45 protein-coding genes and 1 tRNA gene (1 of these 46 running past the window's edge) are annotated in these 57,671 nt (G+C 29.7%); 14 read left to right on the top strand and 32 right to left on the bottom strand.

The window, feature by feature from the left end:
* Positions 1 to 272, top strand: a 272-nt coding sequence (locus tag P695_RS05140) for a transposase (RefSeq protein ID WP_035026016.1), incomplete at its 5' end; no start/stop codon positions are given.
* A gap of 51 nt (positions 273 to 323) precedes the next feature.
* Positions 324 to 848, top strand: a complete 525-nt coding sequence (locus P695_RS0100010) for an ETX/MTX2 family pore-forming toxin (RefSeq protein ID WP_028126300.1) — start codon at positions 324 to 326, stop codon at positions 846 to 848.
* A gap of 95 nt (positions 849 to 943) precedes the next feature.
* Here the strand turns inward: P695_RS0100010 and P695_RS0100015 are convergent, their stop codons facing one another.
* On the bottom strand, positions 944 to 2,419 hold the full coding sequence (locus P695_RS0100015) for a sulfatase family protein (protein ID WP_028126301.1): 1,476 nt from the start codon (positions 2,417 to 2,419) through the stop codon (positions 944 to 946).
* 3 nt (positions 2,420 to 2,422) lie between these two features.
* Complete coding sequence (locus tag P695_RS0100020; RefSeq protein ID WP_035026017.1) at positions 2,423 to 5,038, bottom strand: glucose PTS transporter subunit IIA; 2,616 nt, start codon at positions 5,036 to 5,038, stop codon at positions 2,423 to 2,425.
* 262 nt (positions 5,039 to 5,300) lie between these two features.
* On the opposite strand from P695_RS0100020, the gene P695_RS0100025 reads away from it, so the two are divergent.
* Positions 5,301 to 6,110: a hypothetical protein gene (locus P695_RS0100025; RefSeq protein ID WP_028126303.1), complete on the top strand. Its 810-nt coding sequence runs from the start codon at positions 5,301 to 5,303 to the stop codon at positions 6,108 to 6,110.
* 501 nt (positions 6,111 to 6,611) lie between these two features.
* On the opposite strand, the gene P695_RS0100035 is transcribed toward P695_RS0100025, so the two are convergent.
* The 6 genes from P695_RS0100035 to P695_RS0100060 form a co-directional block, all read right to left on the bottom strand.
* On the bottom strand, positions 6,612 to 6,812 hold the full coding sequence (locus P695_RS0100035; protein ID WP_028126305.1) for a hypothetical protein: 201 nt from the start codon (positions 6,810 to 6,812) through the stop codon (positions 6,612 to 6,614).
* A 164-nt stretch (positions 6,813 to 6,976) separates the two neighbouring features.
* The gene (locus P695_RS0100040) at positions 6,977 to 9,721 is read right to left on the bottom strand and encodes a DUF262 domain-containing protein (RefSeq protein WP_028126306.1); all 2,745 of its coding nucleotides are present in this window, start codon (positions 9,719 to 9,721) and stop codon (positions 6,977 to 6,979) included.
* A 2-nt stretch (positions 9,722 to 9,723) separates the two neighbouring features.
* Entirely contained in the window at positions 9,724 to 11,028 is a 1,305-nt protein-coding gene (gene dcm, locus P695_RS0100045) for a DNA (cytosine-5-)-methyltransferase (RefSeq protein ID WP_028126307.1), read from the bottom strand.
* Between the two features lie 95 nt (positions 11,029 to 11,123).
* A complete protein-coding gene (locus P695_RS0100050) occupies positions 11,124 to 13,928 on the bottom strand; it encodes a DEAD/DEAH box helicase family protein (protein ID WP_028126308.1) in 2,805 nt (934 codons plus the stop codon).
* Positions 13,929 to 13,994: 66 nt separating this feature from the next.
* Complete coding sequence (gene mtnN, locus P695_RS0100055) at positions 13,995 to 14,663, bottom strand: 5'-methylthioadenosine/S-adenosylhomocysteine nucleosidase (protein WP_028126309.1); 669 nt, start codon at positions 14,661 to 14,663, stop codon at positions 13,995 to 13,997.
* Positions 14,663 to 15,775 carry a nicotinate-nucleotide adenylyltransferase gene (locus P695_RS0100060; protein ID WP_035026018.1) on the bottom strand — a complete coding sequence of 371 codons (1,113 nt, stop codon included), beginning with the start codon at positions 15,773 to 15,775 and terminating at the stop codon, positions 14,663 to 14,665. Before P695_RS0100060 ends, mtnN begins: the two co-directional genes overlap by 1 nt.
* 173 nt (positions 15,776 to 15,948) lie before the next feature.
* On the opposite strand from P695_RS0100060, the gene P695_RS0100065 reads away from it, so the two are divergent.
* Entirely contained in the window at positions 15,949 to 17,766 is a 1,818-nt protein-coding gene (locus tag P695_RS0100065; RefSeq protein ID WP_028126311.1) for an MAG1210 family protein, read from the top strand.
* Positions 17,767 to 17,802: 36 nt separating this feature from the next.
* Positions 17,803 to 18,483 (top strand): LemA family protein, encoded by a 681-nt coding sequence (locus tag P695_RS0100070; RefSeq protein ID WP_028126312.1) that lies wholly within the window; start codon positions 17,803 to 17,805, stop codon positions 18,481 to 18,483.
* 51 nt (positions 18,484 to 18,534) lie between these two features.
* Here the strand turns inward: P695_RS0100070 and P695_RS0100075 are convergent, their stop codons facing one another.
* The 5 genes from P695_RS0100075 to P695_RS05145 all read right to left on the bottom strand — a co-directional run bounded on the left by P695_RS0100075 (position 18,535) and on the right by P695_RS05145 (position 24,178).
* On the bottom strand, positions 18,535 to 19,125 hold the full coding sequence (locus tag P695_RS0100075) for a hypothetical protein (protein ID WP_028126313.1): 591 nt from the start codon (positions 19,123 to 19,125) through the stop codon (positions 18,535 to 18,537).
* Between the two features lie 29 nt (positions 19,126 to 19,154).
* A complete protein-coding gene (locus tag P695_RS0100080) occupies positions 19,155 to 19,673 on the bottom strand; it encodes an AtpZ/AtpI family protein (protein ID WP_028126314.1) in 519 nt (172 codons plus the stop codon).
* A 70-nt stretch (positions 19,674 to 19,743) separates the two neighbouring features.
* Positions 19,744 to 20,607, bottom strand: coding sequence for a formylglycine-generating enzyme family protein (locus P695_RS0100085; RefSeq protein WP_028126315.1), 864 nt, complete (start codon positions 20,605 to 20,607; stop codon positions 19,744 to 19,746).
* Complete coding sequence (locus tag P695_RS0100090; protein WP_028126316.1) at positions 20,594 to 22,084, bottom strand: sulfatase; 1,491 nt, start codon at positions 22,082 to 22,084, stop codon at positions 20,594 to 20,596. The genes P695_RS0100085 and P695_RS0100090 overlap by 14 nt, the downstream gene beginning before the upstream one ends.
* A gap of 399 nt (positions 22,085 to 22,483) precedes the next feature.
* Positions 22,484 to 24,178 (bottom strand): DEAD/DEAH box helicase, encoded by a 1,695-nt coding sequence (locus P695_RS05145; protein WP_051437246.1) that lies wholly within the window; start codon positions 24,176 to 24,178, stop codon positions 22,484 to 22,486.
* A 175-nt stretch (positions 24,179 to 24,353) separates the two neighbouring features.
* Here P695_RS05145 and P695_RS05150 point away from each other — a divergent pair, with 175 nt between their 5' ends.
* The 5 genes from P695_RS05150 to P695_RS0100125 all read left to right on the top strand — a co-directional run bounded on the left by P695_RS05150 (position 24,354) and on the right by P695_RS0100125 (position 31,941).
* Positions 24,354 to 25,388 (top strand): alpha/beta hydrolase, encoded by a 1,035-nt coding sequence (locus P695_RS05150; RefSeq protein ID WP_051437248.1) that lies wholly within the window; start codon positions 24,354 to 24,356, stop codon positions 25,386 to 25,388.
* Positions 25,389 to 25,503: 115 nt separating this feature from the next.
* On the top strand, positions 25,504 to 27,900 hold the full coding sequence (locus tag P695_RS0100110) for a hypothetical protein (protein ID WP_028126317.1): 2,397 nt from the start codon (positions 25,504 to 25,506) through the stop codon (positions 27,898 to 27,900).
* A 9-nt stretch (positions 27,901 to 27,909) separates the two neighbouring features.
* Positions 27,910 to 29,745, top strand: coding sequence for an ATP-binding cassette domain-containing protein (locus tag P695_RS0100115; RefSeq protein WP_028126318.1), 1,836 nt, complete (start codon positions 27,910 to 27,912; stop codon positions 29,743 to 29,745).
* The gene (locus P695_RS0100120; RefSeq protein WP_028126319.1) at positions 29,745 to 30,731 is read left to right on the top strand and encodes a carbohydrate ABC transporter permease; all 987 of its coding nucleotides are present in this window, start codon (positions 29,745 to 29,747) and stop codon (positions 30,729 to 30,731) included. The genes P695_RS0100115 and P695_RS0100120 overlap by 1 nt, the downstream gene beginning before the upstream one ends.
* A gap of 7 nt (positions 30,732 to 30,738) precedes the next feature.
* Complete coding sequence (locus tag P695_RS0100125) at positions 30,739 to 31,941, top strand: carbohydrate ABC transporter permease (RefSeq protein ID WP_028126320.1); 1,203 nt, start codon at positions 30,739 to 30,741, stop codon at positions 31,939 to 31,941.
* A 48-nt stretch (positions 31,942 to 31,989) separates the two neighbouring features.
* On the opposite strand, the gene P695_RS0100130 is transcribed toward P695_RS0100125, so the two are convergent.
* From P695_RS0100130 to rdgB, 3 genes are read right to left on the bottom strand one after another with little or no spacing between them, the layout of a single operon-like run.
* Entirely contained in the window at positions 31,990 to 32,865 is an 876-nt protein-coding gene (locus P695_RS0100130; protein WP_169728728.1) for an HAD-IIB family hydrolase, read from the bottom strand.
* Entirely contained in the window at positions 32,844 to 33,383 is a 540-nt protein-coding gene (locus tag P695_RS0100135; RefSeq protein WP_035026023.1) for a tRNA (cytidine(34)-2'-O)-methyltransferase, read from the bottom strand. Before P695_RS0100135 ends, P695_RS0100130 begins: the two co-directional genes overlap by 22 nt.
* On the bottom strand, positions 33,370 to 33,981 hold the full coding sequence (gene rdgB, locus P695_RS0100140) for an RdgB/HAM1 family non-canonical purine NTP pyrophosphatase (RefSeq protein WP_028126323.1): 612 nt from the start codon (positions 33,979 to 33,981) through the stop codon (positions 33,370 to 33,372). Before rdgB ends, P695_RS0100135 begins: the two co-directional genes overlap by 14 nt.
* 329 nt (positions 33,982 to 34,310) lie before the next feature.
* Between rdgB and P695_RS06250 the strand changes: the two genes are divergently transcribed.
* The 3 genes from P695_RS06250 (at position 34,311) to P695_RS0100155 (ending at position 37,969) form a co-directional block, all read left to right on the top strand.
* Positions 34,311 to 36,110, top strand: coding sequence for a BspA family leucine-rich repeat surface protein (locus tag P695_RS06250; RefSeq protein ID WP_051437249.1), 1,800 nt, complete (start codon positions 34,311 to 34,313; stop codon positions 36,108 to 36,110).
* A gap of 223 nt (positions 36,111 to 36,333) precedes the next feature.
* Positions 36,334 to 37,107, top strand: a complete 774-nt coding sequence (locus P695_RS0100150; protein WP_028126324.1) for a phosphotransferase — start codon at positions 36,334 to 36,336, stop codon at positions 37,105 to 37,107.
* 109 nt (positions 37,108 to 37,216) lie between these two features.
* Positions 37,217 to 37,969: a phosphotransferase gene (locus tag P695_RS0100155; protein WP_028126325.1), complete on the top strand. Its 753-nt coding sequence runs from the start codon at positions 37,217 to 37,219 to the stop codon at positions 37,967 to 37,969.
* A gap of 179 nt (positions 37,970 to 38,148) precedes the next feature.
* Here P695_RS0100155 and cdd read toward each other — a convergent pair whose 3' ends face one another.
* Positions 38,149 to 38,652: a cytidine deaminase gene (gene cdd / locus P695_RS0100160; protein ID WP_476756175.1), complete on the bottom strand. Its 504-nt coding sequence runs from the start codon at positions 38,650 to 38,652 to the stop codon at positions 38,149 to 38,151.
* Positions 38,653 to 38,678: 26 nt separating this feature from the next.
* On the opposite strand from cdd, the gene P695_RS0100170 reads away from it, so the two are divergent.
* On the top strand, positions 38,679 to 39,668 hold the full coding sequence (locus P695_RS0100170) for a Pr6Pr family membrane protein (protein ID WP_028126327.1): 990 nt from the start codon (positions 38,679 to 38,681) through the stop codon (positions 39,666 to 39,668).
* A gap of 37 nt (positions 39,669 to 39,705) precedes the next feature.
* Here the strand turns inward: P695_RS0100170 and P695_RS0100175 are convergent, their stop codons facing one another.
* The 15 genes from P695_RS0100175 to P695_RS0100245 all read right to left on the bottom strand — a co-directional run.
* A complete protein-coding gene (locus P695_RS0100175) occupies positions 39,706 to 40,485 on the bottom strand; it encodes an ABC transporter permease subunit (protein ID WP_028126328.1) in 780 nt (259 codons plus the stop codon).
* Positions 40,460 to 41,200 (bottom strand): ABC transporter ATP-binding protein, encoded by a 741-nt coding sequence (locus P695_RS05160; protein ID WP_051437251.1) that lies wholly within the window; start codon positions 41,198 to 41,200, stop codon positions 40,460 to 40,462. The genes P695_RS0100175 and P695_RS05160 overlap by 26 nt, the downstream gene beginning before the upstream one ends.
* A 32-nt stretch (positions 41,201 to 41,232) precedes the next feature.
* Positions 41,233 to 41,748: a hypothetical protein gene (locus tag P695_RS0100185; RefSeq protein WP_028126329.1), complete on the bottom strand. Its 516-nt coding sequence runs from the start codon at positions 41,746 to 41,748 to the stop codon at positions 41,233 to 41,235.
* A 97-nt stretch (positions 41,749 to 41,845) separates the two neighbouring features.
* Complete coding sequence (locus P695_RS0100190; protein WP_028126330.1) at positions 41,846 to 42,781, bottom strand: ABC transporter permease; 936 nt, start codon at positions 42,779 to 42,781, stop codon at positions 41,846 to 41,848.
* Positions 42,774 to 45,317 (bottom strand): ABC transporter permease, encoded by a 2,544-nt coding sequence (locus P695_RS05785; RefSeq protein ID WP_028126331.1) that lies wholly within the window; start codon positions 45,315 to 45,317, stop codon positions 42,774 to 42,776. The genes P695_RS0100190 and P695_RS05785 overlap by 8 nt, the downstream gene beginning before the upstream one ends.
* The gene (locus P695_RS0100200; RefSeq protein ID WP_028126332.1) at positions 45,310 to 46,866 is read right to left on the bottom strand and encodes an ABC transporter ATP-binding protein; all 1,557 of its coding nucleotides are present in this window, start codon (positions 46,864 to 46,866) and stop codon (positions 45,310 to 45,312) included. The genes P695_RS05785 and P695_RS0100200 overlap by 8 nt, the downstream gene beginning before the upstream one ends.
* Positions 46,866 to 48,593: a type 1 periplasmic-binding domain-containing protein gene (locus P695_RS0100205; RefSeq protein WP_028126333.1), complete on the bottom strand. Its 1,728-nt coding sequence runs from the start codon at positions 48,591 to 48,593 to the stop codon at positions 46,866 to 46,868. The genes P695_RS0100200 and P695_RS0100205 overlap by 1 nt, the downstream gene beginning before the upstream one ends.
* Before the next feature lie 304 nt (positions 48,594 to 48,897).
* A complete protein-coding gene (locus P695_RS0100210) occupies positions 48,898 to 49,824 on the bottom strand; it encodes an ABC transporter permease (protein WP_028126334.1) in 927 nt (308 codons plus the stop codon).
* A 1-nt stretch (position 49,825) separates the two neighbouring features.
* Entirely contained in the window at positions 49,826 to 52,372 is a 2,547-nt protein-coding gene (locus tag P695_RS05170; RefSeq protein WP_051437253.1) for an ABC transporter permease, read from the bottom strand.
* Entirely contained in the window at positions 52,356 to 53,915 is a 1,560-nt protein-coding gene (locus tag P695_RS0100220) for an ABC transporter ATP-binding protein (RefSeq protein WP_028126335.1), read from the bottom strand. Before P695_RS0100220 ends, P695_RS05170 begins: the two co-directional genes overlap by 17 nt.
* Positions 53,915 to 55,633: a hypothetical protein gene (locus P695_RS0100225; RefSeq protein WP_028126336.1), complete on the bottom strand. Its 1,719-nt coding sequence runs from the start codon at positions 55,631 to 55,633 to the stop codon at positions 53,915 to 53,917. Before P695_RS0100225 ends, P695_RS0100220 begins: the two co-directional genes overlap by 1 nt.
* 261 nt (positions 55,634 to 55,894) lie before the next feature.
* Positions 55,895 to 56,638: a DxFTY motif-containing membrane protein gene (locus P695_RS0100230; protein ID WP_028126337.1), complete on the bottom strand. Its 744-nt coding sequence runs from the start codon at positions 56,636 to 56,638 to the stop codon at positions 55,895 to 55,897.
* An 81-nt stretch (positions 56,639 to 56,719) separates the two neighbouring features.
* Positions 56,720 to 56,793, bottom strand: a tRNA-Gly gene (locus P695_RS0100235).
* Positions 56,794 to 56,841: 48 nt separating this feature from the next.
* Positions 56,842 to 57,108 carry a 30S ribosomal protein S15 gene (gene rpsO, locus P695_RS0100240; protein WP_028126338.1) on the bottom strand — a complete coding sequence of 89 codons (267 nt, stop codon included), beginning with the start codon at positions 57,106 to 57,108 and terminating at the stop codon, positions 56,842 to 56,844.
* 114 nt (positions 57,109 to 57,222) lie between these two features.
* Positions 57,223 to 57,671: the 3' portion of a hypothetical protein gene (locus P695_RS0100245; protein WP_028126339.1), read on the bottom strand. Its footprint extends 295 nt past the window's final position; the window shows 449 of its 744 coding nt (coding positions 296–744); its start codon lies beyond the right edge, outside the window; it ends in the stop codon at positions 57,223 to 57,225.

A 57,671-nucleotide genomic window follows, 5' to 3' on the forward strand; every position in this document is an offset into this window, starting at 1 on the left:
AAGATAATTGAGATAATTTAGTTTTCTTTTTACAATTTCCACCTGAAATTCGTCGCATTATTTACACCACTAATGCCATTGAATCTTTGAATGGGCAATTGCGAAAATTCACTAAAAATAAACGTATTTTTCCTAATGATAATGCCGTCTTTAAATCTTTCTATTTAGCTATCAGAAACATCGAAAAAAAATGAACTATGCAACCCAAAAATTGAAGATCTGCACTGGCTCACTTTTATATAATGTTTGAAGGGAGGGTCGTAATTGAATAATGAGTAAAAATGAATTTACACAAAAATCCGTAAAGACCCCAAAATGATGTTTTGACAAATAATACTGATTATGTTCAAACATTAAAAAGTGCTGGCTTTTCCCAAAAATATACAAATTCTACAAGCCACACTGTTATGAAGAGTTTTGGCTTAGATTTAACTGCTGCGATAAAATGATTTACAGCTAAATTTAGCTTCAATTTAAATGACACAACAACCAAAACAGAAACTCAAGAAGAGGTTTTAACTGCTCCTGAACAAAGCGTTGTTATGCAACCGCATACAAAAGCCTTTATTCATTATGATGTGTATGAATATTTAATTACTGCTAATTATGTATTAAATTCAAAAATTACACCTGATTTAAATTTATATTTCACCGTAACATCCTCTATACATGAAATTTATAAAAAATTTTCTGTACCAATTATCCAAATATTATGATGGTGCAAACAATTAGGACACATTGATCCAAACAATAATGATGTAATTTATTTTGAAAAAAACGATTTATTTATAAATGTTCCAATTCAATTGAGCATGACTAAAAATGAATTGGATGTGGATATCAAATAGTAAATCCTCAATCTTGTGACAAAAACAAAAAGATAGCACAATGTGCTATCTTAATTTTTGTTTTACTACCCAGATCAGTTACTTGATATCCATCATTAATCTAAACCTAATCTTTGAAATTCTTCGATTGGACAATCAACAGCTTTTAATTTGGCAATTAATTTCTGCATCATCATCTTTTCAATTTCAGCATCTTTTAAATTGTGAAGTTGATCTTGATCAGTTTCTAAATCAAATAATAAATGACCTGTCCTATATGAATCAAATGGATTCATTGGGAAATTAATTTTTAAAACTGGCACATTGTTCGAAAATCTACTCCCTTTGACCAATTCCATAGCTTGGAGCAGTTGGGTTGGTAAAAACCCGCGCATTAAATTGAAATTGAGAGTGTATTGGGTGAATGGCAAATTATTAGGATGTGCACTTGCACGCATATAAATATATTTTCCATCAAAAATGCCAACATGACCTCCATTAATCCCAAAAAGAATTGCCTCATGATTTTTCATTTGTTTTGCTAAAAGGTTAATGATTGATTTCCCATCTCGATCATCTTCATTTTTGATTTGAAAATGTTCTAAGATAGTCAGTGGAATATCAATAGTTTGTGCCACTTCTGTAATTCTTGTTCCTTTTAATTGCTTGAATTGTGGAACATAAAGCAAGAACGGAATATGAATCACTTCATTATAAAAAGGGGCTGAATTTTTACCAATAAAGTTATGTTCACCTAAGGAAAACCCATGATCAGTATTAATCATTAACATTGTGTCTACTCATAAATTATGCTTATCAAATAAATCAATCACTTTTTTTAAATGAACATCAATCATTGAAATCAAAGCCGCATATTCTTTACGCATTAAAGCAATCTCTTCTTTATTTGCTTCAGCATCAATAAATTGGTATTTTGGATAATTGGGAATGTTGTCTGTCGCTTTTAAATCATAAAGATCACGATATTTTTGTGGTACAACAAATGGTTCATGTGGGTCAAAACATTCAATTTGTAAAAATCAATTATCTTCATCTTTATATTGATTAATGAATCTGACTCCAGCATCAATGGTTTGGACAGAAGAATAATCATCTTCTGCTAGTAATTGACTACGATTTGCTAAATTATATTGAATTTTTTCTTTGGGTTTATTTAGTTTATTTAGATTATTATATTCAATTTGATTTTTTAGTGACATTCATCGATCATTTTCTTGACCACGAAACCCTTCCCAAGTGTTATAGCGAGTATGATAAGTAGCCCCTCCATCTTCTCAATAATGTGAATGATCAGTCACGATGTGAGTATAAATTTTATGATTTTGTAAAATTTCAAAAATAGAATGATCAAAAACTTCTAATTGTCCCCAACTACGGTGCAAAAAATTATATTTTCCAGTATGCAATTCTCTTCTTGCTGGCATACAAGGCATACTTCCACCATAAAAATTATCAAAAGTAACCATTTTTTCTGAGAGTTTTTTGAATGTTGGTGCTTGCACTCAATCATTTCCATAATTTGGTAAAAATTTTCTTGTTAATGTATCAAACATGATCATGACAGCTTTCATCTTTTATTTCTCCATTCTTTGTTGTGGTTTTACGATTGCTCTAATTTGTTTATTAGTTAAAAAATCATTTTTTTTAGTTTCTAATTTGACTGAGATATCCAATGAATGAATAGCATTGAAATAATTATTTTCTAGTTTTGCTAATTCATTATGCTTAGAAAGTTTAATTAATTCTTGAATAATTGGTTTTTGTAATTCTTGAGAATCATGCACAAGTTTTTGATAAAGGTGTTTTGTTTCTGCAATTCGCAAATCAATTACATCTTTCTTAGCTTGGACTTGCTCGATTTTGTTTGAAAAATCTATTTTATTGATTTTATCAAACAACATTTGTAGTTCTTCTTTGGTTTTCATAGTTCTTTGTTCATTAAATTTGTTTGCTAACTTAATTTTTAATTTGTTTTCTTTAGCTTCTAGAGCTTCAATTTTAGTTCTCAATTTTTCATATTTTTCATATAATTTTTCTAATTCAATAATTTGTTTGTTGTTTGCTTTAGAAAAAATTAATTCTAATGCTTTCATATTTTCTTTAATGTTTGATAAATCAACATTTTGGTCATGTTTTAAAATAGAAATAATTTTTCTGTCAATCTTACTAATACCTGCTTTTTCTTTAACACGACTATTGCAAAATAGTAAGGCCAAAGTCATACCGCAACCTAAAGTAACGGCCCAACCAAGCATACATGATAGAAGTGATTTTGTATCGCCATTCGGACCTAGAACATTAAGAATTGATAAAATCCCATTTCCACCTTGGGGTCAAAAATGACCATTACCTGTTAAACCAATAACCATTGAACCGATACCAGTTGAACAACAAGCAAGGAAGAAAGCTTTTCCACTCGGGATATTCACCCCATACATCATTGGCTCACTTATGCCAAAAATACTTGCTGGAAGTGCTCCATAAATATTTTGTTTTAATTGGTTATTTTTAGTTTTAATCAATAAACCAATTCCCATCCCAAGTTGTCCTAAAGCACTACAGAAAATACATGTCATAATATCAACGTGAATATAAATGTTTCCCGGATTTAAAACTCATGGCATTTGAATAATCATTGCTAACGAAGCATGAGCTCCAGTAATCACCAACATTGGTCAAAGTGTACCAAAGATTAAACGATCAATACCATAAGGAATTTTAATTAAAAGTCCGACTAGTTGTCCTAAAAATGTTTCTAACATACCAATTATTGGCCCAACTACAAAAAACATTGAAGCAACTGTGCTCACTACAATTAATGGAGGTAAAGCAATCATTGACAATGATACTGGAACTATTTTAGTGAAGAAGCGTGATGCTTTAGAAGCAATATAACCAATAAAAATTCCGTTAATTAAACTTGCATTTAAACCACCCATTTTCAACCAAACAACTGGGAGTGGTGATTCTGGATCTACAAAACTTTTAGTTGACCACAAAACAAAAGTTCAAGGATTAGCGCCATTTGGATTAGGCACCCCTCTAAAAAGTAATGGACCACATAAAATCATTCCAACAATTAATCCATACATTTTATTACCACCAAAATAAATGGTTGCAGTATATGAAATGAAAAGGGTAATAAATAAACTAGAAGTAGTTAAGTTAAATAAAAAGACTTCAAATAATGTGTATTTAGCAAAATTACTAGAAGGTAAAACAACTCGAATCGCTCCTGTAATTTCTAAGATTGCTTTTAGCGCTACAATTAAGACAATTCCAATAAAAACAGGTAAACAAGGTAAAACTATGCCTTTGAACATTGCTAATAATCTACTGAAAAATGGCATTCCCTTAGTGTTAGGACCATGATTCTTTAAATCAAAGCCTTTTTGTGTTTTAACACCTTTAGCAATTAATTGGTCGTATGCTTCTCTAACTTTGGTAACTTCACCACCAAAAATTAATTGCAATTCATCACCGTTTCAATTAATTCCTTTAACACCTTTAATTTTAGAAAGTTCCTCTTGCTGAATTTTTGTTTTATCTTTGATGTCAAATCTTAACCTAGTGATACAGTTGTAATACTTATTATAATTTGTGTTAGTACCAACTGCTTGATAAATCTTTTCAGAGATTTCTGCATATTTTTCTTTAAAAGAAAAACCGTCTTTAATTGCTTCATCAATGGAAAGCTTTGTAGGTTTTTTGATTTCCTGAACAAACTCTAAAACTGCAATTTCCTCTCCTTTTTTAACCTTGCCTGTTTTAATATTGAGAAATTTTCAACCCTCATTTTCTCTTTCATCGAGAACAATAGGAATGGCCTTATTCAATTTTGCTTTTTCAATCATTTTTCAATCAACTTGAATGATTTCAGAATTCAAGTTGATATTATCATGATTTTGAACAAACAATTTAAACGGCTTACCATCTAATTGCACTGTATCCAAACCAATATGAACCAAAACAATTGGTCCATCTTTGGCTTTTAAAAACAAAGCATGTTTGGTGTCAAATGTTTGTACAACTATTCCTACATCAAAAATAGAAAAGAGTGTAGTTTCTTCATTGCTGTTTGGTTCAATATAAAAACCATCACCTAACATTTTTTCAGAAAATACACCATCATTTAAATCTGATATTTTTTTGATTACCCCAGAAATGGGGGCATATACTTTAATTTTCATAATTTTCATTAATTTCAAATTTAAGAAATTTTATCCTTTCAAAATTATTATTTATCAAAATGAAAATCATGTGATGTTTCGAAACAATGAAAATAACACTTTTGATTAATAAAAGTAAAACTATAGAAAAAATCTTCTCCTGCTTGTTATTTTTATGTTTTGGTAAATTTAATAAAAATTGTAAATTTAGTTTTTTGATATATGTTCAAATAGATAAATTTGTTCTTGTGCTAAAATCAAATTATTAATGAGGTTAAATAGTATGAAATTAGTCTATGAAGATTTGCTAAAATCTTTAATTGAAGAAGAAATTTTAATGGTGAAGTATGATTGTGCTTTTGATAAAAACATTAAAGTGAAGGAATTCATTGCAGTTTGGGATCAAACGCATAATATTAAAAAGCTATATATACAACTCAATAAACAAATGACTGAGTTTGCAAAAACACAAAAAATTTCCAAAAGGTTAAAAGCATCAGAAATAAATAATGAATTTTATCCAACTTTACTAGGTAAATTAGGTAGTTTTACTGCTATAGCTTTAGATTTTACGGAAAATGAAATGCATATTCTAGACAATATCTATGGTATTGATGATCCAGAAATTTCTAAATATGCAATGATGGGAATAGGTGTGTGTTTTCAATTAAGAGAAGTCTATTTAATGTTTATGGATTTCTTAGACGAATTAAAAGTTCCTAAATTTATGCAAGAAGCATTGGATAATATCAATGATTATTTTGATAAAGCAATGGATCATTATAAAGATTTTGATAAGTTAATAAAATTAACAATGAAAATTCATAAATATATTCAAGACACTATGAGTCAATGAGCAAGTCATCCTACAGAATTATCAATTGAAGAAGCACCCAAAGCTGATAAATTTCTAAATTTCTTAATCAGTTTTGATATTAACACTTATATACTTTTACTAATGTTGGAAAAAATTCATCTTCTTCAAGATCAAGAAGAAGGAATCGTGATAAAACCTCAATCTTATAAACTTCTTCATGAAAGAGAGAAAAAATTAGAAAATTTAAGAACTACTCAAAACAAACCTGAGAACTAATATAGAAATTTTAAAAGTCCAATGAATGATAACATCAGACTTTTAATTTAAGTAAATGGGGGTCTGTAAAGAATTTTAGAATGAAAATTTCAAGCTTTATTTTTAGGCATTGACTGAGTTAAAACCTCTTTGGCCTGAACCCGAAATATTAATTCAATGCTTTTCTCTTTCTTTACACACATATTCATAAGAAGTTTTATCAATTTTTTCTATTACTATAAACCTAATACAATTTGGTGTTTGCCCTTTTAATCTTAAATAGTGAGCAATTTTTTGATATTTAATCTCAGAATTATCAGAACTCCAATAAGCTTTTTCAATTTTGTTTGCGTGTTGCAACCAACGAGATCTAATATTTTTTGTTTTACCTATATATATTGGAATAAAATATTCATCAATATTTATATTTTCATCTTCAATAAAAAAGCCATATATCCCTGATACTGAGTCAATATCATCTTTTCTAGAAGCTAAATCGATACTTTTTTGTCCTTGCTTTTTTTAAATATCTTGGATGGTTCATGCTTTAGTATCAGAATTAATTAAAATTTCTTGTAAGGAAGTGTTTTGTAAAGTTCTTGAATTTTTAAAGTTTTCCTTAGCTGTTTCCACTTTTTTCTTCTCAATAATAATTTTAATTAAAATAGCACATAAAAATAAAACAACAATTAGTATTATAACTGGTATAAGAAAATCCGGCATGATGTATCCTCTCAATCTTGTTTTATTATATAACTTCTTTTAATATAAAAAAAACAATTTTTAATTCTAAAAATTGTAAAAATTAATTTAATAATGTGGCTTTTTCAAATAACCGTTGTTTTTTGTATTTTTGTGAGTTTTCGAAGTTACATTAATTTAAGATTTTAAATATCATAAATTTTCATAATTATTTCAATTAATTGTTTTGTTCTATTTTCGGCATCATCAAAATTAAATTCTTCTTTTTTTGAAAGATCCATTAAAAAAACTTCATTTTGATCATAGCCTTTATATTGATAGTAATCTTTAATATTCGGATCTGATTCATATAATTGTTTTTTAATTTTAAATACATTATTTTTAGCAGCAGCATTAGGACTGTGATTAATTAATAAGCCATTACCCAGAATTTCTAATGTCTCAGCGTGTTTTTTGTTAACTGCGTTGATGTCATTAGTTTTTAAGTTTCTTTTTAAAATTTCAATTCATTCATCATTTAGTTTTTGAGGAATAATGTGTTCTCTTGTTTCTCTTAATACTTTAAATCATTCATGTGTTGGGTTTAAATTTAATGAACAACCATTTGCTAATCAAAAATCTACTCTTCTTATTAAATTTTTAAGTGTTTTATCTGAGATTTTGGTTTTTAAATCTGCTTTAAATTGTTCGTTTGAAGGAGTAATAATTTTATTCATTGTTTCACTAGACATGAATTGCTCTTTTAAAAATGCATCATTGATTTTTCTAGCTTTAGCCACTTTTTCTAAAACTTTGTTCATTGTATTTGTTAAAGATTGACCTCGATATAAAACAACTTGAAATCTATTTTCATAATTTTCTATTACAAACAATACCCGTCTTAGTTCATTATGATTTAAAATTTCTTTATAACTGTTCATGTATTTTTGAACAATAAACATAATTAAGGGGGTGTAGATTGTTCTGCCTTCAAAATTAATTAAAATGTCGCTCAAAATATGGGTTGAATTATTTGTATTTTGATAATATTTTCTATCAGTAACGCTTTTAAAAAGAAGGATATGCTCATTTAAAAAATTTATTATTTCATTATACTCATCCAAATTAATTTTGCCATCTCGACTATTAGTTTTTTCTTTAATTTTGAAAATTACTATTTCTTTAAAAATAGAATATAATTCGTTTTTGTTGTTTGCCGCTGTTTGAATTGTTTTGTATAATTTATCATTTTCATCTAAAAAACATTGATAATAATTGACAAATGCTGCTATAAAATTATTAATTTTGGTTGAATTAACTTGATTTTTTGTTTCTGTATCTCTAAATTCTTTTAATATTTTCGTATCAAAATGTAAATTAATATTGGCTTCATTTTCCTCTAGAACCTTATCTTGAATTTGCATCATTATAATATTTTTAATTAATTCTATTGTTTCTAATTCCACTTTTTTTGTATTCATATTTTCAAAAATTTCAAATTCATTTTCAGAATAATCAGTAGTTATTGTAAATAAAACTCTTCGTAAAATAAATTCTGTTAAATTAAATAACTCTTCATCAGAACATAGTTCAGAATCAAGTTTTTGTTCTAATAAAAAACCATAATTTTTTCATATTTGTGAATAAGGATTTTTTGGATTTTCAGCATTAGTTAGCAACTCTTTAAAAGCTTCGGTATCTGGATTGCCAGAAATTCTTTCAAAACTCATTTCAATCAAATTTCTATAATTTTTAGTATTCATTATTTCGTGAATAAAAGGATCAGGAATAATATCTCTATCGATAATTTCGGCATGGATTGCTTTGAGAATTATTATTAAAGATGTCAACCTTTGTTGTCCATCAACCACTTTAGAGAGATTGCTATTATCGTTAGTTCTGGGTCTATTCACCAATAATGTACCCATATAATGTATTTTTTTACCTTGATCATCATTTGACCCAGTGAATATATCATCAAATAATTTTTCAATCATTTCTTCATTTCACTTATAATCACGCTGATAAATAGGAATTTTATATGAGTGATTTCTATTTTTAATGTCAAAAAGAATTTCTCCAAATGTTCTTATCTCAGATAACATTTCTTTTCTTGAATTTGCTTTTTTAAAATCCTCTCTTATGTTATCTTCCAATTCTAAAAATTGCTTTTTGTGTGGATCGTTATCTGCTTTAATCCTTTTGTTTTTGGTTGTTTTCATTCCAGTAACACGATCAAATTCTTTTCTTGAAGCAAATAAAAAAGAAACAGCTAATTCTTCTAAATTATTTTGTTCTTGTGGTGAAAACTCTTGTAAATCAAAAAAACCATCATAATATTTATAAAATTTATTTGCATCTGCTGGCTTTTCTTCTATTAAAATAGAAAATTTTTGATTAGAAAATTTATAGATATCTTTTAATAAACAAACAAAAAATGAATTATAAAAAGTAATATCCTTAAAACTTTTAAAAAAATATTCATGATTTTCTTTTTGAGTTTCATCGTCATCATTTTTAGAATTTGATTTTTGCTCTTTTTTATATTGAAAATAACAATTAAATTCTTCTTGCATCATTTCACTAAATAGATGGTTATAAATTATTTTTGAAGTAGGATTACTATCTAAAAAGAATTTTGTTTTTAGTTGTATATTTCCATTCAAAATCATTTCATAATCAGAAATTCAATTATCCTTATTAAAATCAACAATTTCTAGAATTCCTAAATTGACCATAGAAATAATATTTTGTCTAAGTTTTGTATCAGATCATAATAATGTATAACTTCCTGGTTCTCCGTGATTTTTATTGTATTTTAAAAAATATTTATCTTTACTATCTTTTACAATTGAAAAAATATTGCTTTTTAAATCAGGAAAAACCATATTCTTCCATTCTTTGATCATAGAACCTACATTAGTTCCTATCTTTCAAATATCTAATTCCATTTTTATTCTCCTAACTCATTCATATAGTTAAAGATTCCCACCAAAACATTGACAACAATCGAATTGCCAGCCTGTCTTAATAAAATTTCTTTCCTATTAAAATTTTTAATAACGTTTTCAAAATCTTTTTCTTGAAAACCCATTAACATATAACACTCTCTTGGTGTTAAAAATCGATACTTTGACTTGTTTTTTATACCCATAGTATTTAATGTCGACTCCAAAAAAGAACCTTCAATATTAATTACTCCCGCATTTGGGTGTCGATCTTGTTTTGTCGTAATTGTTCGACAATTGGATAAAAATCCAGATTTATTACGTGACATATTAAAATTTTTATTTTCATTTTGAACAGTACTAAATAATTTTGGATTTTCTTGATACATTTTCTTTCTTGAAGGCGTATCATTTGGTATTGATAAAATGGCCTCTTCAATTTTGGTTGAATTCATTTTTTTGTAATCGGTTTCAATAACATCACTTAAACTTTTAGTGATTTTAAAAAGGTCAGAAACTGAATTAGGCACATTTACTATTTCTACAACTTCTTCAGTTGTGGAGAATGTATCTTGGAAATTATCTCCACCATTTAAAACACTCAACGCAAAAACCCTTGTTCTTTTTTGGGGAGTACCAAAATCTTCAGCATTCAATAAATATGTTTGTGTGTTGTATCCTAATTTATTTAAAAATTTAAGTCAAATTTTGTAATCTTCAATGTGTTTTGAAGAAAGCATATTCCTCACATTTTCTAATAATAAAAATTTAGGTAATTCACCATGAGTTTTAAGTTCTTTCAAAATTCTTTCAATTTGTCATAATAAACCTGAACGAGTTCCAGAATCTTTTCCCATCCCTTGATTACCACCATGAAAACTCCCAGCAGTTGATAAATCTTGGCAAGGAAAAGAATAAGTTAATAAGTCAAAACCATTAGTTTTTTGATATAAATCTTTTCCGTTAATTTTGGTAATATCAGAAAAATTATTATTTAACTTTAATGATGAATACAAAATTTCTTTATTTTCACGACTTAATCTTTTAATTGAATCAAATTTAGCCGGTGTCTTAGAATCTAATGAAAGTGTCAAAGTTTTTAAAAAATCGTGAATTTCTTGATCAGACAATTTTTTGGCAATGTTTTCATTATTATTGTGAATCGCGTGATAAGAAATATTTGCTCAAACATCCCATTCACTAGTCGCAACAACTTTGTAATCTAATTTATTGTTTTGTTTTAAGATTTCTAATGCTTTGTGTTGTGCCCCAATGCCTGCAAATGTCTCAAAAATTCTTATTTTTCTCATATTTTTAACCGTTCCCTACAATAAAAAGGTTACCTTTTTTTTTTTTTTTTCAAGAGGGTCTAATACATAGCTGTTGTCAAGACAAAGAAAAAAGCCTATAAAGGCCTCATTTTAAATTTAAATTCGATTTGAGTAAAATCTTTATTTGTGTGTTGTTTTTTATCTTCTACTGAAGCAACTACACCCAAGAAAATTCCGTATTTATTATTGCCAAATTTTTTAAGAAGTTTATCAGTCTTATACAAAACATATACTGGCATTGTATTATCTAAAATACTTATTAAATTTTTATTATTTCTTTTTTCTAAGCTTCATCCATCTGGAGAATATCAATGTAAAATGTTTTGATTTTTATCAAAAAACTGCTTTATACCTGATTCGCCAACATCAGTAACATTTTCTCTAGCATTTAACAATATTTTTCCAGAAAGTTCTTGGACGCCCGACATAATTGTCCGTGCTTCAATCATGTTGTTTTCAGAATAGTATCCCATGATAGCTTGTATCTGCAATTGTGTCAAAATCATATTTTGAAAGTTATTAATTTCATTATCCATTAAAACTTCATTATTTAACTTAAATTTTAAAAGATATTCAGTTTCTCTTAATAGTTCTTTTTTGGAAAGAATTGTTGCTAAAGCTTGGTCCAAAGTTGGTCTATATTTATTAATTGTTGTTCGATTAGTATAAAAATAAGAAATAAACATTTCCTTAAAAAATGGATCAATCTCCACTTTTTGTTCAATTATTTTAAGAAATTCTTCAATTAATTTTTTATGGTTTAATGTTGATAAATTCATCAAAACAAGTTTATCTTCAGCTCCAAAATCAAGATGATTTTCATTGCTTATTAAATTTTTTTGATTATTTTTTTGATAAAGCTCATGTGGCATCATTTGGGTGTTTAAAAAGAATTCTTCATAATCTTTATAATTATTGATTTGGTTATGATAATCTTTAAAAATTGAACCAAAAGCATTAGTTTTAGCATATTCTTCTAATTTTTTAATTAATGTTTGTCGATTCATTTGTGTCATATGAATCATTGAATTACCTGGAATTCATTTCTCTTGTAAATTTAATTCATCATCTTTAATGCATGTTATAATTTTGTTTACACTTCTAAATTCTGTATCAAAAAATGCTTTGGCTAATCAAAAAGGGTGATATTGTTTATTAACTTTTAAATCAACATTATTCACAAAGTCATAAATTGATAAAATTTTATTTTCTTGTTTTCTAAGTCCGCGCCCAAATTGTTGTAGATAAATTAAAAAAGAAGCGGTTGGCCTTAAAAAAATTAAATTATTAATTTCAGGAATATCAATTCCTTCGTTAAAAATATCGACCACACAAAGAAAATTAATTTTCCCAGTTTTAAAATTATCTAAAAGATTTTTTCTTTCAGCTAGTTGATTATCAGAAGTTAATACATCGGCTTTTAAATTTTCACTTATTAAAAAATTCGCAGTATTTTTAGCATGTTGTTTATTGACACAAAATAACACAGCTTTAACATCGTCATCTTCATATGGGATGATTTTTTCTTGAATAGTTTTTAAAAGCAAATCATGCCGAATATTATTATCTAATCTTTTGGCTAATTCATTAAGATCTTTTGTGATATCTAAACCTTCTAAAGATGTTGTATAGTCATCAACAAAATAATAATCAAAATTACTCAAATGTCCTAATTCTATTGCGCTTGGTAATGACATTTCAAAAAGAATTCCACCATCAAAATAATCAGCAATATTTACACCATCAGTTCTTTCTGGTGTTGCTGTTAAACCAATTAAATGTTTGGCGTTTGTTTCCATTTTAGAAATGAAATCTTTTAAGCCGGTAGCCTCAGAGTGATGAACTTCATCAATGATAACTAAATCAAAATGTTGGTTAGTTAATCATTGATGATATAAAATTGCTGAATTATACGAAGTAAAAATAAATGGTTCTTCTTGATAGTCACTAATTTTATTATGACTACTAAAAAATTTGAATATTTCGTCATCTAGAACATTTGAATTAGCTTTTTTTAAAGTTGCAATTGCTTGTTCTAAAATTTCATTTCTTGGTGCTAAATATAAAACTCTTGGTAGATCATTGCTTTTATGAATATCAGCGTTTTCATAGTATTGTTGAATAAATGACATAATCGTAAAAGTTTTACCAGTCCCTGTTGCCATAACAATTAAATGTTTTTTATAGCCATTTTCAATATTTGTAAAAATATTTTGAATTGCAGTTTTTTGGTAATCAAAAAGTTGCATTGGTTCATTTTTGGTGATTTGTGAATAGAAATCTGTCTCCTTTAATTCTTCTAAGCTGGGTGTGACAAAGCAATTTTCATATCTCTCTTTTTTACTTAAAGCTAAATTTAATTGCATTTGATCTGAAATATTAAAAAAGTCAGTCTTGTTCTGCCAAAGCTCATCAAAATAATCATTGATTTTTTGAAATATTTGGGGATTAAAATCTTGATCAATTCTTACACTTGATTCTTTACCGGTACTTAAACCTTTGTCAGTCATATTTGACGAACCGACAAAAGCCACAGAATTATGATCTTTAGTTTTAACGAAAATAATATTTTTAGAATGTAATCTATCAACATTTGCTAAATATGAGTTTTCAATAATAACATCAACAATTTGATTTTTATTTTTAAATTTCACAAGTCCATCCAAATCCAAAAATTTTGATTTTCCATCAAAAGTTGTGGTAATAATTTTTAAAGATTTTAAATGTTTTGCTTCATCAATAAGTTCTTGCATAAACTTAATGCCTTTTCCATTGATAAAAGGGGAAACAATTTTAATTTCATTAACATGAGCATTTTCTTTTTTAATAGAAGCTTCTAATTTTGTGAAGATAAATTCGTTTTGTTTAATGTTATTCATAATAACAGTTTACCAGATAAGAAATAAAATTATAATATAAAAAATGTGCATTGTTTGCACATTTTTTTAAATGATTTCACTTAACTTTTTAGCTGCTTGTTTTAAGAATTCGTTAAACTCCAAACTTGATTCAGTTGGACTAATCACGTGATCACTAATAATTTTGATGCCAATAAAAGAAACCTTAAATAAATAAGCAACTTGCATATAACTAGCAACTTCCATTTCGACAATTTGACTTGGAAACGGAAGTTTACTAATGACTTCGTCAACAATTTGTTGATTATCGACAAAAACATCCATTGTTGCTGCATTAACTATTTTAAAGTCTTGGTGTGTTTGTTTAAATTGATGTATTTGTTGAGCTACAAGTGTTTGATCACTAGCAAAGTATTGCGGCATTCTTGGAACTTGTCCATGAACATAACCAAAACTGGTGACATTTGTTGTTGGATAGCTCGCTTTGTCAACAATCACAACTTCTCCTTGTTGTAAATTATGCTCAATTGCTCCACTAGTTCCTAAATTAATTACTTGTTCTACATTTTGATATTTAGTTAATAAATAAGTTAACCCACTCGCAGCATTAATTGTGCCAATACCAGTGATGCAAACAACTAATTGATGATCTAAACTTTTAAATTCTTCAAATCGAGAATTTTCAACTCGCGTTAATTGTTTTGTTTTAATCACTTGTTCTAGTTCTTCAAACATCGCTCCAACAATAATTTTCATTAATCTTTTTCTCCTTTAACAAAATAATTATAAGTATTGGTTAATAAAATCCCAATCGCATTTTGACCATGTTTTTCAACAGCTTGTTCATATTGCATTTTCACCAACTCCTTAAACCCTTGTTCTAAATCTTGAAAACAAAGTTCACGATATTGTTCCACGCCAGGATAATGACGTTCATCACTAATCTTATCTGCACAAAACACCACTTTATCTAACCAAGTCATATCAATGCTTCCGACTGTATGATTAAAAACAGCTTGAAGAATTTCTTGGTCTTTAATTAACCAATCTTTTTCTAAATGTAACATCCCAGTAAACGAATGTCAGATTGGTTTTGGTTCTTCAACTAAAAATGGTAGATAATGTTCTAAGTATCATAAATGTTTTTCTCAACTTCAACATTTAGCAATATCATGAAGTGTGCCAGCGACAAGTGCTTTTTGTTCATCAATTCCCCATTTAACAGCTAATTTTTGGGCCATTTTCCCCACATTAATGGAATGCAGATAACGTTCTGCATCCATTACACTAGCCAAGCGTTCTTGTAAGTATAAAAGGTGGGAATTAACATATTGGTTAATTTCTGGAATTTGTTGATTTAAATGTTGCAACTGACGAATGTCAGTTGAACTTAAATGATGATTATCAAAAGTAAACACTTCTAGCTGATATTTATCGACAATTGCTTTGTTGTAGTGATCTTCATCACGTAAAAAAACTTTAAATGGCATTAATTGGATTAACTCTGCAAAATTATTTCATGATTCAAGACTATCTAATTGGTCACTACCCATAATAAAAGCAAATTCAAAATCTGGGTAATGTTTAGTAATATACTTTAAAGTTTCATAAGTATATGTCGGACGATTATTCGTAATCTCATATTGGTTAATGCGAATAAAATCATATTTTTGTTCAATAATCCGCAACATGGCTAAACGGTCTTTAATTGTCGAGTGTTGTTCCACTTTAAAGGGGTTTAAGTAAGCGGGAATAAATCAAACTTCATCAAAACCAAGGTTTTGATGACAACTTTTGGCAATGTTGACATGATCAGTGTGGACGGGATCAAAACTCCCACCAAATAAGGCGATTTTCTTTTTGTTCATAAATATATTTTACCTTATATTTATTAAGTTCTCCTGACTTTAAAAGTCTTAACTCGACTCTAGGTGCAAGTGAGACTTATTTTGGGTTAATTTTGCGTGATTTTGCTTGGAAAACTTAATTTGGCAAATAATTTAATGATAAGATTAAATTAATTGTGTAAGGGGGAAAAACAATGTTTGAACCAGTTAAAAATTATTTGCAATACAAGCAACAACATCAAGAACTGATGGAAAAGAAATTAAATGAGTTTATTCAAATGAGTCAAATTGATGCTGCTCATAATCAAGATTTAATGCAACAAAAAACGAAAAAAGATGATGAACTAAACAATTTTAAAGGTGAGCTAAAAAAGGTTAAATTATTGAAAGCCTTAGTGATCATTGGTTTTGGTTTATTTTTTGGTTTAGCACTTTTATCAATTCTTTTTATTTTTGGAGTTGATACTGGAGTTGCGGATTTTGTTTGATGAATTTGTTTTAGTTTTGGTTTAATTATTGGGATTGGTTTATTAGTTTTACTTTTCACTAGAATAAAGCAAAGCAATGCTTTATGAACAAACAAAGTTAAAAAGAAAGAAGGCGAAATTGCCATTTTGATTGAAGAAGGTTGAGCGAGTTTAACTTCTTTAAACCAAATTTTACATTGAACAGAATTTAATCAAGAAATTGAACAAGTCATTCCTAATTTACAACTTGACCATTATTTAAGCCATCAAGTGATGGAAATGATGACTAAAACTTTTCAAACTAATTTGCCAGATTTTGATGATCGTTTTGCAATTGGTTTACAAAGTGGTTCAATTAATGGTAATCCATTAATCTGAATGAATGAACGAGTTCGTGGATGAGTTAACCATGTTTATACAGGGTCAATTGCTATTTCTTGAACTGAAACCGTGACTGTTAATGGTAAAAACGAAACTAGATCACGCAGTCAAACTTTAACAGCACACGTGGAAAAACCAAGACCAAATTATACTGAAGAAGCACGCTTAATTTTTGTTTGTGATTTAGCACCGAATTTACAGTTTTCACGTAAAATTGGTGAACCTTTACATGAAGATTGAAAAAAAGTTGAAAAAGAAGTGGAAAATGAATATCGTAAACTTGAAAAAAAGGCGCAAAAAGCCATTAAAAATGATCAAAGTTTTAATTTATTAAGCAATAAAGCTTTTGAAGTGTTATTTAATGCCACTAACCGTAATCATGAAATTGAATTCCGTGTGTTATTTACAGCACTAGCCCAAAGTCAAATGGTCGAACTTTTTAAATCAAAAGATATTGGTCTGGGTGATTATTTTAACTTTTCCAAAAGAGAAAAAGTTAATGAAATTCGTGCAGAAATACTGCAACAAATTAATCATTTTAATAATATTGATTTAAATCATTATGATTTAGCTTGAATCAAAACTAATTTACTAGCAGTTGCTAACAAGTATTTTGATTTACTTTATTTATCATTATTACCAATTTTAGTTATTCCTGGTTATCAAGATTATAAAACTCAAGAATTTATTTACGAAGCAAACGAAAACCAATCAGCCACAACTTCTTATTTAGAACAAGAATTAATTGCTTCTAATTTCATGCAAGCTCTTAAACACCCTAATTCAATCACTAAAAATATTTTAAAAACCACAGTTGAAGCTGTGCATCCCGATTATGATTTAATCAATGTTACAGCCCATGGTTTTGATGGGATTGAACATATTGAATATGTTAGTGTATATGGTCCGGATGGACGTTGACATCAAGTGCCTGTCCTATGAATTGAATATCGTCCAGTCGCACAAAGTAAAAAAATCATGATTCATAAAACTAAAAATTTAAAATCTTTTGCTGATTTTAAAAATGCTACTAATCATTTAAATGAGCGCGAATTAGGTTCTCATAATATGGTTTATAAAAAAGAAATTGCTGGTTTTTTAATCGATGATCCCGAAAATGAAGAAACTTTAATGCAAATTAAATCATTTTTTAATCAAGCATAAAAAAGTCTATAATATAACTATGACAAGGAGTAAACAATGGCAAATAAATTAGACGAAAAAGACACCAACCCCAGCAACATCAACAACGAAGGTCGTGATGTGCATGTGATTGATAAGACACTTAAAATAGAGATTGGTAAAGAAAGTAAATATTTTGAAATATTTTTATGAGTATTATTGATTATTCCTGGTTTAATCTTTTTAATGATGAAAGTTAGTGCTAAAAACTACTTCAATAAATTAGAACAAACTATCCAAACTGCAGCAAGTGAAATTGATAACTACTTAGAACAACGAGTAATTGTTTTAGAAAACGCCGCGACTTTAGTGAAAAAATCTGTTGATTTAGATAAAGACGTGATGAAAAGCATTGCTAAATACCGTTCTGGAATCAAAGACAACAATGGTGATGATTTAAGTCAAATCGCTAGTGATGTCGAAAACATTGCAACAAAATTAAACATCGCAATTGAAAATTATCCAGATTTAAAAGCGCATAATGTAATTGCTGATGCCATGCAAAAAAATGATTACTTACAACGTGAAATCACTGCTGCAAGAACTAATTACAATGATTATGTGAACCGTTGAAACAATGATATCCAAGTTTGACCAACTAAAAAAATTGTGGCCGCTAAACAAGGATATACAACCCGTATTCCATTTATTGCTTCAGCTGAAATCAAACAAAAAGCTAAACAAAATTTCTTTGAATAGAAAATATATTTAAAAAATCCAACACGATGTTGGATTTTTTAAAAACTATTTTTAAACACTTATTGAATGTAATGAAAAGTTTTTATTGTTATGTAAAGAATTAAGAATCAAAGTATCCATTTCATCTTTAGATTCAATGTCTGATGAGAGAAATTCAAAAAATTGTTTTCTGATTTTTTCATGCTTGTAAAAACTAATAATATATTGTAAAATAATTTCAATATTTTGAAGATTGCGAACATTAAAAATCAGTTCTATATTTTTTATTTGTTCTTTATGTTTTTTACTTTCATCTTTTGTTTTAAAAGGAACGAAATGATCAAAACCTGCATAATTAATCAAAACCTTATTATCATGAATTGAAATTAAATCTACTCCACTTTGTAAAAACATTATTTGTTGCAAAAATAATAGTTCTTGATGATTTGATTTGATATTTTGTTTCTTCATTTTTTCGATCATTTCTTTTATTAATGCACTATTTTCACTTACAAAGTCTTTATATTGAAGAAAAAAAACCATAATTAATTTAGTTAAAATTTTTTTTCATCTAGTTTCATTTTTTGCACTTTTTGAAGCTAATTCATCTGCAACTTGTTTTTTTAATTCATTATAACTATTTGAATATTGATTTGTTTTCATAGCAATCCCTCCTTACATTTATTTTATATTTATTTCTTCTTTTTTTTAATAAATTGTTTTGTTTTAATGCTATTATCCCTTTTTTTCTTTTGTAATTTTTTAACAGTTTTTAGTCCTTTAATATTTTTAATGTTTTGTAAATCATCACTTTTACCAAAAACATCAAATTTTTCAATAAAAGAATTTTCGGTTTGTAAAAAATTAGAAAATAATATGTTTTCTTCTTTTGTTGCTTGAATTATAGCATTCTCTTCCATTTTGGTTTGTAGCAAATTTTGAATAGACTTCAATATTTTATTATTAATTTCTGAAGATTCTTTTAATTCTTCAAGAATATTTTTAATTCCATTAGTTAATTCTAGATGTTCTTTTTTAAGTTGCTGATCAATCGCTTTCTCCAATGCTTTTATTTTTTCTTTGTTGTCATTTTCTTCTGCTATTTTCTTATTTAGTTTTTTATTAAGTCAATGACCAATTCAAAAAAGCAAAAATGTAGCAATTATTCCAACTATTGAAAATGCAACTTGTAAATAATCAGTCCAATTCATACATTTTTTCCTCAATTTCTAACTTTTTTAAAAAGTCTCTCTTTTTGATATTTTTCAAATTAAATAATTGTTATAAATCTTTAACCACCCTAAAACCAGTGTTGTTTGATGTTGTCTCACTAGTTGTACCATTTCTTGAATACACTTTATATCTTTGACAATGTGAATCATGACATAAAAATGAACCACCGCGTAAAGCATAAGTTTTATGCTTTTGCTTTTGATATAAATCAAGCATGGCAATGGGAGTTAATTGGTTAAAAACTTCGAATTCAATTCTGGCTGGGTTTAAACACCATTCTCAAACATTACCGACCATTTGGTATAAACCATAGCCATTAGGACGAAAGCTTTCAGCAGTTATCACTTCATTTTTAATGTTAGAATCGATTGACTCTAAATATGAAAACTCACCTTTTCAAATGTTGCATTGTCAATTATTATTTTCATCTAAAAAATCATTTCCCCAAGGATAAGTGCAATTATCTAATCCACCCCGAGCAGCACACTCTCATTCAGCTTCAGTTGGTAGTCTTCCCCCAAACCATTGGCAATATGCTAAAGCATCATCTCTTGAAACATGAACCACAGGATGATCTCATCGTCCATCTAAGTTACTCCCTTCACCTTCAGGTTGCATCCAATTGGCTTGTTGAACATCAAACCACCAACTCAATCCTTCAATATTTTTCTCTTTTGCTCATTGTTCCTTTTTTAAAGATTTAAAAAAGACAAAAGAACTTTTTTGTCTTTCAGCTTGGGTCACATATTTTGTTTGATCAACAAACGTTTTAAATTCTCGGTTGGTGACTGGGGTTGGAGAGATATAAAAGTCACCAACTTCCACTTCAACTTGTGGATATTCAAAATCATTTTTAAAACTGTTATCCTGAGGATTGCCCATGAAAAATTTATTGCCTTTAATTAAAACCATTATTCTTTAATCCTAATCTTTCATATTCTTCTTGAGGACATGCAATTGTTGCTAATTTAGCAACGAGTTTTTTAACCATTATTTCCTCAACTTTTGTCCCTTTTAAATTGTTTAATTGAGCAGGATCATTTTCCAGATCAAATAACAAATTACCAACTGCATATGAATCAACTCAATTAATTGGTAAATTAATTCTTAAAAGTTCCACACCATTGGAATATCTCGAACCATCAACTAGTTTCATGCCTTTTAATCATTCGATCGGAAAGAAGTTTCTCATGAAATTGAAATTTAAAGTGTATTGGACAAGTGGTAAATTATTTGGATGCACACTTGCTCGCATATAAATGAATCGACCATCAAAAATGCCAACATGACCTCCATTGACCCCAAATAGAATTTCTTCATGATTTTTCATCTTACTTGCTAAAATTTTAAAAATTGATTTGCCATCACGGTCTTCTTGATCATTTAAATTAAAATGATCAAGAATAGTTAAGGGGATATCGATAGTTTGTGCTACTTCAGTAATTCTTTGGCCAGCTAATGTTTGGAATTGGGGGACATGTAGGAAAAATGGGGTATGGATAATTTCATCATAACCAGGGAAAAAAGTTTTCCCAACAAAATCATGTTCACCTAATCCAAACCCATGATCAGTATTAATGATTAACATGGTGTCTGCTCATAAATTATGTTGATCAAATAAATCGATAATTTTCTTTAAATGGTGATCAACCATCGAAATTAAAGCCGCATATTCTTTTCTCATAACATCAAGATCAGCTTTGTTCGCTTGATAATCAAGTTTTTGATAATAAGGATAATTCGGGCTATCTTTAGTTGGCGCTAACCCATAAAACTCACGGTATTTTTGAGGCACTAAAAATGGTTCATGTGGGTCAAAAGATTCAATTTGTAAAAACCAATTATCTTCATCTTTATATTGTTCAATAAATTCCACTCCCGCTTGAAAAGTTTTAGCTGATGAATAATCTTCTTCTTTGATTTGGTGACCACGATTGGCAAAGCTATATTCTGTTCATGACCCATGTTGATTTAATGGATTTTGGTTATCATTTAATACTTGTTGTTTTAAGGGAATTCAGCGGTCATTTTCTTGACCACGAAAACTTTGAAAAGTATCATAACGAGTGTGATAAGTTGCTCCTCCATCTTCTCAATAGTGAAAGTGGTCTGTCACTAAATGAGTATAAATTTTATTTTTCTTTAAGATTTCAAAAATGGATTGGTCAAAAACTTCTAGTTGTCCTCAACCACGATGTAAGAAATTATATTTCCCTGTGTGCAATTCTCTTCTTGCTGGCATACATGGCATACTCCCAACATAAAAATTATCAAAAGTTAGCATTTTTTCTGATAACTTTTGAAATGTTGGTGCTTGCACCCATTCATTGCCATAATTTGGTAAAAATTTTCTGGTTAATGTATCAAACATGATCATTACAGCTTTCATAACTAGTCTCCTATCTCTTTATTGTTTAAAGCAATTTTAGCAAAACACTAGCACAAGGATAGAGTTTTGCATTTTAATTTTCTCATTGAATGAGAATTAAAAAATGTAAGTTTGAGAATTAAAAATTGGTTTTAAAAGTTGAAAATGATTTTTTAGGTTTCTACGCTTTAGATTTTCAAAATCTGAAAGTGTCACAAATTATATGATTTGGATCATGATGCATTAGAAATCAATAATTTAATTAATGACCCTAATTTTCTAGAAGATATTCATTGATTTAAAAATAAGATTTTAAATTGATTAGTTGCAACTGGTGATTATGTCCCAAATCGCAAAGATAAAGGATAACAAAAAAGGAACATCGATTGTTCCTTTTTTGTTGAAAATATTTATATAATCCTAAACTTCTTTTCTTCTGAATTTTCTTTCAGTTGAAGCAAATTTATCATTACCTTTTTCACGATTTCAAGTACTCTTGGTTTTTGTATCTTGGAAACGAGATTTCTTAGCATCTCTTGGTTTGCCACTACTATCTTTTCCTCAACTATTGTTTTCACGAGTAGCAGGTTTTTTATCACCTCATGAATTAGATCTTGAACTGCTTCCAAAACTTGATTTACCTTCAAAGTTTCTTCTGCCTTCACCACTTGGTTTACCTTCAAAGTTTCTTCTACCTTCACCACTTGGTTTACCTTCAAAGTTTCTTCTGCCTTCAAAGCTTGAGTTTTCACCAAAACTTCTTCTACCTTCTGAATTTGAATTTCTGTTTCTGTCATTTCTTGAACCAGATTTTGCATTACCATCAAAACTTCTTCTACCTTCAAAACTTGAACTTCTACTTCTATCGTTTCGTGAACCAGATCTTGAATTACCATTTCTGTCACCTCTTGAACTAGATCTTGTGTTCCCTTCAAAACTTCTTCTTGGACGGAAACGCTCGTTTCTTTCCACAGGTTCTTTTTCTTTTGATTTAACTAATCCTAAATCATCAATTAATTCTTCACTAATTTCTAAGTTAAAGTTTTTCACAATGTATTCTAATTGTTTTAATAGTTTTTGACTATTAACAAAAGTGATTGTTGAACCAGTGGCGTTATTTCTTCCTGTTCTTCCGATACGGTGGACAAAGTATTCATCATCAACTGGAACTTCAAAATTAATTACATAATCAATGTCATCAATATGAATTCCACGTGCCACCACATCAGTCGCAATTAAAGCTTTAAATTTTCCTTCTTTAAATTCACGAATTACTCTTGTACGTTGTGATTGTTTTTTATCACCATTGATCACTTCGTTTTTAATGCCAGCATGTTGTAAAACTTTAGCAATTTTTGAAGTGTTGGCACGAGTATTTGTAAAAACAATAAATCTTTTCATTTGGTGTTTTTCAATCAATTTGACCATCACATCTTCTTTAGTATAACCTTTAGTAATAATGTAAGTGTTATCAATGTTTTGGTTCACTTCGATTTGGTTTTCAATTTCAATCAATTCGTAATCAATCATATATTTTTTGGCAATTTCTAAAACTTTTGGTGAAGTTGTTGCTGAATATAAACCGATTTGCACTTTGTTTTGAACACCTCTAAAAACAGCATCAATATCATTTTTAAAGCCTAATTTTAACATTTCATCAGCTTCATCCAAAATAATCGTTTTAATTTGGTCTAATTTTAAAGTTTTACGATTAATGTGGTCATTAATTCTTCCTGGTGTTCCAACGATAATTTGTGAATTTTTTAATTTCTTAATTTGATCATTCATACGCGCACCTCCGATTAATGGTGCGATAGAAATATTTTCCATCATTGAACTAAATTTACGAATTTGGTCTAAAATTTGTAATGCTAATTCTCTTGTTGGGGCTAAAATAATTGCTTGGGCATGTTTATTTTTAATATCAATTTTATGTAAAATTGGTAGGGCAAAACTTGCAGTTTTACCAGTTCCTGTACTTGATTTACCAAACAGGTTTTTGTCATCCATAAACACAGGAATTCCTTGTTGTTGGATTTGGGTTGGTTTGTCAAACCCACTTTTATCGAGTGCTCTCAATATTGATGGGTTTAATCCTAGATTTTTAAAAGTCATTTTTCTCCTTTTCTATATATGAGATAAAATAACTTCTAAATCATAAACTTTCTAAATGATACCACAACTTCATCAATTTCTAACTAAGAATTTCATTATTTTTTAATCTATCGAATCAGAAAAGATCATTAAAAACAAGTTAAAATATCAATAGCAGTAATAAGGAGGAATTTTTATGGCTCAAGAAAGCAAAAAATATCAATACAATTGAAAAACTGTTTTATGAACAATCCTGTTCTTTCCTGTGGTTTGGTGAAAATCAAAGCAAGTGTTTAAAGAGCACAAGTTTTATAAATATACTTTTCCACGCAGTGGGGAATGAAAAGAAGCACGGGGAATTTCTGACCCAATTCCGATGGCTGCCAACACTTATGAGTACCATCTTTGAGATTTACAAAGAAAAAATTTATCATTAGTCACTTTTACCCCAGAACAAATTACCGAATTTATTTTACCAGGTAAATTTGGGGGCATTTCTTGTGTCCAAGCGATTAATCCAGCTAGTGACAAATGAGTCATTGGATTACATGGTTGAACCCAGAATAAATATGCTGCTTTACGTTATATGTATTATTTTTATGAACAAGGTTATAACATTTTAACTTTTGATGCTTATGGTCATGGGTTAAGTTATGGAGAGTTTCATGATTCTGGTTATTCAACAATTCCAATGCTTGATGATCTTGTTGCCTATTTGCTACAAGATCATCAAGCTCAAGTGATTGGTTTGATTGGTTTAAGTATGGGAGCAACCAGTGCTATCCTTTATTCACAAATTGGTCAGCATAAAGCTGGCATTACTTGAATTATTGAAGATTGTGCTCCAAGTCATTTCACAATTCAAAACCGTTGGTCTTTACAACAAAAATATCAACAACCTTGATGGTTAATCACTTTTAGATTGACCGCAAAATTAAGTAAAATTACGCAAACACCTTTAAAAGATTATGATTTAAACAAAAGAATGTCTTTCAATGCTCAAACACCAATCTTTTTTATCCACATGCTTGAAGATACCTGAGTCCCAGTTTGAATGGGTAAAGAAATGTATGCTGAAAAAATTAAATTTGAAACTCAACCAAATTGAAGTGAGTTGTGAACACCTAGTGGTTCTGAACATTGTTATTACAGCATCGATCATAAACAAGACTATGTTGATCGTACTTTGGGATTTATCCACAAAATTGAACAAGAAAATGCTAAAAAATAATGTCTTTGGGCATTATTTTTTTAATTTCAAGCAAAACAACCAACATCATTTAAAAATAAAATATAATAACTTTTGAGTACTTTGAATACTCTATGCAATAAACAAAAGGAGAAAAATGTTTAGCAAATTTATATTAAAAAGAATGGTTGTCCCAGTTTTTTTAATCGTAATTATTTTAGGTGGTTTTGGAGCAACTTTAGCAGTGATGCTGCGTGATACATCTGATAAAAATGTTATTTTACAATTAGATGCCAATGTGATGAAAGCAACTCACGAATCTCCCCAAAGATTAAAAAAACAAGTTGAAAAATTCAACGAATGAAATAAAAAACAAGCCAACTATGAGGGCATTGATGCGGAATTAGTTTTTACTAGTGAAAATAATTTAGATAATAAAATCTATCGTGATATTGAATTGCCAAGTTTATATATTTCTTATTCTAATACACCAGTTAAATATGAAAAAACTTTACCAAAAGCTAAAGGTAGTCAAACTGTTGTTGATGTTGGTCAAGTTTTGAATTGAAATCAGGACTATTTAACAGAGAAATTAAGCGATCCTAAGTTTGATCACGAAATGATTAAAAGTTGAGCTAGTCAAGCTAATCAAAACGTTAATGATTTTATTAGTAGTGGTGATGACAAAATGAGTTTGGACCAATTAATGGGTTATGACATTCCAAACAACCCAGCACAAAATTCACCAATCCCGACATCACTAGCAGAACAACCTCATCTAAACAAAGAACTTAACTACTATAATCACTTTGCTCCATTTCATGATGTCGTTGTTGAAGGTGGTTTGTTTAATAACAAATTATATGCTGCCCCTTGAGAATTCTCAATGAATATTGGTTATTTAAATACTAAAATTATTTCTGAATTTTATTATGTTTTAACTGGAAAATTATTTGATCAAACAATGTTTCCCATGAGTGAGTTTTTCATTCCACCACTAAGTCCAGAAGAAGATTTAATTGATGTGTCTGGTTACACCAAACAAGTGCGTGATTTAAGAACTGGCCAAGAAAAAACAATTTTTGATGATGCCAAATATCTTAAGTGAAGGCAAGAATGAAACAAAACTCAGCAAATTCAAGAGCAATATCAAGCAATTCATTCAAAAATTGCACCAGTTGCTAATACCAAAATGCGAAATATTACAGTTTTATCAGCAAACAATAAATGAAAACAAGAGCCTTTTAAAGAGCGAACAATTCAATCTCTTGTGGAAGAATTATTTGCTGGAATTAACAAAGAAACACCTAATCCAAGAGCAAATAGTGCTTCGAATCTGCGAAAACAAAAAAATATGCTTAGAAATATTTTTACTGATGTTGATAATGTGGAATTATTTACTTACATTTATAGTCAAATCGGCAAAAATATCTTACCTGTTGATACAACTGATAAAAATTTAATGCAACATATGTATTACTACAATAACTTCTATAGTTTTGGGTGAGATTTTTTACCAGACTTTTTCAATGCTAATGCTTTGTCAGTCGGAGAAAGTTTATTGCATTATCAAAATGATGATCCCAAAACAGTTTATCTTGATAAAAAATCACAAGGTTTATTAAATGGCTTGCAGTTATACCAAACTGCCAGAAAAATCAGTGAATTTAATGGTACTTCACATGGTGGAAAAGGTGGGCATCCAGGAACTATTTTTGGCGCAGCTGGTGGTTATGGGTCATCATATTTTGGTAAAGGAAGTATGATGGGTTATTCAGTCACTAGTGCAGCTTCTGATTACTTAGTACAATCTGTTGGTTATCAAGGAGCTGTGACAAACAAAAATAATAAGCCATATTTTTCAAGAAGGTATTTAACAACTTATGTCCATTATGATGATGTGATTTTACATGGGTCAGTTGCTAAAGAAGATACAGCTGGTAAAAACAACACCAATCCTGACAATCCCTTAAATAGTTCATCAATTTATCGTGGCCAAAGAATTGGAATGTTCAAGCAAAAAAGTGTCAAGAAAAATCGTGTGGCTGCTAAGTTATTAAATTATCTCCTTACCCCAGCGATTCAGAGTGAATCTTTAATGGGTTCTGCTTACTTACCAGTCAATAAGTTTGCTTACAATTTAGATGCTGGTGATAGATTAGGTATTTTCAAACATGATTGATTAGATGGAACATCAAATCCCTTAGACCCTAAACCAATTTATTGAAAACAATGACCAAAAGATGGTTCTCGCCAAATTAATAAATTAATCTATGAAACTTATATTGGTGGTAACATTGATGGCCAAATTATTACACCAACAATGAGTGTTGTTGCTAGTCCAATTTCCCCTTTTGGAGAAATCACTACTGGTGGTGGCATCATTGACAAGTACATGAGTAAATTTTATGGAACAACCACATCAAATGATTGGGATCTGGATACCAAACAGTTATTAGGACATTTCTGAACTGAAATGACTCCCCAATTGCAAAGTAGTATTGAAGCTATTTTTGGAGTTGATGCAAAATGAAAAGAATGAGAGAAAAAATAGGAGCACAAGATGAGTATAAAAATTAAAAATATGGTGATTGATTATGGTGATGCTGTTGCTGTTAAAAACTTAAACATGGTTGTTGAACAAGGAGAATTAGTTTCTTTACTTGGACCATCTGGTTGTGGTAAAACTACAACTTTAAATGCGATTGCTGGTTTATTGCAGCTTTCCAAAGGACAAATTATCTTTAATGACATTGATGTCACTAATCTTCCACCCCAAAAACGTCATATTGGTTTTGTTTTTCAAAACTATGCACTTTATCCACATTTAAATGTTTTTGAAAATATTGCTTTACCATTAAAAGAAAGTAAAACTTTTGCTGACAATCTTCAATTGCATAATTTAAATATCAAATTAAATTTAGCAGTCATGAAAAAGCATGGTACTAGTCTTGCTAAAGATGCTTTGTTTAATGGACTGGATGTGTTGTATAACAAATATTTAACTTTTTATCATGATGGTTTTACAAAAATTTATGCACAATATGATGCAATATTTAAAGAAGATTTAAGTAATTATATTGCTGATGTTTATAACCGTGAACAATTTAAATATCTTGGTTCAAGATGTTTTGTGATGAACCAAAATGAATATGAATTATTTAAAGCTGGTCAAATGCTGGGAGCATATGAGTTTTTTAGCCAACTTTTTGAAGAATGTTCACAACTTACAACTGATGAAACTGGTCAATTTTTACTTAAAAATTGACAACAAAAATTAGTTTGAAATTATGGAGCAAAAACTCAAGCAAAAATCTCAGAATGTGAAAAAATCATTAAAACCCAACGTTTAGAAATGAAAAAAGAAATTAAAACATTGTTGAAAACAAACCAGGAGAATGATATCCCCGATCCTTTTGATTTGAATTGGGACAATTTAAAAATCCATTTTATGATTGAACAAGATAAGTTATTTAAAACAATTAAAAAACAAATGCATGATGATCTTGAGTTTCAAAAAATTGTTGAGGCTTACAAAACTAACATGGAACAAAATCTGCAAATGTCACAAGCAGAATTTGAACAAAAAATTTTAAAGCAAAAAGCACAATTGAAAAAACTGAAAGATGAAATCAAAAAAGAAGTTGAAACAATTGCCCAAAAAGTACAAATTGAAACACATTTGAAGAAAAAAGTCAGCCAATTATCTGGAGGGCAACAACAACGTGTTGCAATTGCTCGGGCTGTGATTAAAAAACCAACTGTGCTACTTTTAGATGAACCTTTTTCTAATCTTGATGCCAATCTTAGAGTTTCGACTCGTCAATGGATTAAAATGTTTCAAAAAGAAACTAATATTACAACGATTTTTGTAACTCATGACCAAGAAGAAGCGATGAGTATTTCTGATAAAGTTTTCATTATGCATAATGGAATTATTCAACAACAAGGTGATTCACCAATGCAAGTTTATAATCAACCTGCTAATAAATTTGTTGCAGAATTTATTGGTAATCCATCAATGAACTTTTTTCATCAAGCAACAATCAATAGTTCCAATGAAGTGGTTTTACATGGTCATAAACTTGGTAAATTAACTAAGAAAATTCCTAATAAAGATGTCATTATTGGCATTCGTCCTGAACACACCATTATTGTTGGGATGCAAGAATTTACTCCAGCTAGTGCAAATGATTTTGATGGTAAAGTGATGTTAACTGAACAATTAGGAAAATATAATTATTTAAAATTATTTGCCCATGACGAAGAAATTGCTACTGTTTATGACACATCAATTTCTTCGCCTCAAATTAGTCAAGAAGTGAAGTTTAATTTCTTAAAAGGTAAAGTTTATGTTTTTGATGCTCATGGTGAACAAGCATTATTGGAGGTCATTTAATGAACAATTTAAATAACCGTAAAAAACAAAATTTTAACTTAAAATTTGCCAACTTAAACCAAAAATGAGCAACTAAAAACCATCGCAGTCCAAAGCGATTTGATAAATTTTATACCCAAGCTATTTGGGTGATTCCGGGAATGCTCTTTATTACTATCTTTATTTTTATTGCACTTTTTTTTGTAATTCAAAATGCTGTTAATGGAGCAACTAATCAAAGTGAATTTCAATTTACCTTCTGAAACTTCAAAGTGATTTTTAGTGATCAAACATTTACCAAGGCTTTATCCAATACCTTTTTATTTGCTTTAATTGCTATTCCAATTGGTTTAGTTTTATCAGTTGCCATTGCTCGTTGTTTATCAATGCTATTAAACCAACGTTTCTTTTCCTTTATGCAAGGGCTCTTTTTCTTGCCCTATGTAACTAGTACTTTAGCGATTTCCTTATCATTCGCTGTCATGTTTAGTGGTGCTAAAACTGGGATTATGAATTCAATAATTAGTCTATTTGGGGCTGATCCAGTTGCTTGATTAGCCAATCCTAAAACTGCTTTTGCTGTTGTCATTTTCAATGGGATTTGAATTATGTTACCATTTCAAATCATTATGTTAACAACTGGTTTTATGCGTATTGATCGTCAATATTATGCTGCTGCAAGTATTGATGGGATGAGTAAATTGAGACAATTTTGAAAAATTACTCTCCCTCAACTGACACCAACTTTAATGTATTTAATCACTATGATTTTCATTTGATCATTTCAATATGTACCAATGGGACTTTTTGAAAATGAAACCAAAGCAGAAGCTGTCAATGCTCAAACTATTGTTTTTTGAATTTATGAACGCATTACTGGACAAGGGTCAAAAATTATTTCTTATTCCAAAGCTGGGGCGGCTTCATTAATCTTAATGTTCATTATTTTAATCATTACAATTATTAATCGTGTCATCTCAAATAAATTGTGAAAGAAATTTAGTTAGGAGTTATATGAATAAACAAGAATACAAAATTGCAAAACAACAAATTATTGCCAAGCATAAAAATTTAACTCAACAAGTTGGAGAAACTTTGTCATTTATGGAGAAGAAAAAACTTTTGTGAGATGAGATTCATCGCTTAGATGAGCAACGTTATTGAGCTAGCAAAGAAAATCTGCAAAAATCACTTGCCACTTTTTTCAAATGCTTGTTCTTGCTTTTCATTTTAAAAATGAAAAGCAAGCATTTCGCTAATTGATGATTTACAAGAAAAAATCGTCAACAAGCAACTTTCACTAATAAAATGGCTGGGGAAAAATTTTGACAAATGCTTGGGGGAAGAATTACCCGCGCCATCTTTTTAGGAGTTATGGCACTCGTTTTTATCTTTCCGTTTTTCTGAATGATTTCCATGTCTTTCCGTAGTTTTGAAGAAGTCCAAAATGGGATTACTGGTGGGTTTGAATTACTCCCAGGTCAATGAAGTTTAGAAGCTTATAAATTTTTATTTACTGGGGGGAGAAATGGAACTGCTCCTTCCATTGTGAATGCCATTGGAGTTTCCTTATTAGTGGCAGTAATTTCCACAATCACCCAAATTTTTGTTTCTTTAGTTGGTGGATATGGTTTAAGTCGGATTAATTCCCGTTGAAAAGAATTAATCATTATCGTTTTATTAGCAACCTTAATGATTCCTGGAGAAGCATTAATGGTTGGGCAATTTATTGTTGCTAGTCACTTGAATTTAGAAAATTCAACCCTAGCTTTAATCATTCCTTTTATTGGGAATGCCTTTACTATTTTCTTATTTAAAAATGCTTTTGATTCAATTCCGCCAAGTGTTGAATCTTCAGCCAAAATTGATGGGATGAACCGTTGAAGATTTTTTATTAAAATTGCCATTCCTTATATTAAAGGCATAATTATCACTTGTTGTTTAATTGCTTTCATCTCATCATGAAATTCTATTTTATGACCAACAATGATTATTAAACAAGATTCTAAATGAATTACAATGCCGATGATTTTATGACAAATTGTCACTTCATCAGCAACCACAGGCGATATTTGAGATGTCAATGGCTCATTAGATCCACAAAATTTAAAAATGGCAGCCGCCATTGTTTCAACAATTCCAATGTTCCTTGTTTTTATTTTTAGTAAGAAATATTTAGTCCGTGGAATTGTTTCTTCGAAAGGAATTAAAGGTTAACAAACTTAAAAAGACAATTCTTGGGAATTGTCTTTTTAAAATCATCATTTATTCTTTAGCTTTAATCATGCGTTCTAGTTCTAAGCCAACACCATTCTCACTCATTGGTTCAATGACTTTAAAAGCCACTTGTTTTAAAGCTTCAACAGCATTCCCAACAGCAATTCCCTGTTCAACTTGACTAATCATTTCTAGATCATTGTAATTATCACCAAAAGTGATAATTTTCTTATAATCTGTCTTGACAATTTCTGCTCATTTTTGCATCCCGAAAAGTTTATTCACCCCAATTGCAGTCACATTATAAAGATGTGGTAATGATTGGACATTTTGCGTTAATTTAGCATATTTGGTAAAAAGTTTTTGAATGGAAGTTTCTTGTTGACCACTAGTTCTTAAAATGAATTCCACAACTGCAAATTGTTCTGAAGCAATGGCTGCACGTAATTCTGCATTATTAGCAAAAAGAATAATGTCTCAGCGATATTTCTTTTTAACTTTTTTTTGATATGTGACTCAAGTTTTAATTCTTTGGTTATGAATTGTGGTGAGCATTTGGGTTGGTGAATAAACAGTCACTTCCAAGCCAAGTTTAATTGCATCATCAAAAAATTTTAAAGCTAAAGCATTTTTAATGCTTTCAGCAAACAAAACTTGTTTTAACTTTAAATCCATCACAACAGCTCCATTACAAGCAACAATTGGTAATTGGACATTTAATTCATGAGCTAATTTTAAATTAGCTAAAGGATGTCTACCAGTGATTAAGCCAAAACGATAACCACTCATTCTTTGGTATTTTTTAATTGCTTTTTGGGTCTCTTTAGCCAGTTCAAGATTACTCCCAACAAGTGTCCCATCACAATCACTTAAACAATATTCATAAGGTTGATCAAATAGCATTATTTTTCTTTTCCTTTTCATGCGCCGCTTAGTAAATAATCACGGCCTTTTTGAGTTTCAAACTTCGATAAATTTAAATAATCTCATTGTCTTAAAACTTCATAACTAGCAATGCCCACACTGTTTGCAATGTTGATACTGCGAGCAGCTTCAACCATAGGAATTCTAAAAATCGTCTCAATGTGATCAATTAAAATTTGTTTGGGAATGCCAGTTGATTCTTTGCCAAACATTAAATAAACTTCTTCATCTAAGTTTTGAAAATTAAAATCACTAATTGGAGCTTGTCCATATCTAGTTAAACAAAACAATTTTTGGTGAGGATGTTTGGTAAGAAAATCATTTCAATCATCATATCTAATAACGTCAACAAATTGATGCTCGTTGGCACTTGGGCGTGCTAAATGGCGATCATCATAAATAAAACCTAGCGGTTCAATAATATGTAAACGCGCATCAATTGCGACACAAGTCCGCATAATTGCTCCGACATTTTGAGCGATTTCTGGTTCATATAAAACAATGTTAATTTTTCTCATTATGACCTCCTAAATAAGCTTTTAATTTTTGACTAGCAATTTGACGAGAAGAATACTTATTCTTCTCGTCAGCTCCCATTTCTGAATAAGTTAATCCACTTCCATTGGGAATAAAGGTTAAATCATAGCCAAAACCATTACCAGTGATTTTTACTTCGCGACTAATTTTTCCTGGCACAATCCCTGTAAAAGTTTTAATAATCTGATGTTTGACATCGACAATGGCAATCACACTAACCATTTGTGCATTTCAATTGCTTTGATCAGTTTCTTTATTAATTTTATCAATCAACATTTGGTTAATTTGCACTCAATCAGTTGTCGGATATGCTCAACGTTTGGAATAAATCCCTGGGAAATTATTAAGCGCTTCAATCTCAATTCCACTATCATCAGCAATCACAACACCATTCACAAATGCTGAAAGTGCTCGTGCTTTTTCAATCGCGTTATCAACAAAAGTTAAGCCAGTTTCTTCTGGTTCTTGATAATCTGGTAAATCATTGAGTGTTTTTATTTGATAGTTAGCAAGAAAAACACTAAATTCAGTGACTTTATCTTGATTAGAGGTAGCAATTCAAATTTTTTGTTTATTCATACTTATTATTTTATAGGTAAATAAGGGTTGAGTTAAAATAATTTCTTCAAGATTGATGCATTTTTGACTTTTAAGTTTTAGATAAACTCAAAAGTCAAAAAGATAAGCATAAAATTTGATGTTGGTTGTTTTTTAACTTCTCAAACAAAAGTTTTGGTTTTTTTAATAAATGACTTTACAAAGAAAAAGAATAATGTATTTTTATTTGTGGGTTAACATTTCTTTACCATTTAAAAGTGAATAATTTTACTAAAATAAACAGCATTTTTCTTTTTTTGAATGAAACATTAACTAAATAATAATAAAAATGCAAAGGAATAATTAAAAAAATGAAAAAATTATTATCAATCTTAACGATTATGGGCGCGACACTTGTTGGTGGTTCAATGGCTCTCAATGTCATTGCTTGTAATAAAGACACAAAATTACAAACAAGAACTATTGTTCAAAAAGGTAAAACAATCATCCAACAACCAGCTCATTTAACAAGTTTATCTAACAAAGTTTTAGAAGCTCAACAACAAAAACAAGGGAGTAAAACTGCAAAAGCTTTTGCAGTTTTACAAAAAGCAATTCAAAAAGCTGAACGTCTAATTAAAAAAGGATTAGCTGTTAATCAACAAATAATTATTGATGCCATGGAAGCAAGCTTAGGTTTAGCAATGACCACTTTTGATCAGTCAGAAGAAGCATGTTTTGAAAGTTTGAGAAATAAAATTAAAGATGCTCATGCATTATGAGATTCAGCGATTGGACAAAGAAGAGATTCAGAGCCAAGAGATGCTTTTAAAACAGCAATTGATAATGCTCAACAATTAGTCACCGCAGAAAATGCACGCGAGGCAAATGAAGGACTAATTACTTTACAAAATGCAATCAAAACATTTAATGCAGGAATGAATTTAAAATTAATTTCAGATGTTATTACAGACAATCTAAGGGATTTAAGAACTATCGTCAAAAACGATGGAGAAAGCGACAAACAAGCAATTGTTCGTACTTTACAAAAAATGGTACGCATCGGAGAAGTTATTGATCCAACAGAATTTGATTTTGTCGGTACCGAATTTGGTTTAACTTTAACTGCAAGTGCATTTTCAGAAAAATTATTTGGTTCAGTTGATGTTACTTTAACCAATACAGTTTATCAAGATGTCAATACTCAAGATCATAAAATTGCCGAAGGTTCAGCTCCTGCTGGAACAACTGAAATTATTCATATTGGGTGAGATAAATATTTTCAAGCTCACCAAATGCCAACCACTGTAGAAAAAGTTCCCAACTCCATTAATCCAAAAATTACTAGACTAAGTGGTTTATTTTGAAAGGCGAGTGCTTTCAACCAAGATCTTTCACAATGAGATACTTCACAAGTCACTGATATGAGTGCTTTATTTATGAATGCCTTTTTATTTAATCAAGATCTTGCCAACTGAGATACTTCACAAGTAACTAATATGAATTCAATGTTTTTGGATGCCCGAGCATTTAACCAAAACCTTGGTAAATGAGATACATCAAAAGTAACTAATATGGGTAGCATGTTCAAAGATACTTGAGTATTTAATCAAGATCTTGCCAATTGAGATACTGCAGAAGTGACTGATATGAGCTTAATGTTTCTTGATGCTCGAACATTTAACCAAGACATTTCTAACTGAAATGTTGGTAAAGTGACAAGTATGTATGGAATGTTTTGTAATGCTCATGCTTTTAATCAGGATTTATCAAATTGAGATACATCAAGTGTGGCAAATATGTGTGGAATGTTTATGGATGCCCGAACATTTAATCAAGATATTTCTAGCTGAGATACTTCAAGAGTAACTAATATGGGGGATATGTTTCATAATGCTCATGCATTTAATCAAGATTTATCAAATTGAGATACTTCAAGAGTAACTAATATGGCAGGAATGTTTTGTAATGCTCAAGCATTTAATCAAAATCTTGCCAATTGAGATACATCAAAAGTAGTGCGTATGCTTTTTATGTTTTCCCAAGCAGCTGCCTTTAATCAAGATATTTCAAGATGGGATGTATCATCAGTTTTAAATCATGAAAGGTTTGATGAATATACCCATGATGAATGAGCAATTAATAAAAAACCAACTTTTATTTCAAAATAACTGCATTTAATTAGTGGAAAACATTTTTATGACATTCAAAAATTCTTAACCAAATGTTAAGAATTTTTGGTTTTAAAAAACCAAAATAACAAAACCAAATAACAGTCTTCACCAATGTAATTTAATTAAAAGGCACATTTTAGTCGATCATTACACCTATTTTTATTGTTAATTAAAAGCTCATTCAAAGCATAGTAAAGTTATTTTATTGTAAAATCAAAGTATGAAAAAGATTAAATTAGAAGGATTAACAAATGAAACTTTTGTTATTAAAAATAAAGTAGTCAAAAAATCTAGTGCACCCATAGATTATTTTCTTGATCGTCAAAATGAAAATAATTTTTACCAACAATCACAAAATTTATCTTTTATTTTAACCCCAACTAAAATTGTAAAGAAAAAGAATCGTTGAGTTTCTAAAATGCATTATTACCCAAATACTAAAACCTTATCGATTAAAAGAATTAATTCTGAAAAAATGAAAACTATTATTAGTCTCATTGAAGAATTACATTTGCAAAAATATGATCTTAAAGTTTTCAATCCACAAACATTTTTAAAATTATTTACAAGTAAAGTTGGAGTCATTGAGCAACTCAAACCTTGAACTAAAAAAATTAATTTAATCATTAAAAATTATTATGCTATGTCTACTCCAGTTGTCAGTCATAATGATTTAATTCCAGAAAACTTTTTAATTAAAGATGGAAACATCTTTTTAATTGATTTTGAATATGTGAGTTTGAATCATTACTTGTTTGACTATGCTAGTTTTATCAATGATTCATTAACTGGTACTAAAAGACAAGAATTTGTGGAGTTATTAAATTTAACTCACCAAGAATTAGTTAAATTAAAACAATTAATGCAATATCAAGATTATTTGTGAGCTCATTGAGCAAAATATATGTATCATGAAACTAAACAAAAAATCTATTGAAAATTAATGAAGAACAAAATTGAACAATTAATTAGTGCTTTATTTTGGTCAGAATAAAATATGATGACTAAATTTTCATATAAAAAAAGATTTAATGATTAGTGATTTTGTTGATGAGAAGAAGTTGAAGCAAACAAATAAAACTATCATGTTGTAAAATTATTATATGTATCAAATAAAACCAAGTGGATTAACTAATAAGATTATTGTTAAAAAAAAGAAATTCATTAAAAAATCCAATCGCCAAGTGGATTATTTTCTTGATCGTCAAAATGAAAACCATTTTTACCAACAAGTCCAGAATGTAGTTTTTATTTTAGTTCCAACTAAAATAATTAAAAAGTGAAATTATTGAATTTCCCAAATGCCTTATTATCCAAATACCAAAACCTTAGACATTCAAACCTTAAATGAGCAAGGCATGGAAAAAGTAATCGACTTAATTAAACAATTGCATGCTCAAAAACTTGACCTAAAACTTTTCGATCCGCAAGCTTTTCTTGAATTATTTACTAATAAAGTTGGGGTAATTGAACAATTAAAACCATGAACAGCAAAAATCGATGCGATTATCAAAAACTATTATGATGATGTTTCTCCGGTGGTTAGTCATAATGATTTAATTCCAGAAAACTTCTTAATTAAAGATCAACAGATGTATTTAATCGATTTTGAATATGTAAGTTTAAACCATTATTTATTTGATTATGCTAGTTTCATGACTGAATCATTAAAAAAAGAGCAAAATCCCACTTTTTTAAAATTGTTGAATTTAAATAATCAAGAATTAATTAAATTAACAGAATTAATGCAATACCAAAATTATCTTTGGGCTCATTGAGCTAAATATATGTATCAAAATTCTAAAAATGAAATATTTTTAGCAATTATGGAAAATAAAATTGCCCGTTTAAATTAAATCCCAAAAATAAAGGTTGATTTTTGGGCTTTAATAATAAAAAAACTCCCTTTCGGGAGTACACATCGAAAGGATGTATCCATTATGAATACAAACTAATTTAATTAATTATTTAGTACATATACTGGTAAATAAAGCATATGTACCAATTAAATTATCTATCTTTTTTGAACAAAAAACTAGACTTTTGTTAAATTATTTTGTTCAAAAGCATATGGGAGAAAATCTTTAACCATAAATTCACCTTGATAACCTTTTTGACTATAAATTCACACTAGTTGGTTAGGGTTTAATAATTCAATCATCACCTGGCGACAAACCCCACAAGGTGAGCCGAAATCAGTGGCATCTGTATAAATTGCCACTAATTCAACGTCTTGTTTAGTGTAATCTTGAACAATCAATTGTGGTAAAGCGACCCTCTCAGCACAAATACTTGGTGAATAAGCAGCATTTTCTACATTTACTCCCGAAATTTGTTGGCCATTTTTTAAATATAAAATACAACTCACGCGAAAATGAGAATATGGGGAATATGATTTTTTTGCTAGCTTAGTTAAATCTGTGAAAACTTTTTCTTTATTTAGGTTATTATTAATTTTGAAATTCATATTTATATTATAATGATTTTGTATGAAAAATGAAAAAAATGAAGCAAAACAAATATTTAATTTGGCTTGCAATAATGAACTAAACAGAGGGGGTTTTTATGTTTTCAATAAAAAATAAAATTAATCGTAACTTTCATAAAGAATGAAAGTTTTGATTTGAAACTATCCTTGGTTTTGCGATTGTCGTTTTATTACTTTTACAAATTTTATATGGGATTTGAAGTATTTGAGATGTTCAAACTAAGATGAATGATTATATTAAAAAACATCCCACAATGGATTTGGAACACATTTTAGATTATTTTAGAAAAACTGCTGAATTTGATCGCACTAGCGCGATTTGAGTAACAATTGGTTTTGGTTATGAAGGGGATGGCATTATTGCTTCAGCAGCAGTTGGTTCTTATATTTTTTATTGATTTAGTTTTTTCACTCATGATTCAAATATTTTAGTAGCCATTTGATTACTGGCAAAAGCTTTTGCAAGAATTTGACCAAGAAGAGATCATGTCTTTTTAACTTATAATTGAAGTTTAGTCGTGATTACTTTTATTACTTTGACCTCACTTGTTTATTTGACTATTTTAGCGCCCGTTTATTTTTTAGATACTGCTCAACAAGTCGAAAAATTAACAATAAGAAGTTTACTTTTCTCTGGAATGTTGCATGCTGTTTTCCCTTGAATGTTTATTATTTATCAAGTCTTTTTTGATCCAATGAAAGCTCAATATAATCCCAAAAAATATGTCAAGAAAAAACTTTGAGGTGGTCCATTAATTTTAACAATCTATACTATTTTTATTCTTATTCGTGGTGAAACACGTTTCCAAGATGCTAATCTTGGCACAACAAGATATCCTTATTTCTTTTTTGATATTCATAATCCAGATATTTTAGGAATGCCTGGATGAGCATGATTTATCATTACAATTATTGCCATTTTAGGGATTTATTTTGGAGCTAGCAATTTTTATAATTGAATAATTTGAAAAAATGGAAAGCGTTTAAAAAGCAGCAAAACTAAACAACTTTTAGATTCTAAAAAAACAGAAAATGAGAAAGTGAAAACAAACAAAAAGCAACGTTAATTGGTTGCTTTTTGTTTGTTGAAAATAATTTTTTGCTTTAAAGTAATAAATTTTTATTTTTAAATATAAATAGTGAACCAAACAATAAACCAATATTAATTGGAAGACCTACTAAATAAGCAAAGACCATTGTTCAATCACCTTTCAAAATTGTTTCTAGGTCTGAAAAACCAAACACTGAAACATAACGAAATTTACTAATTACTTCATATTCGTTAAAAATAAATGAAATTGTAAACATCGCTAGTGATCCAACTAAAATCCCTCCACTAATTAATAAAGCATTCATTCTTTTTTTACAAAAGACATTAAAAATAAAACTAATTGATGCTAATGTTCATGTTCCTAAGAAATATGTTCAATTTAAATTAATAAATTTTCCATAATCTTCGACTTTGAAAAATTTAGTTAAAAGCGTCATCCCGAAAATCATTTGAAAAATAAATAATCCGAAAATTGTGAAAAAGACTGCCATATATTTACTTAATAAAATTGTGTAGCGAGAATTTTTCGACACCATTAGAATTGCTAAACTTGTATTTTCAATTTCGTTGCTCACTAGTTTTGTTGGTAATAAAATAGCTAGTAAACCAAAAATAATAATTCCTAATGGTTGATAAACGGTTTGATTAAAACCAGCAATCGTATTACCATAAGGTTTCTCAGCAGTTGCTTTATCTTGTTTAACAATTTCAGCTGTTAAACCTAGAATAAATAAAATGGCAATACAAATTGTAATCACAATTAAAAAGCTTAAATTGCTTTTAATAGAACGTTTGACAATTGTTCAATTAATTTTTGTAGTTGATAGTTTCATTGAACCCCTTTACATTATAAATTTCTCAAAAGATTTTCTCTAATTTAATATTTTGTTCCACTATGCTTTGCATTGTGTCGTTAAACATAATGTGACCCTTTTTTAAAATTAAAACTTGATCACATAGTTTTTCAACTTCATCCATAATGTGCGATGAAAGAATAATTGTTTTACCTTGATTTTTCATTTCTAAAATCGTTTCTAAAAATTTGGCTTGCATCACTGGGTCTAAACCAGCTGTTGGCTCATCTAAAACATAAATGTCAAAATCACCCATTAAGCAAGCAATAATCGCAACTTTTTGTTTCATTCCTTTCGACATTTTTTTAATTAAAGATTTAGCATCTAATTCAAAATAATCAATCAATTGATACATACGAGTTAAGTCTTTAATCTCTCTTAGTTTGGCATAAAATTGCAAATAAGATAAACCTGTTCCTTCATTAGGAATAATTGGTTCTCCTGAAATGTAACTAATAGTCCCATTGACTAATTCAATATTGTTTCAAATTTCATGACCATTAATTAATGCATTACCTTGTTGTTGTTTAATAAAACCAAGAATAATGCGAATTAATGTTGTTTTTCCAGATCCTGATGGACCCATAAAACCAAAGATTTGTCCTGGTTTGATTGTGATATTAATATCAAAAACTCCTTTTTCCGAGTTAGGATAAATCATGGTTAAATTTTCTAATTTAATTTTTTCATTCATAATAACCTCCATTTGTTTTTTTGAAAAAATCATTACATTGGCGGTGAAGAATTGGTGATTTCAAAATTATCAAATCATTTATTCCTAATGATTTGATAATTAATTTGTGAAGTTTTAACAAACTGCTCAATGACCATTAAAAGAGCAAGAAATAAAATGTGAAAAGCATTTTTGGTCGGTTTGGGTTTTTTTCAAACTAACATTTTAATTTTATAGATTTGAAAGCAAGCTTTGATATTCATTGTTAAATAACTATAAATTAAACAAGTGATTAACAAGATGGTCATGATCAGCAAACTGATAATTAAAAAAACAATATTGGTTCATGATAAATATTTAGCTGATTCTGAAAATAACCAAATTCAAGATTTAACTTTCAAGAAATATAAAAAAATGCCAGTATTCAAGCAAATCGCTAAAATAATTTCACTTCAAAAAACAACCATTGTTTTGATTGAAGTGAAATTTTTGTGGCCTTGTTTAAAAATCAAAGGAAACAAAAATGAAATAAGTAAAACGTTTTTCAAACCATTAAATATTTTTTTCATATATATATTTTAGCAAATTAAAATCCCATTCATCTCGCGAATGGGATTTTAATTTTGGATTATTTTTTATTCAATCCAAATGCTTAGGTAATAGTTTTTACCTTTTGTCTTTATAAAATGGAATCCCCACAGCAGCTGGTGCTCGTGATGATTTAGAAAAGATAATCATTGTAATAATTGTACACCCAAAAGGTAACACTCTAAAAAATGGGGCAATTTTTTTGATTTCTTCACTTGTGGTTAAGAACCCTAAGTTTTGACCCAGAGCAAATAAGAATGAGAAACCAATTGCTCCTAGAATCATGTAATGAATTTTTCATTGTCCAAAAATCATAATGGCAATTCCTAAAAATCCATATCCTAAAACATTACCAGTAAATTGACCATTACCAACAGCTGTTAGGACGAATAGTCCTCCCCCAATCCCAGCAATGACCCCAGATAAGAACACTGCTAGGTAACGATATTTATGCACACTAATTCCTGCCGCATCAATCGCATGGGGGTTTTCGCCAACCATTGCATAACGCATTCCTTGTTTTGTTATTTTAAAGAATAAGAACACTCCGATTCCTAAAACGATGGCCAAAATTAATGCCATAGGCACAATCCCTCCACAGGCTTTATCAATATTAATTGGGGTGTAATTGGAAAGGATAACCATTGTTTGTTCTCCAAAATAACCTGATGTAACTAAGAATAAAGCAATCCCTAAAGCTAAAATATTAATTGCTACTCCAGAAATAATTTGATTTGATTTTAAAGTAATTGAAGGGAAGGCATGAAGGAAAGCAAACACTCCAGCCACCAGTCCCCCTAATGGTAGGACTCATAATTGCGAACAGTTGTTATCACCATTTTTATTGACGATAGTTCCCATGATAGCTACAACTAATGCCCCAATAATCATCATCCCTTCAACAGCAATATTGGTCACACCAGCTTTTTCTGCCATTAAACCTGAAACTGAGGCAAATGTTAACACAATGAATAACGCAATTGTTAATGCAAATAAATTTATCATCTTACTTAACCTCCTTTAAAGCCATATTTTTTTGTTCTTCAATGCGAATTGTCGCTTCTAAACTAAGATGTAAAGCATCTTTTTGATGCATTATTTCTTTTAATTGTTCAAAAGTACAACGTTTATTTGTTTTATGTAACACAGATAATTTTTGCTTAGTTTCTTGTTTTAAAAGTTTTAAATTTCGACAAGTTGTTTGATATTTATGTTTTTCTAATGCCATTGCTAGTTGCGCTTTTAAAATTTCATAACCAACAAAAGCTTGATATTTCATTTGATGTAATTTGACAACTAATTCAATACGATCCACCATTTTTTCCGGAGCATCATAAATCTCAATTGCTTTATTTGTTAAAAGTAAATTAATTTTTTTGTTTGCTTGTTCAATTTTTTTGAAAATCATTGTGTAAGTTTGCAAATCTTGGACATTGAATTGGGCAAGTTCAGTTTCTAAATTCATGATAATTTTAGATGCTTGATTAATTTTTTCATCACTTAATAACAGATCAACTTGTTGATTTCGTTTGTGATTTTCTTGTTTATTTTGATTTAGACAAGTTTTGTAAATAGTTTTTGCCTCCATTTGATCTGCTAGCAATTTTTGTTTAAGCTGTTTTAATTTCACTGCTTCTTTTTTTAATAATTGCATTTGCTCACTTGCTTGTTTTTTAGCAGCTCTCATAGCTAATTTGGTTTCAAATTGCAAAGTTTTAATTTGAATATTTTCAATTTTAACTTGTGCTTTTAATTGTTTTTTAATCATTTTAATGCAATCAAATTGACTATTTTTACTTAATGTTTGATCATGTTTGGTTGCATTGATTTGCATTTTAGCATTGGATTTTAAATTAATAATGTTTTCACGAATGTTAAAATGCTGTTTTGCTAATGTAGATTTTAAAGTTGTTTTATGATCGCGATATTGGAAAGCAAAACTAATATTTCCCAATTCTCCTTTATAAAATTCTTGTGCTTGTTTAACTGCTTTTTTGTATGTTTTTTTAGCTTGTTTATTTTGCATTGCTAATCAATTGATTTGTTGCTTTTGATACTCACCAAGTTCAGTTTTAAACAAGTTCAATTTAAATTTTTCATCCTCAATCATTGTTCTAGTTTGTTGATGAATTTGTTGTACATTTTTTAAGTAGCGATTTCTAATGCCGGCAAAACCTTGGGTTGTGTTTTTTTCATTCAGTTGTTTTTTCAACGCCTTAATTATGGCACTAATTTGATTTAACTCTAATTTAATAATGCCTTGAAAATCCATTTTCACAATTTTTTCATCAATTAAAGTTTGGGTGGTTTTAATAGCCTGACGATATTCTTTATCAAATTTAATGAAAGTTTTTCGCAAGCTTAAGCGATATTTTTTACAGTAAAGTAATCACAATGCTTTTCTTTCTGTTTTTGCTTTTAAAAGATAAATCCACATTTTGAAAAATTGTTGAGGTTTGAACATCATAAAGATGACACTAATTGCTGCAAAGTAAAGGATGATTCCTGTGACTAAACCAGCAATTTGTGTTGGGATTCCATAAAGTGATGAAATAGGTGCTCCTGCATTTTGAATCACACCTCACAATCCTCCGATAAAAATCATTCCGACTGGATTATTAAAAGCAATTAAGGAAATTGCAATTACATCAAATCCCATTGTTGGTAAATTGTCATTCGCAAAAAATGTATTGGGATTAAGTGTGGCCATTGAAATAAATCCCGCTACCCCAGCAATAGCTCCTGACATAGTCATCGCTATAATAATTTTTTGCTTAACATTAATCCCTGAATATTTCGCTGCATTTGAAGAATTACCAACAGCTTTTAATTTAAATCCGAAAGTTGTTTTTAAGAACAATAAAGTCGCAATAACAACAATTCCTCCTGCAATTAATAATGGGATGATAATTTCATTTTCCCCAATGTTCAACATCCCTGACGGAATCTCCATTGATGCTCCAGGTAGTGAAGTCGAACCAAATTGGTTTGGATAACCAGATACAAAGATTCATTTAAACAAGTATCAAATAAATCAGTTCAGCAAAATAGTTGTGACAACTTCATGAATGTTGCACATGGCTTTTAAAATTCCGGCAATAAAAGCCATGAACGCCCCAGACACCACCGAAACCAAGAACAATAATAAAATCATACTTGGTTCGACACTAGTCGTGTCTTTCGGAACAAGACTAAACAAAACAATTGTTGAGACACTAGTCGCTGCTAAAATTTGTCCAGGAGCTCCAATGTTAAAGACTCCTGTTTTAAAACCAATTGCCACAGCCACACCACCAACAATGAAGATGGCCATTCAATTAAAAGTTTGAGAAATGTATAATTCGCTAAATGCAACATTAAACATACGGTAGAAATAATCAAAAGGATTAACATTTAAAGTAGCGAGTAAAATTCCTGATACAACAAATCCAGCAATAATTGCTAAAATTGATCCTTTTAAATATTTTTGACGTTTTTGGAATTCATTTGATTGTGTGACATCTCTCAATTTTGAGGTGAAAAATCATTTTTGTTGCTTAAATTTATTCATAATTTAACTCCTTTTCTAGCGTTTGTTTTCCAGTCATTAAAGCACCGATTTCAGCTTTGCTAGCACCTTTACCAGCTACTTCACCAACTTTTTTACCATCGTTAATGACGACAATACGGTCAGCTAAAGCCATGATTTCATTAAGTTCATAAGAAATTAATAAAACACCTTTGCCTTTTGCTTTTTCTGCCAGAATTTGGGCATGAATATATTCAATCGCTCCAACATCTAATCCACGTGTTGGTTGGGCGACAATTAAAAGGTCATGTTGTTTACGTAATTCACGCCCAACCACAACTTTTTGTTGGTTCCCCCCAGACAATCCACGTGCCATCGCAATTCCGTTTCTTGAACCACGCACATCAAAATCTTTAATGATTGCTTGGGCATAATGAGTAATTGCTTTTTTATTAATTAAACCTTTTTTAGAAAAAGGATAATGATCAATTTCTTGTGATACGATGTTATCTTGAACAGAGAAATCTAAGAGCATCCCATATTTATGACGATCTTCAGGAATGTGTGACATTCCTAGCTCATAGCGTTTTTTAATCGTTTCAACTAATAAGTTAAGATTTTTAAAAATAACAGCTCCTGATTGGGTTTTGATTAAACCAGTCACAGCTTCCACTAATTCTTTTTGACCATTCCCTTCCACCCCGGCAATCGCCACAATTTCACCAGGATAAAGATCAAGATTAAATGTTTCTAAAGCATTAATTTTATGATTAGTTTCTTTACCAACACTCAAATTAATAATTTGTAAAATCGGTTGGTCACTGCATCGTGGTGCATAATCATTTTTAACTTCAACAATTTTACGTCCGACCATTGCTTGGGCAATATCACTAACTGACATTGTTTTGACATCTAAATCAATAATTTTTTTACCATGACGAATGACAGTTGCAGTATTGGCAACTTTTTTAATTTCATCAATTTTGTGGGAAATGAAAATAATTGTTTTACCTGCTTTTTGTAAATTCAACATCACTTTTAACAATCCCTCAATTTGTTGTGGGGTTAAGACAGCAGTCGGTTCATCAAAAACAAGAATATCAGCTTGACGGTATAAGATTTTTAAAATTTCAACACGTTGTTGCATCCCGACAGAAATGTCTTGAATTTTGGCATTTAAATCAACATATAAATGATATTTATTCATAATCACAGTTAATTCAGCTTTGATTCTATTTTTATCTAAAAAGATGTTTCCGCGGGTGTGTTCTACACCAAGGGCAATATTTTCTCAAACGGTTGCCACATCAACTAATTTAAAATGTTGATGAACCATTCCAATTCCTAATTTATTCGCTTTGATTGGGTTAGAGATCACAACTTCTTGACCGTTAATTTTAATGACACCACTTGTTGGTTGATACAACCCAAAAAGGATTGACATCAAAGTTGATTTTCCAGCACCATTCTCTCCAACTAAAGCATGGATTTCTCCTTTTTTAATTTGCAAGTCAATATTTTGATTGGCGATGATTGCCCCATTTAAAAAGCTTTTAGTAATTTTTTCAAATTCTACAGCATATTTACTCATTATTTTTGTCCTCCTGCTCTATTCAAAGAAGCTAGCAATCTTGTGAAATAACTCTCATATCCATCAATTCCATCTCTAGTCATTGTTCAATGTGATGATGGAACATTATTTTCTTCCATAATCATCCTAATTGCTTCGCTAATTGCATGTGCCGAAATATATTGTTCTGGTGTGTCTCCAGCTTGTTGATAAACTTTAGGAAGCTGATCAAAAATCTTTTTCCCAATGCCTTTTCTAAAATCTAAAGCATTAATCGCTAAGTTTTTCCCAAGCATTCATTTATCATCACTAGCTCGTGATGAAGAAATGGTTCAATCTGGTTCTTGTTTAGCTAAAAAACCATCTTCAATTTCTGGACCATTAACATAACCGACAATTTCTTTTTTACTCTCATCTTTATAAATGTATTTTAAAGAACGACTTTTTTTGAATAATGCAAACGCTGCTTGCGTTAACCCTTTAGTTGATGAAGTAATAAAGCGGTCTTCAGCTTTAGTATCTTTTCCCACAGTTAGCACTTGATCAGTATCAACTCCAATCACAAATGGACGATATGTCGCACCAGTAATCTCTTTAGCAATATCATTGGTTTGTGGTCCAGCAACCCCCATAATAATGTCAGTTTGATTTTTAATTAAATTTGGTAAAAGCCCAGAACGATTAGCATCTCCGATGCTAAAACTATGAGTGTATCAAGTTGGATCAGCTTTATTAATCACTTTCACTTGACTAAGTTCATCACTACCAACATTTCCAAATTGGATTTTTTGTGGTGTAAAGTTTTTTACCACCCCAGTAGCATCTGTTAATTGGAAATTTTGCCCAGCAATAATCGTGTTAAATAATTGAACCGCCACCAAATAACCTCAAATGGTATTATCAACAGCCGTTTTTGCAGAAATTCCCCCAAATGCTCCCATCGAAATTCTGCCATCTCCACTAGCATCACCATTTAATTGATTTCCAGGAACTCATTGGCCAGTTGTCATGTCAATTTTGGGCATATTTGCTCAAAGTGCAGCATCTCATGCGGCATTGAACCCACTTAATTCTGAATCAAATTGAACAGAAATGGTGTTCTTATTTTTGGTTGGAATTTTACGGCCATCTTGATCTAATTCAAATTGTTGTTGAGCATTTTTTTTATAAGCATAATCAATCACACCATCTAAAAAGATGAGAGTTTTTCCTTCTTTTTCTGTTCACTTGATTAATTTGTTGACCGAACCAGCATGAGCAAACCCAGCAATTAAAATTGCATCAGCTTTTTTGTATAATCCCATTTTGTAACTAGCATAGTAATCAGTCATCGCATGCCCAGCTGTTTCCACATAATTACTTGATGCTTTTTTAGCCGGTTCCCAACTTTCACTTTTGCTTGGATCAACCATTGGCTGATCCAATCTAAATTCTCTCCCAGCTCAAGAAGATGCGTAATCAAAGCTTTGGGCTTTGTCTTTTTGATCTTCAGTAAAAGTCACTTTATCACCTTCTTGGCGATTATTATTTTGATATAAATTTTGGTGGATTTGTGCACCATATTGAATAATGCTATCTCATCCACTTTCATTAAATGATTTGTCCCGAATATTTCCACCATCAGTGATAAAAACAATCCTTTGCCCAACTAAACCTTCTGCAAATTTAGCAGGAATGCAACTGACAACAGTTGCTGTTGTTACCCCTAATGAAACAAATAAACTGAGACCAGTTATTAATTTTTTCATTGTCCTTCCTTCGTTTTGAAAAATGGAAAATTTTATCCACATTTCCATTTTTCTAATAAATTTTTTTTCTCTTAATTCTTGTTTGTAATTAAGTCGAAATTCATTATATATAGTAAGTAGGCTTTTGAAAAGCAAAAAAACAAAAATTTCCATTATTCTAAAAAAGAATGGAAACAAATTTTTTAGTTTCAAAAACCAGATCAAAAAGTCATTAAAAACTCATTGAAAAAATACAAAAAAATGAAACAAATTGTCGAGGCAATTTGTTTCATTTTAGTTTACAAAGTTTAATTTCTTTGTCCAGTTATCTTTTTGCCTTATCAAATGGCACACCAACAGCAGCTGGGGCTCGCGATGATTTGGAAAAAATTATCATTCCGATAATAGTAAAGGCAAATGGCAACACTTTAAATAAGATGGCTGCTTGTTTGACAGTATCATTATCTGTCATAGTTCCTAATTGTTGACCAAGAGCAAACAAGAAGGCAAAAACAATTGTTCCTGGGAGAATGAAGTGCATTTTTCATTGACCAAAGATCATGATCGCAACTCCTAAAAAACCATACCCTAGAATGTTCCCAGTAAAGTTACCATTTCCAACAGCTGTTAGCACAAATAGTCCTCCACCAAGTCCACCAATCACTCCAGCTGAAAAGACAGCAAGGTAACGGTATTTTTTGACACTAATTCCAGCAGCATCAATGGCGTTAGGATTTTCACCAACCATCGCATAACGCATTCCTGGTTTAGTGAATTTAAAGAAGATAAACACCCCAATTGCTAAAACAATCGCTAAGATTAGAGCAACAGGAACAACTCCCCCTTTAACACTATCCATGTTAATTGGTACATATTTTGAAGCAATCACCATTGATTGTTCACCAAAGTAACCAGAAGTTGATAAGAATAAACCAATTCCTAAAGCTAAGATGTTAATTGCCACCCCAGAAACAACTTGATTAGATCTTAGTGAAACAGACGGGAAGGCATGCAGGAGGGCAAATACTCCAGCTACAAGTCCAGCAATTGGTAATGCTCATAATTGTGATAAGTTATTATCTCCTTTTTCGTTTACAAATGTTCCGATTATCGAAACAACAAGTGCCCCAATAATCATGAAGCCTTCAACAGCCACATTCGTCACTCCAGCTTTTTCAGACATCAGCCCAGAGACTGAAGCAAAAGTTAAGATGATAAATAAGGCAATAGTTCATGCGATAAGATTTGTCATATTATTGTGCCCCCTTTATTTCGTAGTATTTTGCTTCTTCAGCACTAATTAAGCCTTCTAATTTTTGATAAATCATATTTTCAGCAATAATTAGTGCTTCTAATTGTTCAATATTGTGTTTAGTTTTTGAAGTGTCTAATGCACAAATTTCAGTTTTGGTTTGTGCTTTTAAAGCATCTAAATTAGTCATGACTTGTTGATATTTTGCTAGTTCTAATTGATTTGCTTTTTTGCTAGCAAAGATTTCATAACAAGCAATTCAATGGTATTGTAAACGACGAATTTTTAAAGCTAATTTAATTCGATCAACCATTTTTTCTTCAGCATCATATGCTTCAATTGTTTCATTTGTTAAAATCTGATTCATTTTCACAATTGCTTGATCAAATAATGTAAAGGCATCAATATAAATTTCGTTACTTTCACTGTTGAATTGGGCTAAATCATTTTGTAATTGCAAGAGCACTTTCTTGGCTTCGACAATTTTTTGGTCACTTAGCTTCATATCAATTTGGTTTTTGCGCTCAATTTCTTGTTGAGATAGACTTGATAATTTTTCTTGATATGTTTTTTCAATTTGAATTTTTGCTTCTTGAGCTTTTCTATGAATTGTTTCTAATTGAATTTTGTCCATTTCTAGATGAGCAATTTGAGCTTGATGTTGCGTTTTTAACTCTTGTAGTTGAGTATTCACTTCTGATTGTAAAATGTTAATTTGCTTTCTTTCATCTTGCAGTTTTAAACGCAATTCAGCTCTCAGGGTTTTAATTGATGAACGCTTTTCAGATGGGTTCAAATTATTATCATGTTTAATAATATTAATTTTCATACTTGCATCTGATTTTAAGTTTTGGATCAATTCTTTAAGCACTAATTTTTGTTTAGCAAATTCTGATTTTAGTGAAAGCATTTGATCACGATATGTAAAAGTTCCTTTTAAATATCCAACTTGTCCTTCTTCAAATTCTTTGTTTGCTTTTAAAGCTTTTTTGAAATCTTTTTTAGCTTGTTTTTTTTGAATATTTAATCAGTTAGCTTGTTCGTATTTTCTAACTTTAACATCAACTTTAAATGTTTGTAAAGCTAATTTGATTTGCTCAATATTTTTAATTACTTGTTTATTAGTATTTTTAATAGATTTATTTTTACGAGTAGTAATTCCATCAAAACCATAAATAGTGTTTTTGTCTAAAATTGTTTTTTTCAGTTCTTTAATCGCTTGGTTAGTGTGATTAATTTCCATATCATATAAACTCTTGAAATCTAATCTGACAATTTGTTTATCAAATTTAGTTGTTGATTCTTGAATTGCAGCTTTGTAATCTTTAGTGAAGAACAAGAATTTTTTTCGCAATAATGCTTTTGTTTTCTTTTTGTACAACAACCATAACAATTTCTTTTCATGTTTGGATTTCAAAATGTAGTAAGACATTTTCAATAGTTGAATTGGATTAAACATAATGAAGATCGCACTAATGGCTGCAAAGTAAATAATAATTCCTGAAACCAATCCAGCAATTTGGGTTGGAATTCCATAAAGTGATGAGATTGGTGCCCCAGCATTTTGAATAATTCCTCATAATCAGCCAACACCAATCACTCCAATTGGGTTATTAAATGCAACTAAGGAAATCGCAATAATATCAAATCCATAAACTGGTAAGTTATCATTTCCAAAATAGATATTCGGGTTTAGTGTTGTCATCAAAACAAAACTAGCCACACCCACAAGTGCTCCAGAAATCACCATTGATAAAACAATTTTTTGTTTAACATTAATTCCAGAATATTTTGCCACACTTGGTGAGCTACCAACAACTTTTAATTTAAATCCAAAAGTTGTTTTAGCAAATAAGATTCCAACAATAACCACACAACCTAAAGCAATTAATAATGGTGCAATCACTTGATTACCACCAATTGCTAATAATCCTGAAGGAATATTCATTGAAGCTCCAGGTAAACTATTTGAACCAAATTGATTAGCAAATTGTGATGTAAAAATTCATTTGAAGAAGTATCAAACAAATCAATTCAAGAGAATTGTTGTCACAACTTCATGAATGTTAAAGAGTGCTTTTAAAATTCCAGCAATAAATGCCATTAATGCCCCAAACAAAACTGAGACTAAAAATAATAAGAAGACAACTCCACCATCAACTTGTGTTTGCTCTCTAGGGATAATACTAAATAAAACAACAGTTGACATTCCGGTTGCTGCAATAATTTGTCCCGGGGCCCCAATATTGAACACTCCAGATTTAAATCCCACAGCCATGGCTAATCCACCAATAATGTAGAATGCCATTCAGTTAAATGATTCATTAAAGTATAGTTTGCTATATGCCACATCAAACATTCTAAAGAAATATTCGAAAGGGTTAACATTCAAAATAGAGATTAATAAACCTGAAATGATAAATCCAGCTAAAATAGCAAAAATAGATCCTTTTAAATATTTCATTTTGTGACTAGCTTCACTAGAAAACATGACTTCTTTTGTTTTACTAGTGATGAATCAACTATGTCTTTTAAATTTTCATTTCATGAGTACTGTCTCCTTTCTGTCTTCCGGTCATTAAAATACCAATTTCTTCTTTTTTAGTGCCTTGAGCTGGTAATTCACCAATGAGTTTTCCTTCATTGATGACAACAATACGGTCAGCTAATGCTAAAACTTCATTTAATTCATATGAAACTAATAAGATTGCTTTACCTTGAGCTTTTTCGTGAAGAATTTGCGAATGAATATATTCAATTGCACCAATATCTAACCCACGTGTTGGTTGAACAACAATTAAGAGATCATGTTGTTTGCGTAATTCACGTCCAACAACAACTTTTTGTTGATTCCCTCCAGATAGCCCTCTGGCAAGTGCAAGACCATGTCTTGAACCACGTATATCAAAATCTTTGATAATTCCTTGTGAATAACGATAAATTGCTTTTTTGTTAATTCAACCATATTTAGAAAATGGATAATAATCAATTTCTTGGGAAATCATATTATCTTGGACTGTAAAATCTAATAACATTCCATATTTATGACGATCTTCTGGAATGTGTGACATTCCTAGTTTGTATCTTGTCCCAATATTTTGTTCTAATAGGTTTAAGTTTTTAAAAATAATCGCTCCTGAACTTGCTTTAGTTAATCCAGTAATTGCTTCAATTAATTCTTTTTGACCATTACCTTCAACCCCAGCAATCGCCACGATTTCTCCGGCTTTGACATCTAAATTAAAAGTTTCTAAACCATTAATTTTATTATTAGTTTCTTTTTTCACAGTTAAGTTTAAGATTTGTAAAACTGGTTCATCACTCACTGGTTTTTTATAATCGTTTTTGACTTCGACTATTTTATGACCAACCATTGCTTCTCCAATTTCGCTCACACTAATTTTACTTACATCCAAATCAATGATTTTTTTACCATGACGAATCACGGTTGCTGTATTTGCTACTTTTTTAATTTCATCAATTTTGTGAGAAATAAAAATAATTGTTTTACCTGCTTTTTGCAGATTGATCATAACTTTTAATAATCCCTCAATTTGTTCAGGGGTTAAAATCGCTGTTGGTTCATCAAAAACCAAAATATCCACATTACGATATAAAATTTTTAAAATTTCGACACGTTGTTGCATTCCGACAGAAATATTTTGAATTTTGGCATCTAAATCAACATGTAAATTATATTCATTCATAATTTGAGTAATTTCTGTTTTGATTTTATTTTTATCTAATAAAATATTTGATTTGGTGTGTTCCACACCAAGAGCAATATTTTCTCAAACTGTTGACACTTCAACTAATTTGAAGTGTTGGTGCACCATTCCAATCCCTAGCTTATTTGCTTTAATCGGATTAGAAATAATCACCTCTTTACCATTAATTTTAATCGTTCCACTTGTTGGTTGATATAACCCAAAAAGAATTGACATCAACGTTGATTTTCCAGCTCCGTTTTCACCAACTAAAGCATGAATTTCACCTTTTTTCACATTCAAATCAATTTGATCATTAGCCACTAATGTTCCATTTAAAAATGTTTTGGTAATTTTTTGTAATTCAACTGCATATTTGCTCATTATGAGTTACCTCCATTCGGAGTTATGGTTAATGATGCAATGAATTTTTGAAAATAATCCATATAACCACTAATTCCATTTTGCTCAATAGTTCAAGTTTCTGGTTTATCTGCTGACGCTTTCATAATCATTTCTGTAGCCGCTTTAATTGAAGCTGGTTGGAAATAATTTTCCGGTGCTTTTCCCGCTGCTGCATAAATACCTGGAAGTTTTGCAAACATAGTTGCACCAATTCCTTCACTATACTTAACAGCATTAATTGCCAGGTTTTTACCAGGTGCTCATTTTTCTTTGGCATCTCTTGAAGAAGAAATAACTCAGTCTGGTTTTTGTTCTGCTAATTGTCCATCATCAATATCATTACCATTGACATAATATTCAATTTCTTTTTTCTTCTCATCTTTATAAATGTGTTTTAAAGATTTACTTTTTTTGAATTCTTCAACAGCCGCTGGCATTAAACCTTTAATTGAAGAAGTAATAAAACGATCAGTACTATTAGTATCTTTTCCAACACTAGTAATTTGATCAGTATCAATTCCCACAATAAATGGACTATATTTTGCTCCCACAGGTGTCACAATATCATTTGTTTGTGGTCCAGCCACACCCATAATAATATCTGTTTTGTTTTCAATCAAGTGAGGGAGAACAGTTTTATTAGCATCTCCTAATCCGAAACTATTTGAGAATCATGTTTGATCTGAGTTTCCAGAAGCCTTAACTTTATCGACATTATCAGAACCAACATTTCCAAAATCAATTTTTTTCGGAGTAAATTCTTTTGCAACTCCCGCTGCATCTTTTAAAGTATATGTTTTTCCAGCCATTGTGTCATTAAATAAATTAATCGCTACTAAATAACCTCACATTGAGTTATCAACAGAGTTTTTGGCTGAAATTCCACCAAATGTCCCCATTGAAATCTTGTCATTTCCACTAGCATCTCCATTTAATCCACCTTTTGAATCTCATCTTCCAGTTGCCATGTCAATTTTTGGCATGTTCGCTCAAAGAGCAGTATCTCATGCTGCATTAAATCCACTTAATTCTGAATTGTATTGCACAGAAATTACATTCTTATTTTTTTGCGGAATTTTTTTCTTAGTTATTGGATCTATTTTATCAGTTCCATCAGCATTTTTAACATAATCATAATCCACAGATGAATCTAAAAGCACCAATGTTTTTTCATCTTCTTCCATTCATTCAATTAGTTTACTAATTGAAGCAAGATGTCCAAATCCGGCTAATAAAATAGCATCCGCATTTTTATATAATCCCATTTTATATCCTGCATAGAAATCATTTGTATTATGACCCGCAGTTTCCACATAGTTACTTGAATATTTTTTAGGTAGATCATATGTCTGACCTTTAACTTTATCAACACCAGGATGTTCGGGATCGAATTGTCGTCCCATTAATGACGAAGCATAATCAAATTTTAATGCTTCTTCTTTAGTTTTCACATCAACTTTTTTTGTTCTTGCAGCATCTTCATAAATATTTTGATGAACTTGAGCACCATATTCAATGACACCTTCTCAGGCGCTTTCATTGAAAGAACGATCCCGAATGTTTCCACCATCAGTGACGATGACTACTCTTTGTCCAATTGGACCTTCAGCAAATTTGGCTGGAATACAAGCAACAACTGTTGCTGCTGTTAGTCCAACTGAAGAAAATGCGCTTAAAGATGTGAGTATTTTTTTCATTTTTTATCCTTTCTTTATTCCTATAAATAATCGAAAAGTTTTCTACTTTTCCACATTTAAGGAAAACTATTTTCTAGCTTTATGTCATTTTATTGATTTTAGCTTAATTTTATTATACAAAGAAGATAAGCTTTTAAAAGCAAATTTTTACATAATTTTCCGAAAAATCAAACGTTTTTGGAAAAATTTTTCAAGAAACAAGAAAATATCCCTTTTTAATTCAAAAAATAAATTCCGCAGCACTTTTTTGTTCTGCGGAATTTATTTTGCTTTATTTCTTTGTTTTGCTTCTTTAGCATTCAGTTTTTGGTTGGTCTTGGTTTTTTTGTTTTGCATTTTTAAATAGTGTTGATCATGATAATTAATCAGTTTCTCATTTAAGATCGCTTGTTTTTCTTGAATACTTTTTGCTTGAATTTGTTTTTTCTCAAATGCTTGAATAATTTTCTGGGTTTTTCTTGGTCAAGTTGTTTTATCACCTAACTGGTTTTCTTGATAAGCCTCTAAAATAGCATTTTGTTTGTCTTCTTGTTTATACTCAAAATTTCTCGCAAAGGTGGAGATAAAAAGTCCAAGCACAATGCCTAACAAACCAAACATAATTGCCAGAATAAAACGAATTAACAATTTGATAATTGTTTTATCAAATTGTCAGGCATCTAATCAAGTTTGATTAACAATGATCGAACTTAATAAAAATGTTAAACCAACAACAAAAGTAAAACCATCTGCTTTTTGCCATTTAAAAATTCAAGTGATCAAAGTTAATAGTAAAGCCAGTAAAATATATCCTAAACAAATAAGAACTAAATAACCAAGTTTTGGTTCAGGAATTCAATGATAGATATTTAAAGATAAATTTTTAAAATCAGCTAATAAGAAAAACCAAATAAAGAGAAATGGCACAATTGCAAAAAGTAATTGAAAAAGTGCACTAATTCAAAAGTTAGTTCTTGATAAATTAAATGACCGGATAGTATTTACTTTTTGCTTGCTCTCACTCATGTTTTCCTTTTTAATCATTATTTAATTTTATTATTTTTTTCATAAAAAAAATACCCTAATTGGTATTTGTTTGTTTTATAATGGAGCAGGTGAAGGGAATCGAACCCTCACAGTCAGCTTGGAAGGCTGAAGTTCTACCATTAAACTACACCTGCATGATTACTCTATAAATAATAAATAATTATTTATAGAGTGTCAAGTTATTATTTTCTAATTCCTAGTTTTTCAATAATATCTTTGTAACGTTTAACATCGTTACGAGTTAAATATTCTAATAAGTGACGACGTTGAGCAACTTTTTTTAATAAAGTACGACGAGTTGGAACATCTTTAGTATGAATTTTTAAGTGTTCAGTCATATTTTTAATATCTTCAGTTAAGATTGCGATTTGTACTTCAGACAAACCAGTGTTTTTTTCAGTGCCACCGAATTCTTTAATTAATTCAGCTTTTCTTGCTTTTGAAACCATATTTTCCCCTTCTTGTGATTTAAAACGTTTATCTAAGTAATATTTGGGGTCAAATGAGAACTCAGGTAAACAATCATCCTATATATAATAACATAGTTAATCACTAAATTATCACTATTTTTGACAAATTATTTGCCATTTTTTAGTAATTAATTCTCGTGAATTTAAATTCTCGAGAATTAATTTTTGTTCTTCAATAATTAACTCTTTAATTTCATCTTGATCATTAATAATTTCATAAATGCCATTTGGTAAATTTAACTCTGGATATTTTATTTTCACTTGTTTATTTTTAATCACAAATTCAATTTCTAATCTGCGTTTTAAATCTTTATTTACTTTTTTAATCTCACCATCAAGCACTAATTGACGTAATTTACCAGAACTAATTTTGTTATGACGTTTAAAGACAATCACTTTTTCTTTAGAAAAATGTTCAATTAAAAGTTTAACATCTCCCATTGCTTTTGACCCAAAACGAAAATCTTCACCAACCACTAAAATGTCAGCTTGAATCACATTTTTCAATCAGTGAATAAAATCTAAAGAATGATAATTAGTTA

The organism is Williamsoniiplasma lucivorax ATCC 49196 (assembly GCF_000518285.1).
Lineage (GTDB): Bacteria > Bacillota_I > Bacilli_A > Mycoplasmatales > Mycoplasmataceae > Williamsoniiplasma > Williamsoniiplasma lucivorax.